The sequence below is a fragment of the Paraglaciecola sp. 20A4 genome (genome assembly GCF_011378905.1).
Lineage (GTDB): Bacteria > Pseudomonadota > Gammaproteobacteria > Enterobacterales > Alteromonadaceae > Paraglaciecola.
Genome location: NZ_WTPY01000025.1, coordinates 1 through 57,671, shown reverse-complemented (window position 1 = coordinate 57,671; position 57,671 = coordinate 1). Strand labels below are relative to the sequence as shown.

Sequence of the window (57,671 nt, the reverse complement as noted above, 5' to 3'; positions counted from 1 at the left end):
TTAATGTCCGGCGTTGGGACGATGGCATTTGCGCTGTAAAACTATTATCAACTTCATTCATACTGGCTAGATGCTCACAAGATTCATATATTCCTGCTTGTAAACCGGCAAGATAAGCAGCGCCTAATGCGGTAGTTTCCATAATTTTAGGCCGCTCAACGGTGACATCTAACGTGTCAGCTAAGAACTGACATAACCAATTATTACCCACCATACCACCGTCGACGCGAATTTTATCTAGCGATACACCGTCTTCGGCCATGGCGTGCAGTAAGTCAGAGGTTTGATAGCACACTGATTCAAGGGCGGCGCGCACAAAATGTGCATTAGTTGTGCCTCGGGTCAGACCAAATACAGCCCCCCGAGCGTCTGGTGACCAGTGCGGTGCACCTAATCCGGCAAATGCTGGGACCATATATACGCCGTGTTCATAATCCAATGACTTGGCTAAATCTTCGGTCTCTGATGCGCTTTTAATAACACCTAGGCCGTCACGCAACCATTGAATGGCTGCTCCAGCGATAAAAATTGAGCCTTCCAAGGCGTAATGCGTTTCGCCTTTAATGGTGTAGGCCACTGTTGTCAGTAATCTATTTTTTGAATTAAACGCTTTTTTTCCTGTGTTGAGCATAACAAAGCAACCGGTGCCATAAGTACTTTTAATAGCGCCTTCTTTGAAACAGCATTGACCGATGATCGCTGCTTGTTGGTCGCCGGCTACTCCAAGTATGGGTAATGAAAAGCCGAATAAATCTTCTGTGGTATGACCATAATCGTCGGCACATTCTTTGACTTCAGGAAGTACCGATTTAGGTACGTTGAATACATCAAGTAGCTTCTCATCCCACGCCATATCGTGAATATTGAAAAGATTAGTACGACTGGCGTTAGTCACGTCAGTGGCGTGCATCTGACCGTCGGTTAGGCGCCAAATAAGGAAAGAGTCTATGGTGCCAAACGCCAAATCACCCGCTTCTGCTTTTTCACGGGCGCCATCGACATTATCTAAAATCCATGCCACTTTTGTGGCGGAGAAATAGGGGTCGAGCAGCAAACCGGTGCGTGAATTAACCACCTCGAATAAACCTTTATCTTGCATTTCGCGACAGGTCTGTGCGGTACGCCTATCTTGCCAAACAATCGCGTTGTAAATAGCTTGGCCGGTGTTTCTATCCCATACGACGGTTGTTTCTCGCTGATTGGTTACGCCAATAGCAGCAATTCTGGCACCTTTGGCGATCGCCTCTGAGATCGCTTGACGACATACCACAATGGTTGATGTCCAAATGTCTTCAGGATTATGCTCCACCCAGCCATCATTCGGATAAAGCTGTGAAAACTCTTGTTGTGCAACGGCAATAATACTGGAATCTGGAGCAAATATAATCGCTCGAGTCGAGGTAGTGCCTTGGTCAATGGCTAAAATACAATCTTTGATCCGCATCGCAACTCCGGTCCTTTTACAGGTTAATTTTGTTGTGGTTTTTTATTTTTTTCTTCATCGAGCGCTTTGTTTAAAAGAGTCTTAGCCTCCAGTAATAGACTGCGCATTTGATTTTCGGCCGACTGATGGTCTCCGGCCAAAATATAATCAAGAATTTCCTGATGATCTGCCACGCTAGCACGATCGACACCTTTGAAGCGGTTGGTAATTCGAATACTAAAACGCAATGCTACTTCAATTGTATGGCGCATATTCCAGAAAAATCGATTCCCGCTCGCTTCTAAAATACCGACATGAAAAGCGATGTCAGCATCAAGGTGATCATCCTCTCCTCTAGCGGCCGCTTTCATTCGCTCTATAGCCGCTAGTAAGGTTTGACGATTATCTTCCGTTAAATTAGTTGCCGCCAGCCCCGCAGCCGCTGGCTCTATCGCTAAGCGCATATCAGCGAACTCAGAGATAATAGGTAACGAACCTTTGCGGTTTAATAACCAATTTAGAATATCAGGATCAGACAAGTTCCATTGAGATTCGGGCAGAACGATAGTGCCGCGCCTTGGTCTTGCATCTAACATGCCTTTGGCGGTGAGCATTTTTACTGCCTCGCGCAATACTGTGCGACTAGCATCAAAAGACTCGCAAAGTGCTGCTTCAGCCAATAATGGTTGCCCCTGGGGGTATTCACCTAAGGCGATTGCTTTGCCTAAAGACTGGACTATATGGCGGGTAAAGTTCCCGCTAAACATTCTACTTGCCATGTTAATTTCCGCTTTGCGTTGTTATTTTAATTTTTCGAGCCCACTTAATCGATTGCATAGTTATCGTTTTGGTGACGTGCATATGGGTTCAGCTAATCCTTGAAATGGTGTGTGATAAATAAATACTGCACCATCATTATTGTGTAACTCACTATTATTTGTTTGCAAGCCATCAGCTGCAGAGGTAACAAATAAGTGATTAAGATTGGGACCTCCAAAGCTGACGCATGAAGGTTGTTGGCATTGAATCGGTAAAGAGAAATCCAGCTTTCCAGAAGGGGAGTATCGCTTAATACAAGCACTTCCCCACTGAGCATTCCAAAGGTAGCCTTCGTTGTCAATGCAAGAACCGTCTGGAAACGCATTGTTATAGGTATCGAATAATATTTCTCTGGGGCTTGGTTCGCCGTCTAGTGCATTAAAGTCACTTCGCCAGACTCGTTGCTCGGCCGAGTCGGCAAAGTACATAGTTTTACTGTCTGGACTAAAACACAAACCGTTGGAGATAGATATCCCGTCAAAAATAGCGCGAGCTTCACCATTTTCTTGTAGCCGGTATAGGCTAGCTTGCTTACCTAATGGCAGGGTATTCGGGTCTATGTTGTTATCTTCGATCATTGAACCGGCCCAGAAACGTCCTTGGCGATCGACCTTGCCATCGTTCATACGAGTGTAGGGCAAGTCAGCTTCGATTTTGCTTAACCATTGAGTCTGTTGACTTGCGGGATTAAAAAAGGCGAATCCTGACTCGAAGGCTGCAATAAACCAATCGAGATCGGTCGTTAACCCAAATGCACATAACCGTTCTGGGCAAGCAAATTCTGCTAACTTGCCGCTAAAGTCCCAACGATAAAAGTGTTTGCCCAATATGTCAGTCCAGAACACACATTGCTGACGAACGTCCCATATAATCCCTTCCCCGAGACGATTGCCTACTGATAGCGTGTCAACCAAGATGAGCTTGTTAAGCATACTAGGATTGCCCATTTATGACGCCAGAGGCCATGTCAGCCCAGTTTGCGGAGGCTAATGTTTGCAATCCTAGTAAGGTGGCATCTTCGCTACTGAAATGCTCCGTGCTGATCCCGATATACTCAAGTGCTTCAATATATAAGCTACAAATGTGATCAGAACCGATAACGACCACATGGGAATAGATATCAAAATCTTGTACCGCGGCCTTCACATCGGAACCAATTAATAAGCCGGATAGATAGCCCGCAGCCTCGGTATTAGTGCGTTTTTCGATAACTTGACAGGCACGGGTTGCAAACAAGGTATGCAGTAAATTACTCGATTGATGCATACCGATACGAAGACCATTGGTGAAGCTACTTTTACACCAACTGTGCTCTGCAGCGGGACCAAGTAATACACTATGTAGACTGAGCACTTCGTATAGTTCACCTACCGGACTGGTAATAAAAGACGTAATGGTTTCTTCTTCGCACAGCGCCCACTTTGTGTGTGTACCTGGCAAACAAATCAGTCGCTTGTTAGCCTTATCTGGCAACTGAGATAAAAAGCCGAAGATTTGTGTTTCTTCGCCGCGCATTATATCGGGTAAGTGATGGCGGTTTTCGCATGAAATACCGGGTAGTATCGTGATATCTAAGCCACGAGCAGCAAACTTTTTACTCATAGCCAAAAGATTAGTCTTATCTGTTGGGCAGGCAACATAATCGGTTGGCTGCCAACCTATGTCAGAACCCACCGCGCCAATTAAAAATACCGGTATATTGCCGTATTGATCAATCCAAGGCTGGCATAATTCGAAAAAACGGGTTTCAGGATTGCTAATGTATTTGATTCCCATACCTTGGGTACGGGCCAGAACCGTTAATTGTTGCTGATAAAAGCGGCATAAATAGAGACGACATACACTGGTTCCCCAGTCACCTAGAATAATAATATCTGATTGTTTATTCATCAGGTACGCCCTGCATCAACTACAAATTGTTGGCCCGTAATCATGGCACTATCCTCTGCGGCTAAAAACAGTGCCATATTCGCTACGTGTATGGGTTCTAAGCGCCCACGAAGTGCCACTGATTTTTGCCATTCTTTATCTGCTTCAGTTGTCAGCCACAACGCAAGCTGGCGATCTGTGGCAACCCAACCGGGTAAAATAGTATTTACCCGAATACCGTATTCCCCGTATTGATTCGCCAATGATTTACTTAAGCCGTTTAGCGCAGCTTTTGCGGCAACATATCCGGGCATTTGTTTCGGCCCAATCAATACGTTAATAGAACTCATATTAATAATGTTGCCGCTACGGTTCTCACGCATAAGGCGGATCGCACTTTGACAGGCAAAAAAAGTAGAATCTAAATTAACCGCCATGCAGTCTCGCCAGCCTTGCTGGTCAATATCTAAGGGAGAATGGCGTGTGTCATTTGCGACATTATTTATTAGCACGTCAAGTCGTTGGTGAGATTGACTTATGGTTGCGATAAAACTTTGCAGTGCGTCTATATTCGTGGTGTCTAAATGTTTAAACACAGGTGTTCTACCCAACTCGTGAGCTAATTTTTCGCATAACGCATCGCCTTTTTCTTTTTGTATATCTACAAAAATAACCGCTGCATTTTGCTTTATAAAAGCTTCAACCATGACCGCGCCGATACCGGTAGCGCCACCGGTAATTAAAATAACTTTGCCTGCAAGGCTTGGGTAGGTTGCGTAATTGTGCATAACTAACTCATTGGTATTATTTGAATAGCTATTATAAGCAAACTGGTGAGCCAATCCCAAATATGCCATCAGTTCGTATGTTTATATATATTATAATATTATTAATTATCAAATTTAACCCATTTTATTTACATATTTAATCTTATTTTCCATTCTTGTGATTAAAAAATCGCCGGAATTGCTTACCTTAACGTTAGTACAGTGTGTCATTTTCATCTCTGGTGATGCTAAAAAGCGTCACTTTTTGGAATTCCTTTCAGTTATCAGTGACTTTAGTCTAAGCCTTGAATTCTGTGGCTTAGGGCAATCTCAATTTGCCTACTTTATCCCTTGACATGATAGACATGAGGTACCTAAACTGTGCATCGTGGGTAAAAGTGGCAAAAAGTGGATCTTAAAGCTTATATTCCATGAAAAATGGTTCAATTTACGTAACTGACTAATAAGAGGCTAGGGAAATGTTCCGCGGCGCTAATGCAATCAATCTTGATATTAAAGGACGGGTAACGATACCAACTAAGTATCGTCAGTCTTTGCTGGATGATTGTCAGGGGCAGCTGGTGTGCACTATCGATACCCAGCAACCTTGTCTGTTGCTTTACCCTCTTGCTGAATGGGAAGAAATTGAACTGAAGTTATCACGCTTGTCGAGTATGAACCCTCATGAGCGCAGATTACAACGTTTGCTGTTGGGCTATGCAACCGAAGGTGAAATGGATAAGAGTGGTCGCTTTCTATTAACTGCGCCTCTACGCGAACATGCCCATTTAGACAAACAGATTATGTTGGTTGGCCAGTTGAACAAATTCGAAATTTGGGATCACAGTGTATGGCAACAACAAATACAACAAGATGTTGCGACTGAGCAAGAAGCAGCCTTCGAATTAACAGAGCGCTTGCAGGACTTCTCACTCTAATGACAACTCAATCATCACATTTATCCGTACTATTACAAGAATCCATTGACGGTTTAGCCATAAAACCGGATGGCATTTATCTCGATGCTACCTTTGGACGCGGCGGTCACACTAAGCAAATATTGTCTCATCTTTCAGCTAAAGGTCGGGTTATTGCATTTGACCGTGATCCCGCAGCCATTGAGTCAGCTAAAGTACTCGCCGACGACACGCGCTTTAGCATTCATCATTGTAATTTTTCGGAGATGGAAGACGTACTAACATCACTGAATTTACATGGCAAAATTGATGGAATTTTGATGGATTTAGGCGTCTCATCTCCTCAATTAGATGAAGCTGAACGCGGTTTCAGTTTTATGCGCGAAGGGCCATTGGATATGCGTATGAACCCCACTAAAGGACTAAGTGCCGCCCAATGGTTAGCGCATGCTGAAGAGCAAGATATTACGCAAGTAATAAAAGAGTTTGGTGAAGAAAAGTTCGGTAAACGTATTGCTCACGGTATTGTGAATGCTCGCCAAGAAGCACCGATAACGACCACTGCCCAATTGGCACACATAATCGATTTAGCCGTTCCGGTAAAAGATAAATTTAAGCACCCTGCAACCCGCAGTTTTCAGGCTATTCGCATCTATATTAACAGTGAATTAGATGAAATTCGGACCGGACTGAAAGCGGCCTTAAACAGTTTAGCTTCAGGTGGACGTTTGTCAGTGATCAGTTTCCATTCATTGGAAGATCGTTTGGTGAAACGTTTTATACGTGAGCAAAGTCGTGGCTTGCAGGTGCCGCATAATATGCCGATCATGCAACAGGAAATAGATTCTCATAAAGCCATGAAGGCGATTGGCAAAGCGATTAAACCGTCGAGCGATGAGTTATCGCGCAATGTGCGCGCTCGTAGCTCAGTTCTCAGGGTTGCTGAAAAGTTATGAGTGCTCAAGACACAAACTTTCATCTCGTTGGTTTTTTGTTTACTGACCTAGCCCGCCATCCCGTGCGGGTTTTGTTGTTTTTATCACTGTTGGTCAGTGCCGGTGCCGTGATCCTTGCTGCACACCATAATCGTCAAGCGTCTATTGCGCTTGAACGCCTAATGCAGAAGAAAGATTTGCTCGACGTGGAGTGGCGAAACTTAATACTTGAGCAAAGCGCTCTGACCGAACATAACCGCATCGAAAATTTAGTATCCAAGCAGTTGGGTATGCGACGTCCTGATGCGAATGAAGAAGTGGTGGTGAGAATTAAATGAGCCGCGTGAACACTAACAAAAAACGTAACCAACAAGCGAAGCAAAATATCGCGCCTACTGGGCTACAGTGGCGGTATTTGGTCGTGGTTTGCGTCATTATGTTAGTGTTTGTTGGGCTTTCTGCTCGGGCGGTTTATATCCAGGTAATTGACCCTGATTTGCTTATTCAACAGGGTGATAATCGTACGATGCGCACGCAAAACATGCCTGTGCATAGAGGTCTTATCACCGACCGTAATGGGCAAAAATTGGCCGTTAGTGTTCCGGTTAGGGCGATTTGGGCTGATCCCAAAACGATTGTTGAAAACGGCTCGTTGAAAGATACGCGTCGCTGGCAGGCATTAGCAGATGTGTTAGGGCAAGATTATCAAAAGCTGATTTCTAGAGTAAAAAATCCTAAAAAACGTTTTGTCTATATTCAACGTCAAGTGTCACCTGCCATGGCTGATTATGTTGACCAGTTGTCGATAAGTGGTGTGTATCTGCGTGATGAATCTCGCCGTTATTACCCCACGGGTGAAGTGTCCGCTCAACTGATCGGTTTTACCAATGTGGATGATCAGGGCATCGAAGGTGTTGAAAAACTCTATAACGCTTGGCTAAAAGGTACACCCGGTAGCCGTAAAATCCGTCGTGATGGTAAAGGCCGACAAGTAGAAATTTTAGAGCAAGAAGCTGGCGAAGAGCCTAAAAATATTCAGCTGACTATCGATCAGCGCATTCAAGCTTTTGCTTACAAAGAATTAAAGAAAGCGGTGCAATATTACAAAGCGACGTCAGCTTCAGCTGTGGTTGTGGATGTACAGACCGGTGAGATTTTAGCGATGGTTAATAACCCGTCCTACAACCCAAATAATCGTAGTGGCGTCTCGGGGCATAGAATACGTAATCGTGCCATTACTGACGCATTTGAACCCGGTTCATCTATTAAACCGATTGCTGTGCTAAGCGCCCTTGAATTCGGTTCAGTCGAAATGAATACCGTTATTGATACCTCACCAGGCTGGATGCGCATTGGCGGAAGTATGGTTCGTGATTCACATAATTACGGAAAACTAGACTTAACCGGCATTATTCGTAAATCCAGCAATATGGGCACGTCGAAGCTGGCCCTATCTGTCCCTAAGCAATTCTTGATTGATCAGTACTACAACATGGGATTAATGAGTGACACAGGTTCAAATTTGATTGGTGAAAGTAGTGGAATATTTCACGAGCGTAGTCGCTGGTCAGAGTTTGAATTATCTACCCTATCGTTTGGTTATGGTTTATCGGTTACGACAGCTCAAATAGCCAGAATGTATAGCATATTGGGAAGTGGCGGGATTAAGCGTCCTTTAAGCATGATTAAAAGTGACCAAAAAGTTCCTGAAGAACGTGTACTTAGCGAAAATATTGCGAAAGAGGTTCTCACCATGATGGAAAGTGTGGTGAACGAAGGCGGTTCAGGCACTAAGGCCAGTGTGCCGGGTTATCGTGTGGCGGGTAAAACGGGTACAAGTCGCAAAGCGGTAGCGGGTGGTTATGGTGAAGAGTACGTGAGTATATTTGCTGGTGTTGCACCGGTCTCAGATCCTCAACTAGCGGTCGTGGTATTGATTAATGAACCTCGGGGTGACGTTTATTACGCCGGTGATACCGCTGCACCTGTGTTCTCAAAAATCATGTCTAACAGCTTACAGTTACTTAATGTTCCACCTGATGATAAAACAGTTTCTTCGTTAGCCTCTGTTACGAGGACGTCTGATGCTGGATAACACGCTGGGTATAATCAATCATGCTCAGAGCATTCAACCGCTTTTAGCACAATTTGGCATTATTACCGCCGATATTCCGATTGAGTCTTTAGTTTTAGACAGTCGTGAAGTGGCTATTCATAGTGCTTTTATTGCTTTAAAGGGCCATGCCCGTGATGGGCGTGACTTTATTCCTCAGGCGATTAGCCTTGGGGCGAAAGTGATTATTGCCGAATGTAATTTACCCCAAGAGCATGGGCAAACGAGTATGCGCGAGCAATCTTTGATTGTGCATTTTTACGCACTTACTCAGCACTTATCTGCTTTAGCGGCTGCGTTTTATGGTCAACCGGCTAAGCAATTACAAGTGATCGGCGTAACAGGCACTAACGGTAAAACCTCAACGGTGCAACTGACCAGTCAATTGGCTGCGTTATTGAATAAGCCTGCCGCCTCAATTGGTACACTTGGTTCGGGGGAGATTGACTCCCAAGGCAGATGTTCATCATTCGGGGAAACACTTAATACCACGCCTGATGCTATCACAATGCATAAGTTGATGGCGCAATATGCGCACGACGGTATCAAGCAAGTTGCCCTTGAAGTGTCCTCCCATGCATTGGTACAGCACCGTATTGCTGCATTGAAAATGGACGTTGCTGTGCTAACAAACCTAACCCGTGACCATTTAGATTATCACGGAACCATGCAAGCTTACGCTCAGGCAAAACGTGAGATTTTAAATCAACCAGAGCTAAAATTTGTCTTACTAAATGCCAATGAAAATGAAAGCAAACATTGGCTTAAGCATATGCCTTTGCAGGTTGTGCCAGTTATCTATGGTATCGATGACGATAGTTTAATTTTACCCACCACTGAACATATGTGTTTCGCTCAGAACATCAAATATTCTAGCCAGGGTTGCCGCTTTAATGTGGTGAGTTCATGGGGTACGTGCGAAATACAGCTTTCCTTGCTGGGACGTTTTAATATTTTTAATGCGCTGGCTGCTATTACCAGTCAATTGTGCCTAGGTGAATCACTGGAAGATATAGCAAGTGTCGCCCATAAATTGGTACCGGTAGCAGGGCGCATGGAGTGTTTCAGCACTGAAAATTCTCCGATTGTGGTGGTTGATTATGCCCACACACCTGACGCACTTAAACAAGCACTTTTAGCATTGCGTCACCACAGCGAAGGCCGTTTGATAGCAATATTTGGTTGTGGTGGAGATCGTGACAAAGGAAAGCGTTCGCTAATGGGTGAAGTCGCTGAAACCTTCGGGGATATAGCGATCATTACGAATGATAATAGTCGCTCGGAAGATCCCTCTGCTATCGCCAACGATATCTTAGCGGGCTGTATTCACCCAGAACAAATCCACGTGGTACTTGACCGTAAAGACGCTATTAAAAAGGCACTTTCCTTAGCGGCGCCAGAAGACATTGTTTTGGTAGCAGGTAAAGGTCACGAAAATTACCAAATTATTGGCAACGAAACGGTTGCTTACGATGAAAGAGAATACGTTCAACAATTGCTTGAGAGGAACATCACATGATCCCCGTTTCACTGGTATGGATTGCCCAGCAGGTGCAAGGCGAGCTCATTTGCAATGAGCAAAGTATCGCTGAAAACGCAATTATCCAGGGAGTGAGTACAGACACTCGCCATATCAACAGTAACGATTTATTTATTGCCTTACATGGGCCAAATTTCGACGGACATAAGTTTGTTGAACAAGCCAGATTAAGCGGTGCGACAGCGGTAATTGTAAGTCATAAAATTGATACGCCTTTGGCTCAGATAGTGGTTCAAGACACCAAAGTTGCCCTTGGTCTATTAGGTCAAGCTATAAAGGCTGAAGTTGCGCCGAAAACGGTGGCCATTACTGGCAGCAGCGGAAAAACAACAGTGAAAGAAATGGTTGCCGCAATTTTAGCGCGAAGGGGCAAAGTGTTGGCTACCAATGGCAATTTTAATAACGACATCGGTGTACCGTTAACCCTGTTGCGCCTTGAAGCCGATCATGAATTTGCTGTGGTAGAACTGGGGGCGAATCACTTAGGTGAAATTGCCTACACCACTGATTTGGTTAAGCCTGATGTGGCGACTATCGTCAATGCGTCTGCTGCACATTTAGAGGGATTTGGCAGCCTATTAGGTGTAGCCCGAGCCAAGAGCGAAATATTTAAAGGCTTGGGTAAAAGCGGGCTGGCCATTTTTAACGCTGACAGTCAGTTCTATTCGTTTTGGCATGGTAAGTATGAGCACCTGCGAAACCAGTGTTTTTCGATGCAAAATGAAGCAGATTTTTATGCGCAGGATGTGGTCATGGGACTCAATGGTTGTGCGGACTTTCTGATGGTAACGCCAATTGGCAAAGTATCCATCTCCTTGCCGTTACCAGGTCTACATAATGTGAGTAATGCACTGGTTTCAGCAGCCCTTGCCATTGAAGTAGGCGCTAACTTACAAGACGTTAAAGACGGATTACAGTATATGGCCCAGGTGAGCGGGCGTTTACAGGTTAAGCAACTAACTGGACAAGTAAAAGTATTAGACGACACCTATAACGCTAATGTGGCCTCGGTAAATGCAGCTATCGATTTGCTGGGCAGCTTCGCTGGTCGTAAAGTACTCATACTGGGGGATATGGCTGAGCTTGGAGAGCGAGCACGCTTTTATCACCAGCAAGTGGGTGAATATGCCAAGGAAAAAGGCATAGACGATTTATACAGCCTAGGTGTCTTAAGTCAAAGCGCTAGTGATGTATACAAAAATAATGGTCGCCATTTTAGTGATAAAAACGAATTAGTAGCGGCGCTGGCCGAAAGATTAGCAGCGGAGAAACGTGACATTAGTATTTTAGTGAAGGGCTCTCGTAGTGCCCGAATGGAATTAGTTGTTAAGGCTTTGGAGGCATCCCCCGTGGGAAAGTTTGAACGGTTTAGGGAGCTTATAGCATGTTGATGTTATTGGCCGATTGGCTTCAGCAATACGAACCTAGCTTTCGAGTATTCTCGTATCTAACGTTACGTGCCATTTTAAGCACGCTAACGGCCTTACTTATCGCGGTCTTAATTGGTCCAAGGATGATCCGTTGGTTGCAAACCATGCAAATAGGCCAAACTGTACGAGATGATGGTCCTCAGTCACATTTAGCTAAATCTGGTACACCGACCATGGGTGGGCTATTAATTTTAGCGGCAATCGTGATAAGCGTTTTATTGTGGGCCGATCTCTCAAATCGATATGTATGGGTGACCTTAAGTGTTGTTGTAGGCTACGGCATCATAGGTTTTGTAGATGACTATCGAAAGGTTGTACGTAAGGATCCCAAAGGTTTAATCGCTCGTTGGAAGTACTTTTGGCAGTCAGTGATCGCTATTGCTGTCGCTTTATATTTGTATGCTAGTCAACAAGATCCTGCTGAAACTGCCTTGTTAGTACCTTTCTTTAAAGACGTAATGCCGCAAATGGGTTTGTTCTTTATCGTTATGACTTACTTTGTGATTGTTGGCACCAGTAACGCGGTGAACCTTACCGATGGGCTTGATGGCCTAGCGATAGTGCCAACTGTTTTAGTCGCTGGTGCGTTTGCTATTTTTGCTTACACCACAGGTAATATTAACTTCTCCGCATATTTGAATATTCCGTATTTACCGTTGACCAGCGAACTGGTGATTGTATGTACTGCGATCGTTGGTGCCGGTCTCGGATTTTTATGGTTTAACACCTATCCAGCGATGGTCTTCATGGGCGATGTTGGCTCTCTCGCACTCGGTGGGACATTAGGCATTATTGCTGTGTTGGTCCGTCAAGAAATTGTATTAGTGATAATGGGCGGTGTCTTCGTGGCCGAAACCCTATCCGTGATTTTACAAGTGGGCTCATTTAAATTGCGTGGTCAGCGGATATTCCGTATGGCCCCCATTCACCATCATTACGAATTAAAAGGTTGGCCTGAGCCGCGGGTTATTGTGCGCTTTTGGATCATTTCACTCATTTTAGTCTTGGTGGGCTTAGCCACCTTGAAATTACGTTAAGGGATAGTGACGTAAATGGCATCAACTCCTTTGGTAAATAAAAACATCATAGTAGTCGGACTCGGTTTGACCGGTTTGTCCTGCGTGAAGTTTTTGTCTGTCAAAGGAGCAAATGTGAGCGCTATGGATACTCGCGTTGAGTTGCGCGTGACGTTAGATGTACCGGTATTTTTAGGTGAACTCAGTGTTAAACGTTTATGTGCAGCAGATATATTGGTGGTCAGCCCTGGTCTAAGTTTAAAAACGCCAGCGATCAGAGCTGCCATTGATGCGGGTGTTAAGGTTATTGGCGACATTGAATTATTTGCTATGTTTAATACTAAACCTGTATTGGCAGTTACTGGTTCAAATGGTAAATCTACCGTAGCGACCTTGGCCTATGAAATGTGCCTGGCCGCAGGCAAAAAAGCGTTGCTTGGGGGCAATATTGGTATCCCTGCTCTTGAGCTATTAGATAAAGACAGCGAAATTATCGTGCTGGAACTGTCAAGCTTTCAACTGGAAACGACTTATACCTTGCGCCCGCATGTAGCGTGTATGTTGAACTTGAGTGACGACCATTTAGATCGCCATGGCGATATGCTGAGTTACCAACGCGCTAAGCTGCGGATTTATCGAGACGCGCGCTTTAGTGTATGTAATCGTGATGATGCTTCGACTTGGCCAATGACTATCAATCCTGATGTGATGTTTGGTCTAAGTAGCAGCGAGCGGGGTTTGAGCTGGGATAAGCAAAACAGTGAAATTTTACTCGACGGCAAAGCATTTTTAAATAGCCAAGAATGTCTGCTGGTGGGTGAGCATAATATGCTTAACATTCAAGCCGCTACTGCTATGACTATGTTGGCGGGTATTCCTCTGGATGCAATTAAGCAAGCCTCTAAAACCTTTACTGGTTTAGAACATCGTTGCCAGACCGTGGCAAAAATTGACGGCGTTCGCTGGATCAACGATTCAAAAGCGACCAACGTGGGCGCCACAATTGCCGCCATCGATGGTTTAGCACCGTCATGCAAAGGTAAATTAATTCTGATTGCTGGTGGTGATGGTAAGGGGGCTGACTTCGAGCCGCTTCGTGAGCGCTTTGCACAACAAGTCAATGAGTTAATTACCATTGGTAAAGATGGTCCGGCACTGGCGAAGTTAAAAGATAATAGTCATCAAGTATCCACCTTAGATGAAGCGGTGAAATTGGCCAACAAACTAGCGGACAAAGATGCCACCGTTATGTTGTCTCCGGCTTGTGCCAGTTTAGATATGTTCAAAAATTATCAGCATCGCGGTGAGCTATTTGTAGTCGCGGTCAATGCTCTTAAACATAATAGAAAAGGGGCACAGTCATGAACGTGTCTGCTTTTTCAATGCCGCTTCGCGCCATGTTTGCCCAGCGCCATGACGCTGCGCCAGCTGTTGTTCGACCCTATGATGTTGGCCTCATCCTTTTAGCGCTATCGTTGCTTTCTATTGGCTTAATTATTGTCACATCCGCCTCAATGCCTGTTGCGGCGCGGCTATTTGATAACCCATTTTATTTTGCTATTCGACACGGTATTTACATTGTGTTGGCAATTGGAACGGCGCTTACTGTGATGCAAATCCCTATGCAATGGTGGCGCGTGAGTAACGCTTGGTTATTACTCATTGCTTTAGCCTTACTGATCGCCGTTTTGTTAATCGGGCGCAGCGTGAATGGCAGTACCCGTTGGTTAGTCATCGGGCCCATTACCATACAAGCTGCGGAGCCTGCTAAGTTATTTTTCTTCTGTTACTTGGCTGGATATCTGGTAAGGCGATACGAAGAAGTAACCGAGAATATTAAAGGGTTTATAAAGCCTTTAGTTGTATTCTTCGCCTTTGCAGTATTGCTATTAATGCAACCTGATTTAGGAACCGTGGTTGTGATGTTGTGCACCACTATCGGCTTGTTATTTTTAGCGGGTGCTAAGTTATGGCAGTTCTTTGGATTAGCGCTCACTGGCGGTTTAGCTGTAACATTTTTGATTATGTTTGAAGAATATCGCATGAAGCGTATTACTTCATTTTTAGATCCATGGGCAGATCCTTTCGGCAGTGGTTACCAGCTAACGCAATCGCTTATGGCTTATGGTCGCGGTAACGTGTTTGGACAGGGCCTGGGGAATAGCTTACAAAAATTGGAATACCTTCCTGAAGCCCATACTGATTTTATTATGGCTATTTTGGCTGAAGAGCTTGGCTTTGCAGGGGTGGTAACGGTATTAGCATTAATGCTGTGCATCGTATTAAAAGCGATGAAAATGGGCCACAAGGCATTGCAAAATGAACGTCCGTTTGACGCATACCTAGCGTATTCAATCGGTATTTGGTTTAGTTTTCAGACTGCTGTTAACGTGGGCGCTAGCGCCGGTATTTTACCTACTAAAGGTTTAACATTTCCGTTGTTGAGTTACGGAGGCTCAAGTTTAATTATTATGGCAGCTGCAGTTGGCCTATTAGTACGCATTGATTTTGAGATGCGTGTGGAGGGTATTCAAGCATTTGATCGTGGTGGTAAGGGAAAATCCAAACCAAATAAACCCGCTAAACCAACAGCCCAGAACAGACCGACTAATAGCGCTGGTAAGAAGGATGTGTCGAGTGTGTTAGATGACGTGGCATACGCGGTTGTCGATGCAGATGATCTTGATGACATGTTTGACGAAAATGATACACAAACCAATATCAAAACAAACCGTACTAAAAAAACTAAGCAGGAGGACAACAATGTCTGATTCTGCTCTGTCAAAAACACTACTTGTTATGGCTGGTGGCACAGGTGGTCATGTTTTCCCAGGGTTAGCAGTGGCTCAGGCGCTTAGAGAACAGCATTGGCATATTCATTGGTTAGGCACCGCCGAGCGTATGGAGGCTGAACTGGTACCCAAAGCTGGTTTTGATATTAGTTTTATCGATATTGCAGGTGTACGTGGCAACGGCTTACTGCGCTTATTGGCTGCCCCATTTAAAATTATCAAAGCGGTAATGCAAGCTAGGCGAGTAATTAAGCAGATTAATCCCGATGTCGTTATCGGTATGGGCGGCTTTGCTAGCGGTCCTGGCGGGGTTGCGGCTTGGCTAATGGGTAAGCCGCTAGTGTTGCACGAGCAAAATGCAGTGCCAGGTATGACCAATAAGCTACTTTCCCGCATAGCAACCAAAGTGCTAACGGGTTTCGACGCTACGTTTGAAGCTCAAAAGGGTGCCCGTCAGCTAACAAATAGTGCGGGGAATCAGCAAGAAAAATATCAATGGGTAGGCAATCCTGTGCGAGCCGGTTTCGCTGCTATAAAACGCAGTGTTTCAGTAGAGCAAGCCGTGACCCATAACTCACAGCAGGGTCTTAATATACTGATACTCGGTGGCAGCCTAGGCGCAAAAGCATTAAACGATAATGTCCCTCTAGCGCTAGCTAAACAAAAAAATATCAATGTGCGCCACCAGTCCGGTAAAGGGCATTTTGCATCTGTAACTGACTTGTATCAATCAACCTTGGGTCAAAGCGTTAACTGGACAGTTGACGAATTTGTAGACGATATGCCCAAGGCCTATCAATGGGCAGATTTAGTGATTTGTCGCGCAGGTGCATTAACCGTGGCGGAAGTAGCAGCGTCAGGTGTGGCCGCGATTTTCGTACCGCTACCTCAAGCTGTTGATGATCATCAGACTAAAAATGCTCAAACATTAGTTGAAAAAGGGGCGGCTTATTTGCTTACGCAAACCGAATTAGTCAATGGCGAGTTAACGCCTTTGCTGGAAGCCTGCCTAGCAAAACCAAACATGTTAATTGAAGTGGGCCACAAAGCCCGTACATTAGCCAAATTAGATGCAGTACAACGAGTTACTCATTGCTGCCAGTTGTTAGCGGAGAAAGCGCAATGATCGCACCCGATAAAGTTCATTACCATGTGCCAGAAATGCGCCGTATTAAAAATATTCATTTTGTTGGTATCGGCGGTGCTGGAATGGGAGGAATCGCAGAAGTATTACTCAATGAAGGGTACCAAGTATCAGGCTCTGATCGCCAAGCGAATGGGATGACAGACCGTTTAGCAGGTCTTGGGGCGACAATTTTCTTTGGCCATCAGGCGAGTAATGTTGAGAAAGCCAACGTTGTGGTGGTATCAAGTGCTATTGATCCAGCTAATCCTGAAGTTAATGCGGCAAATGAAAAACGTATTCCCGTTATTCGCCGTGCAGAAATGCTCGCTGAACTCATGCGCTTCAGACACGGTATTGCCATCGCGGGAACCCACGGTAAAACCACCACCACCAGTTTGATTGCGACAATTTTTGCGCAAGCTAAGCTCGATCCTACGTTTGTTATAGGTGGCTTGTTAAATAGTGCAGGTACCAATGCACGTTTGGGCTCAAGTCAGTATCTTATCGCTGAAGCTGATGAAAGTGACGCGTCTTTTGTTCACTTGCAGCCTATGGTGTCGGTCGTAACAAACATTGAACCTGATCACATGGAAACCTATCAAGGTGACTTTCAGAAGATGCAAGACACCTACATTGATTTTTTGCACAACTTACCTTTCTATGGATTAGCCGTGTTGTGTATCGATGATCCCGTCATTGAAAAATTATTACCGCGTATTAAGCGTAAATACCTAACCTACGGATATAGCGAAAAAGCAGATGTGCGTGCAATTAATGTTAAGCATACCTTTAACCAAAGTGAATTTACCTTAAAACGTAGTGGTCATGAAGATGTTCAAATCACTGTTAACGTGCCAGGTAAGCATAACGTACTTAATTCGCTCGCTGCCATTGCAGTGGCAAGCGATGAAGGAATTGACGATAGTGCGATCAAAGATGCGTTAGGGAGCTTTTCAGGTATTGGACGTCGTTTTGAAATTCTGGGTGATTTTGCCACTGGCGACGGAGATGTGTTGTTAGTAGATGATTACGGTCATCACCCTACTGAAGTAGAAGCGACTATCGCAGTTGCACGTAATAATTGGCCTGACCGACGTTTGGTTATGGCGTATCAGCCTCATCGTTACTCTCGGACACGAGATTTGTATGAAGATTTCGTTCGCGTGTTGTCCCAAGTGGACGTGTTGTTGTTGCTTGACGTGTATTCAGCGGGCGAAGAAAAAATCGATGGGGCAGATAGTAAGTCTCTTTGTCGCTCTATCCGCCAACGTGGCCAACTTGAGCCAATTTATGTGGCAGATAAAGACGAGTTACCGCGCTTGTTAGCGGACAATCTAGCCGACCAAGATGTGTTGATGACGCAAGGTGCGGGCAATATCGGTCAAATTGCCAAGCAGTTGCAAGGCGTAAAGTTAAACAAAGACGTATTACGCACTGGGTGGTCTAAATGAATGTAGATAACCTAGTAAGCGATAAGCCTGTCGCGGAGTTTGGTAAAGTAGCCGTGATGTTTGGTGGTCGTTCAGCTGAGCGTGAAGTGTCTTTACGCTCTGGTCAGGCAGTGCTCGATGCTTTAGTTGGCGCAGGCGTTAATGCCTATGGATTTGATCCAGCCGAGCGCAACTTGTACGAATTGGTAGAGCAAAAGTTCGACCGCGTTTTAATCATGTTACATGGTCGTGGCGGTGAAGATGGTTCGTTACAAGGCGCACTTCAACAGTTAAATATTCCCTACACGGGAACAGGTGTGCTGGGTTCAGCACTATGCATGGATAAAATTCGTAGTAAGCAAGTCTGGCAGAGTTTGGGATTACCCACGGCCAATTATGAAATAGCCGATAAAAGAGACTTTGATGCATCAAGCTGCGAGGCTATAATGGACCGCTTAGGGAATCTGGTTATGGTTAAGCCTGCGCAAGAAGGATCGAGCATTGGTATGGCCAAAGTATCAAATGCGCAACAACTCGCCGCTGCGGTCCAACATGCTTTTGAATATGACGACAAAGTGCTGTTGGAACAATTCATCCAAGGTTCAGAGTATACCGTTAGTCTACTTAATGGGTCAGCCTTACCTTCAATCAGCATGTCAACACCACGAGATTTTTACGATTACGAGGCAAAATATCAGTCTAATAGTACTGAATATTTCTGTCCCAGTGGTTTGTCACAAGAGCAAGAAACTACCTTAGCTAGACTTGCTTTAGATGCCTTTGATGCAGTTGCAGGAGCCGGATGGGGACGAATAGATTTTATGCAGGACATGCTGGGTAAGTTTTATTTACTTGAAGCGAATACGGTACCGGGTATGACAGAAAAAAGCTTAGTACCCTTGGCGGCTAAGCAAGCTGGATTAAGTTTTGCGCAGTTGTCGTTAGCTGTATTGGCAACAGCTGGCTGATACTGATGACTGATAAGGCGCTAACAGCAAGCGAGCAAACAAACTTCCGATTTATCGGCGGGATGGTGTTTTTACTGCTGTTACTGATAGGTATTGTCTACGGAGCTTGGTCTATTAAAGAATGGGCCGAAGATGAGCAAAAGGCGCCCGTACGAGACATAGCACTATCAGGTGAATTGCACTTTGTTAGCCATGACCAGATAGAAGGGTTGATTCGTCGTACTCAACCGGGCAGTTTTTTTGAGTTGGATGTAGAGCAAGCGCATCAAGATATTGAAAGTATGCCTTGGGTATATCGAGCATCAATTCGTAAAAGATGGCCGAACAGTCTGAAAATTTATGTGTTGGAGCAAACGCCAGCCGCCCGTTGGAACAGTGATTTAATTTTAAATCAATATGGAGATGCGTTTGCAGGCGCCATTAGTACAGATCAGGCTCCACCAGAGCTGCCTAATTTGTTTGGACCACAAGGCAATGAGCATACTGCACTTGAAGGTTACACGGCTATGCAAGCTTTGTTAGCCAGCGCAGGAATGAGCATTGATGAAGTGCGCTTGAGTGACCGTTTTGCGTGGCATGTAAAACTGGTAAATGGGATCAGCCTTAATTTAGGTAGAAGCGAATATATTGCTCGGTTACAACGCTTTATAGACTTGTATCCGCTGTTACAAAAGAACGAGAAAGCCGTAGATTATGTTGATTTACGCTATGACACAGGCTTGGCTGTGGGATGGAAATCCCCAGAACAACCTTCACAAGAGAGCTAATGAAAGTGAGAGCAGCACAATATGTCTAAAGTTGCAGATAGAAAGCTAATTGTAGGCTTAGACATTGGTACCAGTATGGTAAAAGCCGTGGTCGGCGAGTTACTCGACGATGGTGGGATCAGCGTTATTGGTGTCGGTAGTCATCCTTCTAAAGGTATGGACAAAGGTGGAGTGAACGATTTGAACATGGTTGTTCAATCGGTTCAGCGCGCCATGAGTGAAATGGAGTTGATGGCAGACTGTCGAGTATCGTCAGTATTTATGTCGATTTCAGGACGCCACGTTCAGTGCCAAAACGAAAGTGGCATGGTGCCCATCAATAATAAAGAAGTGACGCAAGAAGACGTTGATAATGTGATCCACGCTGCGCGCTCAGTGCCCATTGCCGCGGAGCGAAGATTGCTACATGTGTTACCTCAAGAATTTACCATTGATGTGCAAGAGGGAATTAAAAACCCAATTGGTATGTCAGGGGTTCGTATGGAAGCCCAAGCGCACATTATTACCTGTGCCGATGATATGGCGAAGAATTTAGTCAAGTGTGTCGAGCGCTGTGATTTAACCGCTGATCAACTTATTTTCTCATCCTTAGCATCTAGTTATGCGGTATTGACCGATGATGAAAAAGAACTAGGTGTCTGTGTTGTGGATATAGGTGGCGGTACAATTGATATCGTTATTTACACCGATGGTGCAATTCGCCACACTGCAGTGGTTCCAGCAGCGGGTAATCAAATTACCAGTGATATTGCCAAAATATTCCGTACGCCTATTAGCCATGCAGAAGATATAAAGATCAATTATGCCTGTGCAATGAAAGACATGGTCAGCATGGAAGAAAACATTGAAGTCCACAGTGTAGGCGGGCGACCGTCTCGAGCGATGTCTCGCCATACACTGGCAGAAGTCATTGAACCAAGATACCAAGAGTTGTTCGAATTAGTACAAAAAGAAATACGTAACAGCGGTTTTGAAGAACAAATTGCTGCGGGTATTGTGTTGACAGGCGGCACCGCCAAAATGGAAGGAGCGATTGAATTCGCTGAAGAAATTTTTCAAATGCCCGTACGTGTTGGTGAACCTCTTTCTATTAAAGGGTTATCTGAGTACGTAGAAGACCCGACCTTCGCAACGGCGATAGGGTTATTACAATATGGAAAAGAACACATTAAGGCCAAAACTGCGGCCAAGAGCAAAACGTCAGAAGGCGTTTGGGAACGAATTCAAAGTTGGTTTAAGGGCGAGTTTTAAACCTGCTTTTAAATAAACTTAAAAAAACTATAGGCCGCAAGTTATTTTGCTTGCACGTCTTAGCGCAAAAAACCGGAGAGTAAATATGTTTGAATTAATGGATAGTCATAGTGAAGAAGCCGTCATCAAAGTTATTGGTGTCGGTGGTGGTGGCGGAAACGCTATCGAACACATGGTTGCACACTGTATTGAGGGCGTTGAGTTCATCGCAATTAATACCGATGCACAAGTTTTACGTAGCTCAGCAGCTAACGTGACGTTACAAATTGGCTCAGGTGTGACCAAAGGCTTAGGAGCAGGTGCCAACCCGAATGTGGGTCGTCAAGCTGCAGAAGAAGATCGTGAAACTATTCGCCAAGCGCTAGAAGGCGCAGATATGGTGTTTATCACTGCTGGCATGGGTGGCGGTACTGGTACTGGTGCAGCCCCTGAAGTGGCAAAAATAGCCAAAGAGTTGGGCATTTTAACCGTTGCTGTGGTTACTAAGCCATTTCCATTTGAAGGCCGTAAACGCACAGATTTTGCTGAGCAAGGTATCGAAGAGTTATCAAAATACGTTGACTCACTCATCACTATCCCTAATGAGAAATTACTTAAAGTGATGGGTAAAGGTACGCCTTTATTACAAGCTTTCAGTGCAGCAAACGATATTCTACGCGGCGCTGTACAAGGGATCGCTGAATTGATCACGCGTCCAGGTTTAATTAACGTCGATTTCGCCGATGTGAAAACCGTTATGTCTGAGATGGGCACTGCAATGATGGGCAGTGGTTCAGCTTCAGGTGAAGACCGTGCTGAGGAAGCTTCAGAGGGAGCAATAGCTTGCCCACTGTTAGAGGATATCGATTTATCTGGCGCTCGCGGAATTTTGGTCAATATTACTGCCGGTCCTGACTTCTCAATTGATGAGTTTGAAACGGTGGGTAATGCAGTTAAAGCCTTTGCTTCTGAAAACGCTACCGTAGTAGTGGGTACCGTAATTGATATGGATATGTCTGATGAACTGCGAGTAACCGTTGTTGCTACCGGTATTGGTGCAGAACGTAAGCCTGATATTTCATTGGTATCAAATCGCAGTTCAGCTCGCGTTTCAAATGAGCAGCAAGAAGTGCGCATTCAAGCCAATGGTACTGACAATATGCAAGCGAGTGTGACAACCGAAAGTAGCCGTTCAGTAGTAAGTGAAGAACGAACTGACACAGGTAATGATCTTGAGTATTTAGATATTCCTGCGTTTTTACGTAAGCAAGCTGACTAAAAACCGGTCAATGAATTATTAGACTAATGTGTAGTCTTATCACTTTACGCCATACAACATAATATATTGTGAATATGGCTTGAAAAGAGTGAATGTGACACTATTTTGACAATAGACACTTTATTTTATATAATACGTGCCGCTTTTTATTAGGTTAACTAGAGCCAAGAAATAAAATGATTAAACAACGTACTATCAAACAATCTGTTCAAGAGACAGGGATTGGTCTGCACAAAGGTGACAAGGTCACTATGACTCTCCGGCCTGCGCCGGCGAATACAGGTATTGTATTTCGCCGCGTTGACCTTGAGCCTCATGCGGATATTCCAGCTCGCGCTGAATTAGTAGGCGACACGATGTTATGTACGTGTATAACCAACGCTGACGGTGTGAGTATCTCCACCGTAGAGCACTTGGCTTCAGCTTTAGCGGGTTTAGGTATCGACAACATCATTGTTGAAGTTGATAGCGATGAATTGCCGATAATGGACGGTAGCGCTAGCCCGTTTATCTTTTTACTGCAATCAGTGGGTATTGAAGAATTAAATGCGCCAAAGCAATTTATAAAGATCAAAAAAGCGATCAAAGTAAAAGATGGCGATAAGTGGGCAGAGTTAAAACCCCATGATGGCTTCCGTGTGGATTTTAGAATCGATTTCGATCACCCGGCAATTAGTCAAACCCGTCAGCATATGGTTTTAGATTTTGATTCAGCGTCATATGTGGATGAAGTCAGCCGTGCTCGCACATTTGGTTTTATGAAAGATTTAGAATACATGAATGCCAATAACTTAGCGTTAGGTGGCAGCATGGCAAATGCTGTGGCATTAGATGACTATCGCGTGCTTAATCCCGAAGGATTACGTTATAGTGATGAATTCCTTAAGCATAAGATTTTGGATGCAATTGGCGATTTATATTTATGTGGGCACAGTATTATTGGTGAGCTTGTCGCTTATAAAACAGGCCATGGACTAAATAATAAATTACTCAACGCTTTGCTACAAAATCAAGCATGTTGGGAATTCGTTAGTTACGATAACAGTGAAGAGTTACCCATTAGATTCGCATCACCTATCTTAACGAACTAAATTGAATTATTATTAAAATGCCGCTTATAGCGGCATTTTTTGTTAAGGCGAATTGATTTTGTTTATCCACAGCCCTTTGTTAAACTGCACCTCATAAGAGATGTTAAGCACCCAACCTTGGGGAATTGTTCAATAATGAGTTTGACGTTACTGTATCGCAGTAAAAAATCGCGTTATGTATATCGGCCGACTAAGCGCCAGATATTGACGTGCTTTATCGTTATATGCGGGCTCTTTCTCATATCTAGTCGTTCTACTGATTCACCAGATGAAAATCTCGCGCGATTGGCTTTGGCACAATCTGGATTACATCAGCAGCAAGCCCAAATAGATGACTTGAAAAATACCACAGAACAACGTCTTGCAATTGTGTTGCAAAAATTAGCTGAAGCACAAAGCAGACTGGTCAAAGTGAATGCGTTAGGGGCTAGGTTAGTTGAACAAGCACAATTAAATCCAAAAGAGTTTAGTTTCTCTGTAGCAGATGAAGAAGTCGCTGCGCTTCCCGAGACGTCTACTGATTTAGGTCAATATAATGTGGTATCGCGCATAGAAATCATGCTCGATGAGCTCGAAAATAAAGAGCAGCAGCTCGGTGCGCTTGAATCTATCCTAATGAGTCACCATATAACTGAAGAAAGTGCTTTAGCGGGCCGTCCCATTGAAGCAGGTTGGTTATCATCTTATTACGGTATTCGTACCGACCCGTTTACAGGGAAGCCAACCATGCACAAAGGCTTAGACTTCGCTGGTGCAGAGGGTGAGCCTGTTTTAGCTACGGGTGCCGGTATAGTGACTTGGGCTGCATCGCGATATGGCTACGGTAATTTAGTAGAAATTGACCATGGTAATGGATTGGTCACACGGTTCGGGCATAATAAAACGCTCAATGTAAAAATGGGTGATGTAGTAACCAAAGGCCAATCAATTGCATTAATGGGGAATACTGGTCGATCGACGGGTCCTCATGTACATTATGAAGTCATTAATAAAGGGCAACCACAAGATCCGTTGCCATTTGTATATCGCGATTAGCTATTCGATCACTAGCTAACGCAGGGACAGTTTGTTTGTTGTCGTCCAACGAAATTTTTCGTTAATTATTGGCAATCAGCTCATTGGAGCCGTTTGTTTTATTTTAGTTATGATTTTTACGCCATCGCCGGCAGTAATATCATTCATTTATTAGATTGGAAGCTGTAAATCCATGTTTTCGAGTATTCTGACCAAGGTTTTTGGTAGCCGTAATGACCGAACTTTAAAAAAATTAAATAAAATTACTGAGCAAGTTAACCAGGTAGAAACCGAGTTTGAGGCGCTTAGTGATGAGCAACTTAAAGCTAAAACAGGTGAATTCCAAAAACGTTTGCAAGACGGTGAAAGCACAGATACTTTGTTGCCTGAAGCCTTTGCCGTTGTTCGTGAAGCCAGTAAACGTGTTTTTTCCATGCGTCACTTTGATGTTCAGATGCTGGGCGGGCAAGTTTTACATACTGGTCAAATTGCTGAAATGCGCACCGGTGAGGGTAAAACACTGACCTCGACGTTACCTGCTTACTTAAATGCATTAAGCGGAAAAGGTGTACACATTATTACCGTCAATGACTATTTGGCGAGTCGTGATGCAGAAGGCAGCCGTCCTTTGTTTGAATTTTTGGGTTTAACGGTCGGTTGTAATATTCCAGGCATGAACCACGCCCAGAAGAAAGAAGCCTACGCAGCTGATATTACTTACGGTACAAACAACGAGTTCGGCTTTGATTACTTGCGTGACAATATGGCGTTTAGTCCAAATGATCGAGTACAGCGTGAACTTCATTATGCGATTATCGATGAAGTGGATTCAATCTTAATTGATGAAGCTAGAACCCCCCTGATTATATCTGGCCAAGCAGAAGATAGTTCTGAACTCTATCGCAAGATAAATACCATTATTCCTCAGCTCGAACTACAAGATAAAGAAGATGAAGAGGGTAATAATGGTGACGGCGATTACACTATTGATGAAAAAGGTAAGCAGGTTCATTTGACCGAAAAAGGTCAAATCCACGTCGAAGAAATTTTAAAGTCCAGTGGTATTTTAGACGAAAATGAGTCACTTTTTGCAGCGGCAAATATTTCATTGCTGCATCATGTTAATGCCGCTCTACGTGCGCACAAGTTATTCAGCCGAGATGTGGATTACATCGTCAAAGGCGACGATGTGGTTATCGTTGATGAGCATACCGGCCGTACAATGGAAGGTCGTCGTTGGTCTGAAGGTTTGCATCAAGCGGTTGAAGCAAAAGAAGAAGTGAATATCCAAAACGAGAACCAAACACTCGCTTCGATCACATTCCAAAATTACTTCCGTTTATACGACAAATTAGCCGGTATGACAGGTACCGCTGATACTGAGGCGTTTGAATTTCAAAGTATTTACGGCTTAGATACGGTTGTTATTCCTACTAACAAACCAATGGTGCGTAAAGATAAGGCGGATTTGATTTACCTCACCGCCCAAGAAAAATACGAAGCGATTGTCGAAGACATCAAGGACTGTGTTAAACGCGGTCAACCGACACTTGTGGGTACAGTTTCAATTGAAAATTCAGAGTTGATATCAGATATTCTGAAAAAGGCTAAAATTCCTCACAAGGTCCTTAATGCTAAATTCCACGAGCAAGAAGCTGATATTGTTGCCCAAGCCGGTAAACCTGGTGCAGTGACCATCGCCACCAATATGGCCGGTCGGGGTACTGATATTGTTCTTGGCGGAAACTGGCAAGTTGCCGTTGAAGGTATTCACGATCCTAAACCGGGCACCATCGAAAAGATCAAAGAGCAGTGGCAGAAAGACCATGATGCTGTTATCGAGTCAGGTGGTTTGCATATAATTGGTACGGAACGCCATGAGTCTCGTCGTATTGATAATCAATTACGAGGTCGTTCAGGCCGTCAGGGGGATGCGGGTTCTTCACGCTTCTATTTATCACTAGATGATGCCTTAATGCGCATATTTGCCTCTGAAAAAATGGGCAACATGATGAAGCGTTTGGGTATGGAGCGTGGGGAAGCGATTGAGCATCCTTGGGTTACCCGGGCTATCGAAAATGCCCAACGTAAAGTCGAAGGCCGCAACTTCGATATGCGTAAACAACTTCTTGAATTTGATGATGTCGCTAACGATCAGCGTAAAGTTATTTACGAACAACGTAACGAACTACTCGACGAAGGTGAGATTAGCGCCACTATCGATGCCATTCGTGTGGACGTGGTTAATAGTATTATCGATCAATATATTCCGCCTCAATCACTTAGTGAAATGTGGGACGTAAGTGGTCTTGAAGGGCATTTCAAAAGTGAGTTTTTATTAGATATACCGCTGCAAAAATGGATTGACGAAGATGACAAATTATTTGAAGAAAAAATTCGTGAACGTATCTTAGATGAAGTAAACGCCAGCTATAAAGCTAAAGAAGAGGTGGTTGGTGCTGACGTACTTCGTCAATTTGAAAAAGCGGTTATGCTACAAAACTTAGATAGTCATTGGAAAGAACACTTGGCGGCGATGGATCACCTTCGTCAAGGTATTCATCTACGTGGTTATGCACAAAAGAATCCTAAGCAAGAATACAAGCGTGAGTCATTTGAATTATTCACTGAAATGCTCGAAGCATTAAAAGTAGAAGTTGTGACCGTGTTAAGTAAAGTGCAAGTGAAGGCCGAGTCTGACGTTGAGGCAGTTGAAGAGCAACGAAGACAAGCTGATGAACAACCCAAACAGTATGAACATGAAGCCGCAAGTGCCACACAAGTTCCTGAGTCAGCACCAGAGCAAACAGCGCCTCCGGCGCGCTCTGGTAACGCATTGCGTGAAGGACCTAAGGTAGGTCGCAACGATCCTTGTCCTTGCGGTTCAGGTCAAAAGTATAAGCAATGTCACGGTAAACTAAACTAACAAAACGCTAAGGGCATTCGTGCCAAGTGTTACTAAAGGCGGGTTATTTCGAATAGAATTAGCCCGTTTTTTTTGGGTAAAATATAAGGTGCTTCAATGAAAGTGGTCGACGTAGCAGTAGGGGTCATTAAGCGAGAACAAACTATTTATATCAGCAAACGTTCCGAAGATTTACACCAAGGGGGCAAATGGGAATTTCCTGGGGGCAAGATCGAACTTGGCGAAACACCGGCTCAAGCATTAACGCGAGAGTTACAAGAGGAAGTTGGCATTGATGTCATCGCGTTACGGGATTATATGCTGATTGAGCACGATTATGGTGACAAGCGTGTTCGCCTACATATTCAGCTAGTTGAGGGGTTCAAGGGCGAGCCACAGCACCTAGAGGGCCAAATTAGCTGCTGGGTTAGTATTCCCCAGTTAAGTGATTACGCTTTCCCCGCCGCTAATGCGGATATTGTCAGTAAATTGCAAACTGACAGTTTAAGTTAATGCATATACGGTGAATCGCAGGCGAATTTTTATAAAATTTAAATGAATTTACACGATTACGTTCTACAAATAGAGAGTCGAGTAAGGCAGTGTGCAAGGGTTTGGTGTTTAGGGTGACATATTCTTGGGCGAAAAAACCGCCATTCAAGGCGGTTTACATAAATAATATTACTCGAATAAGGTAGTTTTTTTATTCGCTTACTTGCACGCCGGATTCAGTACCTGTTAGCACTACGTCAGCGCCGCGCATAGCGAAAAGGCCATTGGTCACCACGCCGACGATATTATTTAGGTCTCGTTCTAATTCTACTGGGTTTAATATCTTGAGATTGAATACATCAAGCAATACATTCCCGTTGTCGGTTACCACTCCCTGGCGATAAACGGGATCTCCGCCAAGTTTAACGATTTCCCGTGCGACGTATGAGCGGGCCATTGGTATCACTTCTACGGGGAGTGGAAACGCCCCTAAAATAGGAACATTTTTTGTATCATCAATGATACAAACAAATTTCTTGGCCACTGCAGAAACAATTTTTTCACGGGTTAATGCCGCGCCGCCACCTTTAATCATATGGCGATGTTCCGTTATTTCGTCTGCGCCATCTACGTATACCGATAATTGATCTACGGAGTTCAGATCAAACACTTCAATACCCAATGCTTCTAATCGTTTAGTTGAAGCCTCTGAGCTTGAAACAGCCCCTTGAATCGTGTTTTTAACTGATGCTAATGCCTCTATAAAATAATTAACCGTTGAGCCCGTGCCTACGCCAACGATTGAGTCTTGCTCGACATATCGGATAGCGGCTTGAGCTGCAGCTTTCTTTTTATCATCTTGGTTCATGGAATTCGTCATTCATTCTGTTGATAAACAAAGTATACCCAAGGTGAAAGTAAAATATACATTTGGCGTAAGAATTATCTTCGCTTCAAGGCGTTACATAGATTCTTGAAGGGGTCATAATTTGTTGCATGGGAATATCCCATTTGTCACTTTTTATACCATTTTTTACTTTCTGACAATCATGAGCCACACCGTATACCTTAGTGGTAAGCTTATCTCGAGCAACGGGTACTAAAGTGCGATCATAAAATCCTCCTCCCATACCCAAACGCTGCCCCTGGAGATCGAAGGCAACTAAAGGCGCAAAAAGTACATCTATTTTGGGCAGTGGGACGATATCAGTTACCCTCAGCTGCGGCTCATCAATGCCAAATTTGTTCGCTTTCATTGGGCTGTTTTTATGGTAGCGCAAGAATAGAAGTTGACCCTCAGAAAATGGATGCAGTACGGGTAAGCAGACTATTTTCCCTTGAGACCAGGCATCTTCGATCACAGATCGCATTGAAATCTCACCGTCTTGAGCCAAATAACAGGCGATATTCTTTGCCACCTGATATTGTTCGGTCACTCGACATTGGGACAATAGTTCATGGCTGGCGCGCTTCTGCTGCTCGTCAGACAAGTTGTTGCGCTTTTGACGAAAATGTTGACGTAGAGTTTGCCGTGTTTCAGGTGTATGCATAGTCATTTTCGATATGTTTTTAACTTGATTGAGATAATACCGATATCGAACAGGTAATCTGTCGCGCTATCGGCATATCTACATCTACCGTAATTTAATAGGTATCAATGTATAATTGGGTGAGCTTTTCTTTATCGACTTTAACTGCAACATCAATCTCTTGTGCTTCAAGCCAATCTGGGCTGGCGGTGGTATTTTTGGGCGCGATTGACGTTTGGCCAATATTTAGTGGATCCGTTGATACCCTAGCGTTGCCTCGGACAATTTCAAACAAACTTGGATCAACAAGATGGGCAATAGGCATCGCGTCATGGAAAAAACACACTCGCTCTTCACGATTTTGTGAGTAAAAGTCCATATAGAACTGAGCCGCATCGTGAACAAAGCCTCCTAATTTTGCATTGTTATCGCGTAAAGCTTCTAAAAATGCAGGTTCAAAGGGGACCGTCATTGTCACATCTAGTCCAAACATCGTTAGGTCCCAATCTGCTCCGAAAACAATTTCAGCTGCATAGGCATCGTTCCAGATATTTGCTTCAGCTACTGGGGTAACATTACCTGGTACAAATGCCGCGCCGCCCATAATTGAAACGCCTTTTAGCAACTTAGGCAACTCAGGTTCAAGGCGCAGTGCCAACGCTAGGTTACCCAACGGACCAATCGCAACCACGGTAATTTCACCAGGGTACTGACGAGCCATCTCAACAATAAATTGTGCTGACGAGCGAGGATCTAACTTGCGTTTTGAAGGCTCAGGGCAAATATTACCAAAGCCATCTTCACCATGTACAAAGTGCGCGTATTTAGATTGTGGTCCAACCCAAGGCATACCAACACCCTTACATACTGGAATGTCTACACCTGCCATTTCGCATAAGGTAAGAGCATTTTGTGCTGCCATCTCAACGGGCACGTTTCCGTAAACGGTAGTAAGGCCGAGTACGTCAATATCTGGAGATTGAAAGGCGAAAAAAATCGCCATTGCATCGTCGATTCCCGGATCGGTATCTAGAATAATTTTATGGCTCATAGAGTCCTCTTTGAATATGGGTTAACAATTATGTTTAGCAAGAAAACGATTTACTTGTTCTTCATCTGGAATAGATTGGGCTGCGCCCACTTGAGTAACGGCAAGTGCCGATGCAGCACAAGCCCGGGTAAGCGCAGTTTTTGCATCTGTGTGCTGACTGTAAGCCGATAAGAAAAAACCAATAAAGGTATCACCTGCCGCTGTGGTATCAACAGCATCCACTACAAATGCATCTACTTCAATTCTGCGATCGTTTTTGAGCATACACACTCCAGCTTTACCTAATGTGATAATGATCTCACTCTTTGGCCAGTTAGCGCTAAAATATTGCGCCATACTGTCTAAGTCGCTATGGCCGGAAATTTCTTGTGCTTCAACTTCGTTGACGATCAAAAGGTCAATACACTCAACTGGCAGTTGCTTAACTGACTCTGTCATTGGGGCCGGATTGAACGCAACTTTGAGACCTTTTTCTTTAGCTTGCTTGAGTACTTCATCAATGGCGCTCGTCTCATTCTGCGTTAATACCCAATCGCTGGATTTTACGTCATCCAGAGCCGCCATTACTTCTTTGGATGTAATTTCATGGTTGGCACCACCAAATAACACAATGGCATTTTCACCAGATGGCGTGACTTGAATAATGGCATGTCCGGAAGGGCTTTCGGTGCAAGCTACAAATTTACAATTAATATTGTGCTTGATCATGATTTGTTTGAAATTGGCGTCAGATTCATTGATGCGACCCACGTGGCGTACATCTGCACCGGCTTTAGCAAGGGCGATAGATTGGTTCGCACCTTTGCCACCCAATAAACATTGATAATGGGTTGAGGCTAAGGTTTCACCAGGTTGCACGAAGTGCTCAACCTGATAAACATGGTCCACATTGATAGAACCAAAATTAATAACGGCCATATAGAGTAATTCCGAAAGTTTATATCATTTTGGGATTATTCTAACCGAGAAACTATATATATGTCCCATATAAGTAACAAGATTTAGCTCTTTTTCAATTCAAAAAAGGGAAAATTCGTTTCAGTAGAGATTTTTTTGAAACAAATGGTTCTTGGTTGACTATAAATAATCTGATCGAGACGGTTGCCCCGTGCCCCCAAGGCCACCAAGCAAGCATAACGTCAGGGCGCTCATCTTGCTGAGGATAATATAGTTTCTGTTTTTTGCTTAAACGGGCGTATTTACCGGCTAAGTGTTTCATTAAATTCGGAGCTTGCTTGACGTTAGTCACGTCCCATTCGACAGGAAAATGTTGGAGCACAATCGCATTGACCTGCTGAGCTTTATCAGCTGAAAACTCAGCCAATAATGCGCGATTGAAGTCATCGTATTTCCATTTCACCACGTCATTAAGCGCATCTACGATAATGGCGCCGCGTTGGCGTATTATTGCTTCTTGATTCATTTAGGCCACTTGTAAATGTGCTTGAAGTGCATATTTTTCATCCTTGAAGTAAAAATGCAGTAGAACAATGAAAATAAAAATTTCATTGTTATCATATACCCAAATAACTTCTAACAGTCGTGTTTGGCCGCACAAGCAACCCTTAATCCGTTATTTCGAAGTCACTTGGGTATATGTAAGATTGGTGTCTCCCGAAATGCCGCTGTTCGGTGTACGCCCGTGAACCGAAAGTTCAGGGCGGAAGTATCATCATTGCCGTAGGCGTCTCGATACGAGCCGAGCTTGCGCAATAGCGATGGAATCAACTTCCTAGGTAAAAAGCATCGGCCAGGGACATTACTGAACTGGCAAACATTCCAGGAGACATAGTACATGCACAATGTTGCACATGTTTTGTACGAAAACCGGTTGTTCTTATGCTTGCATAGTCCCAACCGCGAATTCGGCGCCATTATAGTATGTTCTGGGGGCAATGTTCCAATTTCATTTTACATACTGGCAAATTACTCATGTGCTGGGCATGACCTAATTTAACCATAGTGATAGAATTAAGCATTAACAATACGGGATACTGCTTTGAATACTCAACAACAAAATTACGAACAGATAACGGCCGCACTGCAGCGCGATAATATTTTAGCTAGTGCAGCTGAAATTCAAGGACTGTTTTGCGGCATGTTGGGGGGAGGAATGCCTCTAGAATCGCAAGATTGGGTTGACGCGGTGGCAGATTTTGTTAATCAAAGTGAGCCCCTAACAAAAGAAATTGTGGAGTTGTTGACTGAGTTATATAACGAAACTTGTCAGCAGCTGCTTGAAAGCGATTTCTCGTTCGCTCTGTGTTTGCCAGATGATGCCGCACCTATTAATGAACGTGGGCAAGCCCTACTCGAATGGGTCCAAGGATTTATGCTTGGTTTTGGTTTACATCAAGACGATCTGACGAATTGCTCTGATGATGTAAAAGAAGCCCTCGAAGATTTTGCTGACATTGCGCGTATGGATGAACAAATGGCCGAAGGAGAGGAGTTTGAGCAGGCATTATTCGAAGTGGTTGAATATGTGCGTGTGAGTGCGATGCTGTGTTTCAACGAATTAGGCAAATCGCCTGAAGAGCAACAAAGCCAGCCCAAAACGGTTCATTAAGTAACTTATTGGCATGCTAAATTTTAATAAAAACGAATTCATTGAGCGGCGCCGACAGTTGCTGAGCAAAATGCAAAGCAACAGTATTTGTATTGTGCCAAGTGCAACGTTATTGACGCGCAGTAGAGACACAGAATTCTCCTTTCGCCAAGACAGTTATTTTCATTATCTCTGTGGCTTTCCCGAACCCGACGCATGGTTAATTTTATCTAATTCTGCTGAATATCGCTCAGGCTTGTGCGTATTGTTTTGTCAGGGCAAAGACCCGAGTGTTGAGATGTGGCAAGGACGTCGTATTGGTCCTCGTGTGGCGAAACGTCAGTTTGGCTTTGATATTGTCTTTGATATTGAAGACTTAGACGAAAGATTGTTTGAATTAATCGATGGTCATGATCAACTCTATTTTGCCCTGCATGAATATCCCGAGAGCGAAGAACGGATATTAGATTGTTTAGCGCAGCTTCGCAGCGCACCTAAGCAGAGCCAAAGAGCCCCTGCAAGCCTGGTCGACAGCCGTGTGATACTAGATGAAATGCGTTTGTTTAAGTCTACTTATGAAGTCAATATTATGCGCAGGGCAGCTGAAATAAGCGCTCAAGCTCATATAAAAGCTATGCAGTTTTCTCAGGCTGGGCGATTTGAATATCAATTAGAGGCCGTGTTACATCATGAGTTTGCCATGCAAGGCGCAAAGCATCCTGCTTATAGTACTATTGTTGGCTGTGGTGATAACGCCTGTATTTTGCACTACACCGAAAACTCCGATGAACTAAAAGCGGGCGATCTTGTATTAATTGATGCCGGATGCGAATTACAAGGCTATGCGGCTGATATCAGCCGTACTTTTCCTGTATCAGGCGCATTTTCAGCTGAGCAACGTGAATTGTATCAGTTAGTACTTGATGCACAAAAAGCTGCCTTTGATTGCATCGAGCCTAATAGTTCTCTGTCTAAAGCAAACCGAGTGGTGATTGAGGTAATAACTACTGGGTTACTCGAATTAGGGTTGCTTCAAGGCAGTGTTGCAGAGAATATCGAACATCAGCACTATAAAGCCTTTTTTATGCATGGCGTAAGCCACTGGTTAGGGCTTGATGTGCACGACGTGGGTAATTACAAAATTGACGGGCGAGATCGGCCATTAGCGCCAGGTATGGTATTAACTATAGAGCCCGGTATTTATATCGCCCATGATGCGCCAGTCGCAAAACGGTGGCGAGGTATCGGTATTCGAATAGAAGATAACCTGCTAGTGACTGCAGAAGGGCACGAAGTGCTGACCCTCGGTGTACCAAAAGAAATTGAGCAAATAGAAGCGCTCATGAAGCAAAGCAATCTCGAGTCGTAAGTGTACGCAATGAAACGAAACCCTAAATAGGACAGCAATTGATGCAAAGTTATGATGTGGTTGTCATCGGTGGTGGTGTTGTCGGTTTAACCGTAGCCCTAACGTTAGCTACCAGTGAACTTACTGTTGCGGTTATTGACGCTCAAGTCGGTGATAAGCCATTGGGTGTTACGCCCCAGTTGCGCGTAAGTACCTTCACCCTTGCTACGCAAACGGTTATGCAAAAATTAGGTGTGTGGCAACTTATTGATCAAGCTCGTTTATGTGCTTATCAACATATGTCAGTATGGGACCAAGACAGTTTTGCCGCTATAGGCTTTTCTCATGACGATGTTCGCCAGCCCTATTTAGGTCATGTAGTCGAAAATCAGAATTTATGTCGTGCATTATGGTTACGCGCCCAGCAAAGTGCCAACATTACCCTTATTGCGCCTAACAAAGTCAGCAAGATGGTGTTTGGCCAGCAAGAGAGCTTCCTTACGTTAGATGATGACACTATGCTCAGTGCGCGCCTTGTAGTAGGAGCAGACGGCGCCAATTCGATGGTACGTCAAAACGCTAATCTACCCCTCACATTTTGGGACTACGAGCATCACTCGATTGTTGCAACTATCAAAACTCAGTTCCCTCATGAAAATACCGCACGTCAAGTGTTTACGGCTCATGGACCTCTTGCGTTTTTACCCTTGTGGGATGAGCATCATTGTTCCATCGTTTGGTCTCAGCAAGAACCAATGGCTAAGCAGTTGATGAGCTTAGATAACGAAGCCTTTGCTAAAGCACTAATGGCAACATTTGATATGCGATTGGGCATATGTGAAGTTGTTAGCGAGCGTCAGAGCTTCCCGCTTAAAATGCGCTACGCTAGGCAGTGGGTGACGGATCGAGTCGCTCTGGTTGGTGATGCTGCACATACTATTCATCCACTAGCAGGCCAAGGCGCAAACCTTGGTATTATGGATGCAGTGGCTTTGGCTGAGCAAATTATTAAAATTTCACAGCAGGGTAAAGACATAGGTCTAGCTAAAAACTTACGTCCTTATGAGCGCTGGCGTAAAACGGAAGCTGTAAAAATGATTGCCACAATGGAATCGTTTAAGCGCTTATTTGACGGCGCTAACCCCTTGCAAAAGCTCGTTCGAGATATCGGCTTATCGGCAATGAATAACTTACCCAAGGCGAAACAAAATATTGTGCGTCACGCGATTGGTTTACGTGGCGAGCTTCCTGCTTTAGCGATGAATAAGCAATAAACTGGGATTACTCGGCAAATACAAGGAAAGGTAATATGACACCTGCTATTAACTTACTGCTTAAGCATAAAATTGCTCACGAGGTACTGCAGTATACACATGATGCGAATGTCGAATCATTTGGTCTAGAAGCAGCTCAGAAATTAAATCTTGCTGCCAATGTTGTGTTTAAAACACTTGTCGTAAAGCTCGATTCGCAAGCCTTGTGCGTGGCGGTATTGCCCGTAGAGCATAAGCTGAGTATGAAGCTATTGGCTAAAGCTGCGGGAGCAAAAAAAGCTCAAATGGCTGACAAAGTAGAAGTCGAGCGAGTGACCGGTTATGTGTTAGGGGGCGTAAGCCCTTTAGGACAAAAGAAACCCTTAATGACAATTATTGATAGTTCCGCATGTCAACTGCAGACCTTTTACGTCAGTGCGGGTAAGCGAGGATTAGAAATCGCACTCATACCAGATGATTTAGCCTCTGTGTTAAATGCCAAATTCGTTGATATTTGTCAGTGATATACACCCTGCACTTAAGCGACGATGCCGTATTTTAATCGCTTATCCTACCTATTTCACGACTACTAGATACATTAGATAACATTTTTATTATCGACTAAATAGCCCCACATATGCTATATTCTGCGCCTAAACGGTGTTAAATCATTTTACCTTGTCGTTATTTTATTTACTAAGGAGTATCAATTCTCAACACATTATTTAAGTAACACCCCCACTCTTGTTAGGGTAGTATTTATTACCTTACTCCGTGACTTTTCTTCCGTAGGAGCCATATGAGCGAATTAATACCGATTTTTATTTTTTTCTTTGCCGTCATTGACCCTATCGGTAGCGTACCTGTTTTTATTGCGACTACCACAGACTTTGATGCCAAAGCCAAGCGCCATATCGCCTACAAAGCTATTTGTGCCGCTGCCGGTATACTGCTGTTTTTCATTGTGGCCGGTGAGTATGTGCTGTCAGCCATGGGAATACCACTTTCTGCCTTTGAAATAGCAGGTGGTATTGTGTTGTTTCTTTTCGCGTTAACGATGATCTTTGGTGAGGGTAAAGCTAAAAGCGAGTTACGCATGGCTAAGTCGGTCACTGAAACAGCTATTTTCCCGTTAGCAGTGCCGTCTATCGCTAGTCCAGGTGCGATGCTCGCTGCCGTTATGCTAACTGAAAATGCCCGGTATACTGTAGCTGAACAGGCCACAACAACGGGTATTATGTTGTCAGTGCTGTTGATTACGCTTATTTTGCTATTAACGGCAGGGCCAATTCATAAAGTTATCGGTAATGGTGGGGCTAATATTGTTAGTCGGGTAATGGGGTTAATATTAGCTTCTGTTGCAACCGCCAGTATTCTTGAAGGAATTAAAACCTATTTTGCATTATAAAATAACCGTTTTATAACGATCGCTTTACTACCACCTATATATCGTGCGCTTGCTCTGAATTTTAGAGCAAGCGGCGGGCTATCCATAACAGGGTCAGTAGCAGTAATAACAAGCCATAAAACCAACCTTTATGTAACGGACTATAATCAGTATTCACGGTGATATCAGATGCTGATGCGGCCACTTCTGTACTAGCTAAATGTTTAATTGATTGCTGCCAGCTAGGCCAGGCATCACTTGGATAGACATAGCGGTATTGCTCTGTAACTGATGACGTTAGTTGTTTTTTAGCTTGTTCGGCAGCATGGGTTTTAGCAGTATAGATACGATGCCAGCCAGAGGATTCAGGCCAATAGTGAGCGCACCACCAAGCCGGCTGTTCTGGACGTTGATTTAAAAATAACGACCGCTGAATAAGGGTTTGGTTGTTAACGCGCTCGATAAGCGCATGGGGCTCGACAAGGTCAAATATATCGTTGTGCGAAATCAAACACGCATTTACGAGGGTATGCACTAACGTTAGTTGATTTTGCTGCTCGTTTTGCCACTTATTCTGCTGGGTATTACGCGCAATTTTTTTGAATAAGTAGTGCCATAAGTACGTGTAATCCTCCTGAGTTTCATTAAGTTTCCATACATACGTGCGCGGTAACAAGGTAAGCGCCACTTGCCCTAATCCGTTTTTGATACGCTTAACTAAAGTACGTTGATTGATCGCTTTAAGTAAAATATCGCCTTTTTCATCGTTAAACCTTAGGGCAGATACGCTTAATAATTGACTGCTATTTGCGTTATTGTTTGGCACTATGTATTCATCGGCGTAATCAATAGCTAGCTCATCTGCGGCTTGCTCGTCTGTTTGTATAGTAGGGATCCTAAGGCTGTTTTCCTTGGGGGGATCTGTGTTTAGATTGCTACTGGCTAAGTCATTATCGGCAAAAATAAGCAAACCTAATCCGTCTTGTACCGCTTTTTGTAGTCGTGTCAATTCATCTGCTGAAAGGCGAATGAACCCGCGCCCATCGATTAATAAAATATCTGTTTTATCAAGCGCTTGCTTATTATAAAAACCTTCGCCAGAGTGATCATCAGCGGCCGTTTCGGGTTGATTGTACGTTTGTCGTAGATAGGCATCTTGACTAACTTGTGTAACAACTGTCACCTGACTACCCGCAGCGCCGACCCAGTCTTTAAGATGTTTGGTTTCAAAAGAGGGTGACGATTGCCAAATGGCCAAACGCAGCCCAGATGGCTTTTCAACAAATACCGCTATGTCGCTCAGCTCGAGTATGTTTTGCTCGTTACCTCGTTCTATTAACTGTAATTTATAGAGCCATTGGCCAGCCGTTCTAGGTTGGGTATTTAGATTAAATACTTGTCCGGCTTCTAGCATCAGTTCTTGTTGCACGTCACCGCTTGGTGAGAGTAATTGTAATGAATATTTCATAACATCGTTATTGTCGGCAACAACTCGCGTGTTAGGGGTTTGTATAGCGCCACTGATAGTAAGGGTTTCACCAAGGGTGAGTTGTTTTTTCCAACTCATATCGACTAAACCCACCGTTTTATTTCCAGGCGTGAATGCTACGGCGATACTGCTAGTGTGAATGTTGCCCCATCTAGGTTGACTAGCGAATAGTGATTGCCATTGATATGGGCTTAATCCATCACCCAAAACCATTATTTTATTAGCATTAGGCATGGTTTTAACAAGTAGAGATGGGGATGATAAATAGGTCGCATTGGCCACATCCAAATTGCGCTCTAACGTAAACAGCTTGTTGTTAGATGATTTATCATCGACCACTGTGTTTAGCTTATCTTGGCTTACGCCAGGCGTGATGAATATGGCTTGATTAGTTTGTGCACTGACATAGTGGATATCTAACACGGTACCCAAAAATGCTATAAATGCTAAGGTATTTAGGCTTAATAGTAAGCATGAAACATAAAACGTAGATTTAGACAAACGACGATAAATAAATAGATTACCCAATAACCATGCAGCCAGTAACATCGAGCCTAATATAGTGCATTGAACTAACGACATATTAGCGGGCGAAGATACCGTATATGCGCCTAACTGTGCTATTTGCCAGCTCATTGTTGCTCCTTGCTACGTAAAAATTCTGCATAGTGCGTAATGGTAGATTGAGAATTGCTGTAAGGCCGATTAGGTGACAAAGGGCTGCTTTTGGCGGCTGGTAAAAGCTGCCATAGCTGTTCTTGCAATTGTTGCGCGCACAATTCACATGTTGGAGGATAGCGTTTATTCGCGCTTTGAATTTGTGCTAGCAGCGCCAATGCATGAATAGCATTAGGATCGTTAATTAGCCTTTTTTGAAGCAATGCGTCGGTATTTTGCAGTACTTTTATTTCGTTCTCATTGAATGGTAATGCTGGGCGCAAAGGGTCGTTGAGTAGCGTGAGCATTAGCGAGAGTGTTTGCGCTTCATTTTCATTTTCAACTGTAGGTATGTTGTGTTTCTTATTCTTAATATCCCCCAACTCACCTTGATAACGGCGCTTCTCGCTGACAGGCGGAGGCTCAAACCCTAGTCGTTTCACATAAATTCGCTCGGCTTTTTTGGCCCGGTTTAGCCACAGTAAAGCTTGTTCTTCATGGGGTAGGGCATCATGTGGACGATTTAACAATAATTGACTCTCAGCTTGCCACATGTATCCAATGGCCCGTTTCATCATTACACGAGGATTTTGCTCTATCGAGCCTTTGGTCTTAAATATGGCGATATCAGTTTCGCCGTGGGCATGGCCGAACTGTTCCAGCATTGCTTGATAACCTGATTTATCGTTTATATTCTGTTGTTCGTGAGCATTTTGCCCTTCGTGATCACTGTGCCCTTCGTGAGCATCTTCTTCACCGCTGTCATTATGATCGTTATGTTCCTCGTTGCTCTTACTGCCGCCATCTTCCATAGAACGCGTGATACCACTGATTTCATCCCCGACAAACTGACCATATTTATGTTTTAAGTCTGCTTGGGCGATTCCTAAGTCTTGAGATAAATGCTTAAAAGCCGCGTCGCTTAACGCCCCACTTTCTTCAATCAGCGATTTGGTATCGATGATTATTTGCCGCTGACTCTTGAAATAGGCTGGCATATTGTTGACTGAGATACCTTCACTAAAAACAGTTTCAACATCTTTATCTAACCAGCGCACAATCTTGCTCGACGAGCGCGTCAACTGACCTTCAGGTTGGCGGTTATCCCACGCTCTGATACTAAAATACAGCTCATCTCCAGGTGTCATTCCAAGTTCAACTAAATCCCACGACTTGCTATAGCGTCGTTGACCCTCTTTATGACTAATGGCATCGGTCACACTATCGAAGGAAAATACACTGTCTCGAAATTTAACGGATTCACCCGAGCCTTTAGCGACCGAAGCAACAATCTCAATTTTACTTAAGCCAAAATCATCACTTATTAGCGCTTGAGTGTTTATCAAAGGTTTAGATGCGTCATCAGCAGTTTGAATTTCAGTAATGGTAGCTTGGGGTGTTATATATGTGATTTTGGGAGGGGCATCAGGTGTTACACCAATCGTATGCACCGCAATAACTCGCTGTTTTGCATCGAGTACTTGGTAAACGCAAGCGCGTTGAATAACCTTTGATGCGGTAAACAATCCATCGGCGGTTTGGACTAATTTTACGCTGTCATCAGCATTAAATTTGAGCGTGTACTGTGCATCGCTGATAGAAAAGTCGAAACGCCACGATACCTTACTGCCAGCAAGTACTTGCGCATCTAAAGGTTGCAGTTGATGGGCTAAATAGCCTGCTTTACCAAGGGTATATTCAGGCGCAATGACAGCTAGTTGCGCCGAGAGAATATTGGCTAATGTATCGGTATGACTATTTTCATCACTGCCGCTTTCATGGAGAGACGCTTTTTCAACTAATGTTGGATTACTGTGCTTATTCTCAGCTATAAAATACCCACCTAAAAGACACATCATCGCTGTAATAAGGTTGAGTAAAAGCGGTACTTTAAGTGGGTAATTTACTGCTAAATCAACGTTTCTATCCTGACTTAAATTATCGAAGGCAGCGGCGCTGCGTTTGTATTGTAAATGTTTAATGCTGCTGAGTAATGTTTCTGAAGAAGGTGTTACTGTTCCTTCTTTATCGTCCTCTGTTAGCAACAGTTCGCAGCTCTCTTCAAGGGATGTAAAGCGTCGGTTGAGATGTTTTGCTAAATTTCTCAGAGTGATTTTTTTATAAGAAGGGCGCATAAAACCGAGCCCGAAAATAAAGGATGCTATACCCAGTAATATCAAGCATTGACTGTCACTGAGCCATAAAGAATTACCCGAGTTAAATGCAAAATAAGTAATCGAAGTAAGCACAAACATAAAAGGAGAGCACTGCAGCATATGTTGCAGTAATTTACGTTTTTTACTCTTTTGCAATGCACGCTTTAAAGTATGCAATCGTTGAGCTCGGGACATCAGCTTCTGGGCCATTACTTTTCCCTGCCGAGCGCACTTGCTTTAGGTTTATACTCTGACCAAACTCGTTCTGTACAAAACGCCGCAATCAACAAAGTGAGCAACCAAAATTGAGTGTTATCTTCGCTACGTCTATTAAACTGTGCTTGATTGAAACGCTGCTCAAGGGGCTTATTTTTTGTCCCCCCAGTATGTTTTATCTGAGATCTATCAGCAGAATTCATATCGCTTAACTTTGCATGATTAGGCGCGATATCGCTAATGATTTGCGCTTCAGTGATGTGAGCGTTATTGAGATAACTTTCACGATAAAGCCGTTCATTTAACACATTATCTAAGGCAAATGGAAAGTCTAAGTGCGTTACCCAGTCTGTCCAATTCGCCTCAAACCGACTATAAAAGGTCATTATCTGACCATTTTTGTTTGGCGTATTAAATGTGGTCCTGGTTAATACGTTTTGTTGGTCGGGAGTTTGCCATAACGTCTCTTGTTCAGAATCAGGATTGACGTTTAATAGAAATGCCAATACCGTCGGAGATTCACCTATTTGGCTTAGCCTGATGGGGCTAGTGGTATCTGGTGTGCTTGCATCACTACCCGCGTCAATAATAGAATCACTGACAGAGGTATGTGGCGTATTAACGAGCCAATTTCCTCGTTTATGCACATTTAAGGCACTTAAAAATAGCTGCCCGCCATTTAGAACATAGTGATTTAGCTTATCGAGCGAATCGGGTGTGGGAGTTAAATCTCCAAGGTAGAATATCCAGTCGTATTGGGCTAATTCAGTCCAACCGGAAAAAGCAGTCGGTAGGGCCACATCAAATTGTATTTCGCGTTCGCTTCGGGTAATAATGGCATTAAATGCAGCGCGTAAATAATCTATTTGAGGTTGTTTTTTATCACTCGAGAGCAGCAGAATTTTTGATATTAATTTATTATTGGGCACATCTGTTGTTTTTAATATATGCCAGTTTATATTTGCAGGCACAGCAACACGTTCGTTATTGAACTGGGCTAAGTGATTAGTGGCAAACACCTGAATATTGGCCGGGAGTACATGCGGATGGGTGGCACTAAAATTGGCAACTTGCTGCCAAATCGTCAATTGAAGATCGCCAGATAAAATACGCTCCCGCGATATATCATCTATGTCTAAAGTAGCGAGGGTTATTGGTCCTTGATGATTAGATTTGTAGCCGGTGCCTGGCTGATAATCGTTACTAGCGGTCATATCCGGATCAAATGAGCTTTCGCTGCCATTCAACAATATTAAGCGTTTTTTAGACGCCTTAGATAGTTGGTTAAATTCTTCGATAAACGTCTCTTTTTGTTGCTGATTGGCTGCGGCAAGCCAATCATTACTTACGATGAAATATTCGACCTTACTGTCGTCGTCGGTTGGCTTGATACATTGAGCTAGTAGTAAGCTGAGTAATAGCAGAATCAATATCCGCAGGGCCAATAATAGCCACTCACTGAGGCGCATGGCATTAGGTATCGTGCTCTGTTTAATGGGGATCAGTGTAAATTGGGCAAAGGAAATAAGCGGCGCTTTGCTTTTACTGAAAAAGTGGATAGTCAGCGGGATAACAAACGCAAAAATGGCAAGTAACCACCAAGGTGATAGCCACGAGTTAGTCAGTGCATTAAAGATGCTCGTCACGCTTATCTGACTTTTCTGCGAGAAGCCAAGTAGGCATATACGCTTTCATCTAAAGGCTGATCAATATTGGCGGTAAATAAATTGATGTTCTGGACTGTTAAGCGGTTTTGTAAATCCATTTGAAAGTGCTGGTAGGCCGCAAGGTAAGAGGCTTTTACATCTTGACTTGAAACCAGTCGTTGCTGCTGTGTTTCAGGGTCTTCCATACGTATCGCCCCTTTAAATGGGAAATTGACTTCATCGTCACAAATCAATTGCATAGCGACCAGTTCGTTTTTACTGTGATTTAATGGCTGCATGAAATCGAGTATTTCCTGATCATGCTGGATAAAATCGCTGAGCACGAAGATTAATCCTTGAGGGCATATATTACCGAGTTGTGTGTGTAAGTTTTCTTTGTTTGGAAATTGCTTACCTACTTTTAGTTGGCTTAACTGCAACATTAATTTATGCCAGTGGCGCTGTCCTGAACCGCAGGGCAGATAGTCAATCTGTTGATCGGACAAGCCAATAAGACCGACTGAGTCACCTTGCTGCTGCGCGATATAAGCAATGGTCGCTAGCAAATAACGGGCATAATCAAGTTTATTCCAGCCGTTTTGTGCCTTACTGGCAACTGATTGTTGCAACATTGATTGACTCGCATCGAGCACTAGCCAAACATGTGTATCGCTTTCACGTTCAGCTTCGCGCACAAAATAACGGTCTGAGCGAGCAAATAATTTCCAGTCCACCTTACCTAGCTCATCACCAGGTTCATAACTACGGTACTGACTAAACTCGATACCTGAACCTTTTTGTACACTGGTGTGTTGCCCTTGTAATATGCCTTCTGCCACTGTTTTGGCTACTAAAGGCATATCTTTAATTCGCGAAAGGGTAAGAGGGTCAATCCACTGTTGCATGGTTAGCTAGCGTTGCTATTAGGCGTTGCTAACGCTAACGGGCTTTTTGGTAACGGCGTATTCTTCAGCAGGTGATCGATTACGGCATCGGTAGTAATATTTTGCGCCTCAGCTTGAAAATTCAGCAGTATTCGGTGGCGCAGTACGCCATGGGCAACTCTGCGGATGTCAGCTAGCGTTACGGCAAAACGTTCATTTAGTAAAGCATTTGCCTTGGCGCATAAAACCAATGCTTGACCGGCGCGAGGGCCTGCGCCCCAGCGCACGAAGTCGATGACCTGTTGACTACTGCTGCCCGCAGGGCGTGTATCACGGGTCAGTGCACTAATATATTCAACTAGGTCAGAGGATATCTCAACTTGGCGCACTAAGCTTTGTAGCGTAAGAATATCTTGCGTGTGCAGTACTTCTTTCAACGTGGCACTGTGGGTGCCTGTTGTGCGTTTCAGAATTTCAACTTCTTCATCTGCACTTGGATATTCGACGCGTACAAACATTAAAAAACGGTCCAACTGAGCTTCGGGTAATGCATAGGTGCCTGATTGTTCAACCGGGTTTTGTGTGGCCAATACAAAGAAGGGCTTAGGCAAGGAATAAATACTGCCTGCATAGCTGATAGTGCGTTCTTGCATGGCCTCAAGCAGAGCCGCTTGAGTTTTAGGTGGTGTGCGGTTGATTTCATCTGCCAGCAAAATATTAGTGAATACTGGGCCTTGCTTGAACTTAAAAAAACGCTCGCCGCTATCATGGTCGGTTTCCAATATTTCTGTACCTATGATATCGCTTGGCATTAAATCAGGGGTGAACTGAATACGCTTATAATCTAGCTCTAAGGTCTTAGCCAGTGAGCTGACCATTAGGGTTTTTGCCAAACCTGGTGCGCCTTCAAGCAAACAATGTCCTCCAGCTAGCATGGCGACCAATAACTGTTGAACGACGTCTCGTTGGCCAACAATTACGCGTGCGATTTCGTCTGTGACAGAGGTAAGCTTGGCGAGTAACTGTAAAATATTCTGCTCAGATAAGGTGTCGTCTTGAGCTGGTAATTTAACGTCTTCATTTGTGCTCATGGTCATACTACCTATGGTTTTATAGTCTGCGCATTCGTTGCGCTATTAGTTAATTGGAGTTAATCATTTAAATTGAAGGTTTAAGCCGTCATAGCGTAAAGCACAATGTTAACGGCAAATTTGGTGTTGTCTTCTTTTAGCCAACGCTTATTGCGAAAATCATAATCCCATTCGCAGCCCAAATCCTTATTACTGTATAAAACGGCTATTTTATCGTTTACGAGGATAGCTTTTAAGTAGTTATGTACTAGATCATCACCCCAACCATTAAGCTCAATGGATGTACGGGGGGGGCCATCGAAGGTAAAAAATGCGCTATAAAGTGGATGATCATTGGGGATTTTTTGCAATGCATCTTGACCAAATAACGTGCCCATTTGTGCCTCAAACGTTTTGGCGAACATACCGTCGATATCATGATTACAATCGTCAACAAATACAAAGCCACCGTTGTCTACATATTGCTTAAAGTTTTGCGCCTCAGCATCACTAAATTGAATCAGCCTGTGGCCTGCCATATAACAAAATGGAGCGTTAAGCATGGCTGGGTCTGACAAGGGGACGATATGCTCTTTAATATCCACTCGCAGGCTAGTATATTCAATCAATGAGTTGAGCATATTAGCCGGCATACGCTCGTCTACTTCCCAATCACCAGACTCGTAGCTTAATCGGGTAAAGTAAAAGTCGAAATCATCGCTTTGAGCCCATGAAAAACGGCCACCACAAAAAGCCTGTGCAGTAAAAGCCATACAAGCATTTTTAATAAATTGTCGTCGTTGAATACTCATGGCTACCACACACAGTCAATACCGTTATTGAAGATCTCAGGCTCATATGAGCCTGAGACTTATCGACCTATACTGCGTCAGACAAGCTGCTGAAGGTAAAGTCACGGATTTTCATAGGCGGTATCATGTTGCCATCAATACGCTGTGGCTCGCCAAGCGCTTCGATGTTGTTCAACATAATGATTGGACTTTCGTTAAAGCGAAAGTTTTTTATTGGGTACTTAATTTTACCATTCTCGATGTAAAACGTGCCGTCCCGGGTTAAACCAGTATAAAGCAAGGTTTGTGGGTCGAGTGCGCGTATATACCATAGACGTGTTACAAGCACACCTCGGCGAGTATTCTTGATCATGTCTGCTAATGATTGATCGCCACCGCTCATAATAATGTTACGGCTCGCTGGAATATAATCACGCTTGGTATGTTTCGCCCAGTAAGGCGAGTTGGGCATATTTTGAATGGTACCGTCTTTTATCCAATCAATTTTATGCAGCGGAAATCCATTGCCGGCAAAGGGGGTGCTTGGGGCTATAGGGTGCTGAGGGTCTGAATAAATGTGCACACGTTCGTCGAACATTTTTTGGCCTAATTTATTTTTAGGTCCTTCTTCACCTTTAGCCACTTTATTGCTTAAAAAGCTGCGCCCTTCATCTGCTGAGCGTTGATCGAAAGATCGCATCATATTCTGCAATAAATCTACGCTGGCTGCAGGCTCAAGAATTACTGTGTATTTCCCCGGCTCCATTTCTTTGGCATCTGCTGAACCTTTCGATTTTTGAATGGCGATAGACGACAATTTAGCCGTATCTAATAACTTAACGTCGCTGTAATTGCCCGACGACCAGCCTGAACCTTTGCCATCTTCGGTACGAATAGTGACTGAGAAATCCACGTTGGTTGATGTGTTATAAGCAAACAACCCCTTGCTATTCATGATGGCACTCATCAACACTTCGTCCTCTAAAAAGCCAGCTGCAATTAACTTGTTTTTCTTCGATGGGTCAATGCTGTCAAATGCTGCTTGAGCACGGTCTTCTGGCGTAACATTGGCAGTAGAGTCAAAATAAGTATTGGCTTCGGCATATTTCTGCTGACCAAACAGTGGCATGAATTCTTCATTTTCTGGGGCAAGTTTGGCGAGTTCTTCTGAGCGTCGAACGACTTTTTCAAGTGACGCATTATCAAATTCATTGATTGTTGCGGTACCTGTGCGCTTGCCAAAGGTAGATTGGACGATAAGAATAAGGTCGCTTTCCTGACCAGAGGTAGAAACGGTATTGCGTGCGTAACGAATATTGCCACCGACTTTACTTTCTAAATTGCATTCACATTCATCGGCTTTTGAGAATTTGAGTACTTTGCTCAGCAGCTCTTTTGCATGTTGTTGGGTGATAATTGTCATGATTATATTCCTTCTAAGTGAGCTGCTTACACGTTGCGCGCGGTGTTAATAACATTAATGTTGTCAAATCTCGTGGTTGGACAACCATGAGAAACTGCGCTTACTTGTGAAGGCTGGCCTTTACCATCAAAGAACGAACCGCCCACTCTATAATCTGATTTACCGGCTAATTGACTACAGCTATTCCAGAATTCTTGGGTGTTTGATTGATACGCCACATCTTCGATCTGATCAACAATTTTGCCGTCTTTAATTTCGTAAAACAACTGCCCGCCAAACTGGAAGTTATAGCGTTGCTGATCGATTGAGTAAGAGCCGCGACCGGCAATATAAATGCCTTTTTCTACATCTTTGATCACATCATCAGCAGACAAGTCTTTATCATTGGGGCGCAATGAAACATTAGACATACGCTGGAACTGCACGTCACGCCAACTTTGTGAGTAACTACAGCCGTGAGATTCTTTTTGGCCAAGCATATGTACTTGGTCACGTGTGGCTTGATAATTAACCAATATACCGTCTTTAATCAAATCCCACTCTTTGGTTTTTACACCTTCATCATCATAAGCGACGTTACCTAATGTATGAGGTTGATTTTTATCAGCATACAAATTTACTATGTCGGAACCGTATTGGAACTTACCGCTTTTCCACTTATCTAGCGTTGCAAAGCTAGTACCCGCGTAGTTCGCTTCGTATCCCAGTACGCGGTCAAGTTCTAACGGGTGGCCTACTGACTCGTGGATAGTTAACATTAGGTGGGCGGGATCAAGCACTAAGTCATATTTACCAGGCTCAACTGATTTAGCTTTAAGCTTGGCTTGTAGTTGCTTGCCCGCTGCGGCAGCATCTTCAACCATATCGTAAGAATTGTTGTATCCAATGTTTGCGCCTTGAATACGCACTTTGTCTTTTTCTAAACCGTCTAAATACTCATAACCCATACCAACTGGATTACCTAAGTCTGAACGTTGCTTGAAACCGTCTTCACCGACGGCAGTGGCGGTAAACGGTGCCCATAGACGGTGAATGTCTTGATCGATATAAGAGCCATCAGTCGACGCGAAATACTTTTGCTCATTTACTAAGAATAAGCGTGAACTGATAAAACTAGCGCCATTTTGCATCGCTGCGTCATTAACAGATAAGAGTAAATCTACTTTGTCCTGAATCGGCACTTCCATCGCGTTTTTCACAATGGGCGTTTGCCAGCTAACGTCACCCACGCCTTTAACAGGAGCGAGTTGTACCGGCGTCGTTTGAAACTTAGAATTGGCCATGGCGACGGCGACAGCTTGTTCAGCAGTTTTGGCCACGCTATCTGGGGTCATATTTGACGTAGAAGCAAATCCCCATGTCCCATTGGCAATTACGCGCACACCAATACCAGCAGATTCAGTATTCACGATATTATCTACGCGGTTTTCACGGGTCGTGACGAATTGATTTAAATAACGGCCGATGCGAGCATCAGCGTAAGTTGCACCTTTCGCTTTTGCTGCGTTTAATGCGATATCAGCAAGCTTCTTTTTATAGGCTACGTCCATAGGTTTATCGAGTAGTTGGTCGGCTGAAATCGCCGTTCCCGATATGGGTAGCATAAGAGCGCCCATGCCGGCACTCCCTAATTTAATAAAGTCGCGTCTTTCCATTTGCTCTGTCCCCTGGGTTAGGTATTGTTATGATTTTTACAACTTTCTAAGAAGTCTATATTTTGACCACTTAGTGTATGGCAAAGAGTTAAAGTCACTCAAGGCGGCTTTGTACTCTTTGACTGGTAATGTATGTTTAATACGTAACAAGCCGTAACAGACGGTTACTCATCGTGTTTTTGCTGTGTTTCAATCCATTGGTTCACACTGTCTTCTAATACGGCCATGGGCAAAGAGCCTTGCCCTATGATCACATCGTGAAATTGGCGTATATCGAAGTTTTCTTTTAGGCTGCGTTCTGCTTGGCTTCGGAGTTCACGAATCTTAAGCTCGCCAATTTTGTATGACAGGGCTTGACCGGGCCAAGATATATATCTATCAATTTGATCTGCTGTGGACTTTGCTGTGAGCGCAGTGCGTGAGGCCAAATAATCGATGGCTTGTTGGCGGCTCCAGCCAAAAGCGTGAATACCGGTATCAACCACTAGGCGCACAGCCCGCCACATCTCGTAACCTAATCGACCAAAGTCACTGTAGGGATCTTGATAAAACCCAGCTTCTTTTCCTAGGCGTTCGGAATACAAGCCCCAGCCTTCTGTGAAGGCCGAATGGCTCAAGGTGCGACGGAATTCCGGAACATCAAGTTCCATAGCAATGGCGTTTTGCAGGTGATGACCAGGAACAGCTTCATGTAAGCTCAATGCTTCAAGATTGTATAGGGGTTGCTGGGCAGGATCAGACGTTAAAAAATAGGTGCCGGGGGTATGTGTATCTGGTGGCGGCATATAAAATGCGCCTCTTGAGGCCGAACCTTTTATGGTAAAAGTGTTCCGCGGCAAAGTAGCAAAAAAGCTCGGTAATTTGCCGTACATTTTCTGGGTAATAAAGGCTGTTTTTTCTAATACATCTTGGCGATCCTGAGCATAAAATTGCGGATCGGTGGCTAAAAACTGCAAAAATTCATTGTTACTGCCCTTGAAGCCCACTTGTTTGATAATGGCGTTCATCTCTTTACTTATGCGCTTTACTTCGTCCAAGCCAAGTTGATGGATCTGCTTAGGTGTCAGGTCAGTCGTGGTGTAGTAGTTGGCAGTATAAGCATAATATTCAGCACCGCCTTTGACACTCGCTATTCCCGGCTCTTTACGACAGTGAGACATGTAATCATTAACAAAATAATCATAAAAATGGGCATAAGCTGGCACCACAGCTTGGCTAATAAGTTCAGCCCCTTTTTGTGCATATTGGGCTTTTTGTACCTCACTAAACTGATTGGGGAAGCGCGTAAAAGGCTCGTATAACGCGCTGTCTTTTGGTGTATCAACTATGTGCGCGGTGATGCTTTGTTGATAATTTTTGAACGTTTCACAATATTGTACAAACCCTTTCGTTACGCCTTGCGCGAGTAAGTCGATGTTTTCTTGATTGAATCGAGGATAATCAGCCAGACTGACCAAGTATTGATCGTAATCTTGCACTGATTGGAACGCCATATTGGCCGGAGCTTCAGCAAAATAGGTATGCCAACCGCTTAGAAAATTAATGGGGAAATACCGGTCTTGAAATTGATAACTGCTCGCTTCAGTTTCTCGTTCATACTTAAATAAGCGATAACTAACCTGTTGCTCCGGGCTCAACTGATTCATATCTATGGTATCCAGCGCATCTAACATACGCTGATTAAATGCGTCACGGCGGGCAAATCCTTGCTCACTAAAGTCGGCAAGTTTGCCGTGGGGTTTCCAACCGTCAGGGTCGGTACGAAAGAATATTTTTTCCTTTTTTGCTTCTTGCCAATGAGTGTCCAGCAGGGCCGAGAAATCTTCGTTTGCCCCCGCCCAGGCTGTTGAACTGATAAATAACAAGGTAAGGCTGTTCAGTATTTTAATCAATGCACTAGATGCATTATTCAATAATGTCGGCTGCTTCATTAAATGGTTTCTTCTTTAGTCGATAAGGGCAAAGGGAGTAGGGCAGATAGGGTTGCGTTTAAAGGGCTTATCTTGCCGATGGGTGATTCAAGGGTATCTGGTGGTGTGGTGAACCAGCTAGGGCCATTTTCTGTCATATACAGGCAATCCTCTAACCGTATACCAAATTCGTTTGGAATATAAATACCGGGCTCATCGGAAAAACACATTCCTACTTGAAGCGGGGTTTGTTCATGATGCACAAAATTAACAGGTTCATGGCCTTCCATACCAATTCCGTGGCCTGTGCGATGGGATAAACCTGGTAATTGATAATTAGGCCCTAAGCCCTGTGTTTGGTAGTAAGCTCGCACCGCATCGTCAACCGCACCAGCCAGGGTGCCAAGTTGCGCTTTTTCGAAAGCTATTTGTTGGCCTCGGCGCACAGTTTGCCAAATTTTTTGCTGTTTTTTACTGGCTTCGCCGAAAACAAATGTACGGCTTATATCTGATTGGTAACCATGCACCGCACAGCCGCAATCCATTAAGATGGTTGATCCCGCTTGAATAGTTTGCGCTTGTTTACTGCCATGGGGATACGCACTGGCTTCATTAAATAATGCCATTGTCCAGATACCGCTGCCACCGAGTTGTTTCTGTGCATTGCTCATCAACCGATTGACGTCTTGCTGGTTCATACCAATAGCGAGGTTAGCGTGCACATGGGCATATGCTCTCAGGGTTATTTCATTCGCTTTGTGCATCAGAGCTATTTCATGGGCGCTCTTAAACATGCGGCAGCCCTGAGTAATAGGGTCGGCTGATGTATGCTGCATATTATCCATTAATGCAATAGTCCCTTGCAGTACGAAGTAGCGTACGGATTGTTCAAATGCTAATTGGCCTTTTTGAATGCCGTGGTCCTTCAATATTTGCTGTATTAAGGTAAATGGGCTTTCGTGTTCTTGCCACACGCGGACATCGTCACCTACTTGAAGCGATTCACGGATACTAGGCTCCTCAAAGAAAGGGCAGAGTACAGCAATCTCTCCTTCTCTTGGAATAACCACCGCCGTTAGACGTTCACTACGCCACCACTGAATACCCGTAAAATAATCCATGGCCGCGCCAGGCTCCAATATCATTGCGGCTATATTGAATTGCGCCATCAATATTTGGGCTTTTTGGATCCGCGCAACGCGCTCAGCTTTGCTAATGGGCGTACTGTTTGAGCTAATGTTAGTTAGCTCTAACGTTTTTGCGTTGGTCGGTGGGTTGGTCGAGGCAGTATTGGCCGCCAAAACAGTTTGCGAAAGGGGAAGGGTGGCAATGGCTGTTGCCCCAGCTTTTATAAAAGCTCTTTTAGTTAACTTCATCAGGTTCATTCCTTAAAACACTTACCCACAACGTTATTACAAAAGGTCGGCGAGATATAGCCAGTTTATAAAATGGCTAAAACCGAACTGTAAGGAAATTAACCCATTCGCGAAACGTTAATTAAGGCCGATAATTTGATAGCGCAGGCATTATGACAGCCCACAAAGAAGCATTTGAGTATATGTTAGATATATTTTGCTGATTAATTCATCTAAAAAAAGTGAAATAATTTTGCAATTGGCTAATTATGTTATATTATAACGTCTTGCTTATTAAGGATTCACTCGCAATGCAAGTAATACAAGAAAAATCGCTATTAGATAGACTAGGCATATGGGCCTCAAGTTTATGCGCGGTGCATTGTTTGGCGTTGCCCATTCTTATTCCCTTATTACCCTTAATCGGAGCAAGCTTCTTCGCCGAAGATTGGTTTGAACGCATAATTTTATCGTTATCCATGATCGTTGGATTTTGGGCATTGTTATCTGGCTTCTATCGTTATCACCGTCGAATTTATCCCTTATATAGCTTAATGCTTGGGGGGATTATTTATTGGAATAAAGACATGTTTGGCGAGAGTTACGAGCCTTTCACCATCGCGGTAGGCGCCATGCTTATTGTGGGTGCCCATGTCGTGAATTTGAAATTGTGTAAGAGTTGTCATAGTTGTGATACTGAAACAACGAGCTGCTCTGCGGAATAGTATTAGATGAGGCGTGGTTGTCACGCCCGTTTGAACCTGTCTCTAAAAAATAATCCGCCAAAGCATTCATAAATCAGTCTTAACACGTATTCCTGCACTTACCTTCTACAGAAGCATTCAAGTATGGTGACTAGTCAGCACTCGTTTGGCGTGCCAAAAAAGCTTTTGCTCGTCCTGGGCCATTGCTAAATACACCATCTACCTGCCAATTAGCTAACTTGACTAAATCTGCTTGCTGATCAACTGTATAGACAAATATTTTCAAGCCTCTACGTTTAGCATCGAGCACAAACGCTTCATCGACAAAGGTGACATCTGCATTGACTGAATACGCATTTAGCGACTGGGCAAAGCCTGCATAATCAATAGGCTTACTTGCCGTTAGGGCGCCAATTTTTAAATCGGGTTTATGTTCTTTAATACTGCGCAGTAAATGATGATCAAACGAAGACACGATAAAATGATCTAGACTGAAATTAAGTTCATGTAAGGCTTTTTCAATATTATCGAGTACCAGTTGTACATCGTGCACGCCTTTAATTTCTATATTCAACAAACAGCGCCCGGCAACACACTCCATTACCTGCCACAGAGTAGGGATACTCTCACCAAGGCCTACATCGAGTTTTTGTAGCTGTTCAAATGTGTATTCACTCAGTTGCCCCTGACCATTAGTCGTGCGATGTAACCAATGATCGTGTATCACCAACAAATGGTCGCCATGTTGGTGTACATCTATTTCTATACCATCGCAATCTTGGCTTAAGGCCTTCTTGACGGCAAGTAAGGTGTTTTCAGGGGCATCGGCACTAGCACCACGATGGGCAAAAACAAGCATAGGTAGGCCTATTTCTTATGTAATTTTTGAGTGTTAATAGTTTCGTACAAAGCGGCTGAAATAACCAATAATCCACCCACAAAGGTCTGCCAATTAGGCTGTTCGTCAAGTACCAAAATAGCCAAAATAACTCCGTATAAGGGCTGCATGCAAGCGACCAGTGAAAACGTTTTTGCTCGCAGGTGCTGCAAACTCGTTGCGATAAGTGCATGTGGAACGGCGGTAAAAAAAGTGCCTAGTAGAATTAAATATAGGTAAGTTTGGCCACTGGCATTGAATAATTCTGGGGTAATAAAGAAACTCAAGCAGAAGAAAATAACCAAGGTTTGATAAGCCATCGCCAGCGATCCGCTGTAATGGGAAAAGTATTTCCTATGGCATAGATTACGCAAGGCATATAGCATCGCAGAACCTACGCCAACGATAATTCCCAAAGTAACATCGTTATCGAAAGATACCTCAGGCACGATCAGACATATGCCAAAAAGTACCACAACCGCGCTAAGAACGTCCTGCCAAACCAGTTTGATCCCTTCAAATAAGGGCTCAATTAATACGGTGATCACAGGGAAAGTGAAAAGGGCAATCATGCCAACTGAAACGCTGGAATATTGCATGGCCGCAAAATAACTGACCCAATGCGCCGCCATTAACACGCCTAAACCAATACCAATGAAATAATCTTTTCTATTGGCTAGGCTCAACTTGCCGCCACTCATTTTTACCAATGAAAACAACATCAAGCAGGCAATAATTGAGCGACCGAATGTGATATCAGTCGCCGAGAGGGGGATTACTTTAGAGAAAAGTGCCGTCGCACCCAATAAAATAACTGTGAGGTGCAAAGACCACAGACTTTTTTTAACGGGATCCATGACTATTGAGTTAAAGTAGCGAAAACATCACCGAGGCGAGTTTCATCTCCAGCGCTATAGTCCGCGAACTCCACCATATTGGGCTCGAAGCAGGCCACTATGGTTGAGCCCAATTTGAATCGACCTAATTCGTCGCCCTTTTTAAGGAAAACGGATTCTTCTCCTTCGCTTGGGTATTGCCAATGCACAACATTTTTCCCCACAGGTGGCGAAACGGTGCCAGCCCAAACGGTTTCAATGCTGGCAACGATTGTTGCTCCCACTAAGACCATAGCCATTTTGCCTTTCGGTGTGTCAAAAATGGCGACCACACGCTCGTTTCGAGCGAATAAACTAGGAACACGTTCTGCCGTGAGCGGACTAACAGAAAACAAATCACCCGGCACATACACCATATCAGTTAGCTGGCCATCAATTGGCATATGAATTCGATGATAGTCTTTTGGTGATAGATAGACCGTGGCGAACTTACCATTTTTGAAGGCTGTAGCTAATTCAGGTTTTCCACCGAGTAACGTTGTTAAGCTGTAATCGTGGCCCTTAGCTTGAAAAATATTGTCGTGCTTGATATCGCCTAATTGGCTTACAGCACCATCAACTGGCATCGCCACGTCTTGTTCGTTAGGGCAAATAATCCGTGCATCATTTTTTAGGGCACGAGTAAAAAATTCATTGAATGACACATAATCCGCTGGGTTTTCACGCTCAGCTTCTGACATATTGACGTTGTACTGTTTAACAAATAGCTTTATTAAAGCCGTGGTTAAACCTCCAGCTTCGGCAGCGGCAAGTTTACCTACTAGCCTTGAAATCAAATGCTTAGGGGTGATGTATTGCAAAGCAATTTTTAGCGAGTCGAACAAAATTAGGATCCTAAAACGAAAAGTTTTTACCGGAAATGATTGTACAGCAATATTTTACTATGTGTGAAAGATGATAAGCACGTTGGGCTATATGCTAGTTAATTATGGCGATCAATAATTCTGTGACCGCCATGCATACATTAATCCTCTAAACCTTACTATGGGCAGGCCGCTGTTCATCTAGGTTTGATAGTATTTTGTGATAGCTCTCATAGCGTTGCATGCTGATGTCACCTTTCTCTGCGGCAGCGCGAATAATACAGCCTGGGTCATCTCCATGAGTACAATCACGAAATTTACAGCCGCCGATATAATCTCTGAACTCTTTAAAGCCCCATGTTAAACGCTCCATGGGCATATGCCATAGGGCAAACTCACGCACGCCTGGGGAGTCAATTAAATCGCCGCCTTGAGGGAAATGTAACAACTTGGCTGTGGTCGTCGTGTGCTGGCCTAAGCCTGAATTGTCAGAGACTTCTTTAGTAATCTCAGCTGCATCTGGCAATAATTCATTGATTAAACTAGATTTACCCACACCTGATTGACCCACGAATACGCTAATTTTATCTTTCAGACACAAAGCAAGATCGCTTATTCCAGTATGAGTTTTACAACTGGTATAAACCACCCGGTAACCGATGTTGTGATAAATCTGTAATTGTTTTTCGACGTTCTCGCGTTCAGCATCCGTTAAAAGCTCTACTTTATTGAGCAGTATCACCGGCTCGATTTCCACATCTTCTGAGGCCACTAAATAGCGATCAATAATGTTCAATGACAAAGCGGGTATAACAGAGCTCACGATAATAATTTGATCGATGTTGGCAGCCACAGGCTTAACACCGTCATAAAAATCAGGACGGGTCAGTACTGATTTACGGTCTTGCACTATTTCAATGACACCACTGATGTTTTCAGTGCCGTCTTTACCGGGACGGAATAATACCTCATCGCCACAGACTACGCTGATAACAGTTCGACGAATATGACATCGATGAATATTGCCTTCACTGTCTTCAACGTCAGCATGCTTACCGAAACGACCAATAACACGGCCTGCTCGTTGATCTTCTAGTTGATCATCAGTTGGGGTTGTTGCGGGCACGGCCAATCGCTTAGTGCGATTATTTGAGACTTGACGGCGCTGTTTATGCGTAAGTTTTGGTTTTTTCGACACAGGCGAATATCTGCATTTGCTTCTAATATCTAGTATTATGGTAACGTTAGCTCGGACGGAATTATAGCAATTCCTTTCACCAACTTAATTTAGCGCGATTTTAGGAGTAACTATGACGGTTGATGCACAAAACCTTGTTTGGATTGATATGGAGATGACCGGACTGCATCCCGAAGTAGATGTGGTGCTAGAAATAGCCACCATAGTGACTGATGCAAATCTAAATATCTTGGCAGAGGGGCCTGTTTTAGCCATTCATCAAAGTGAAGATGTGCTTAACAATATGAATCAATGGTGCATCGATACTCACGGGAAATCGGGATTAACCCAGCGTTGCCAAAAAAGCAGCATTAATGAACAAACCGCTGTAGCAGAAACGATTCGGTTTCTGGAAAAGTATGTACCCAAAGGCGCGTCACCTCTGTGCGGGAATACTATTGGGCAAGACAGGCGGTTTATGGTGAAATATATGCCGGAACTAGAAGAGTATTTTCATTATCGCAATATTGATGTGAGTACGCTAAAAGAGTTGGTCAAACGCTGGAAGCCTGAAGTACTAGACGGATTTACTAAAAAGGGCGTGCATTTAGCCTTAGATGATATTCGTGAATCAATTGCCGAGTTGGTCTACTACCGTCAGCATATATTCAATATTTGAGCGAAATTATACAGCGTTGGGCTTTTCTTCAGCATAATGTGGATAAACTGAGCATTTAATCTTATCAATTTCATATAAATGCAATTTAGGACTTGCGTCCTCAGCTAGTTTTTGTAAAATGCGCACCCGCTGTTGAGACAGTAGGTGATTTTTTTAAATCATAAGTGATGCGGGAATAGCTCAGTGGTAGAGCACAACCTTGCCAAGGTTGGGGTCGCGAGTTCGAATCTCGTTTCCCGCTCCA

50 protein-coding genes, 1 tRNA gene and 1 other RNA gene (1 of these 52 running past the window's edge) are annotated in these 57,671 nt (G+C 43.8%); 27 read left to right on the top strand and 25 right to left on the bottom strand.

Going from position 1 to position 57,671, the window contains the following annotated elements; translation table 11 throughout:
* The 5 genes in view from glpK to GQS54_RS18205 are tightly spaced (at most 60 nt apart) and all read right to left on the bottom strand, a layout consistent with a single transcriptional unit that may run on beyond the window.
* Positions 1-1,444 carry the 5' portion of a glycerol kinase GlpK gene (gene glpK / locus GQS54_RS18225; protein ID WP_166425358.1) on the bottom strand. 50 nt of this gene lie to the left of the window's left edge, so only the first 1,444 of its 1,494 coding nucleotides appear in the window; its start codon is at positions 1,442-1,444; the stop codon falls past the left edge of the window.
* Between the two features lie 23 nt (positions 1,445-1,467).
* Positions 1,468-2,202: a FadR/GntR family transcriptional regulator gene (locus GQS54_RS18220; RefSeq protein WP_240920003.1), complete on the bottom strand. Its 735-nt coding sequence runs from the start codon at positions 2,200-2,202 to the stop codon at positions 1,468-1,470.
* Positions 2,203-2,262: 60 nt separating this feature from the next.
* Positions 2,263-3,189: an SMP-30/gluconolactonase/LRE family protein gene (locus tag GQS54_RS18215; protein WP_166425357.1), complete on the bottom strand. Its 927-nt coding sequence runs from the start codon at positions 3,187-3,189 to the stop codon at positions 2,263-2,265.
* Positions 3,176-4,132 (bottom strand): 2-dehydro-3-deoxygalactonokinase, encoded by a 957-nt coding sequence (locus GQS54_RS18210; protein ID WP_166425356.1) that lies wholly within the window; start codon positions 4,130-4,132, stop codon positions 3,176-3,178. The genes GQS54_RS18215 and GQS54_RS18210 overlap by 14 nt, the downstream gene beginning before the upstream one ends.
* The gene (locus tag GQS54_RS18205; RefSeq protein WP_166425355.1) at positions 4,132-4,899 is read right to left on the bottom strand and encodes an SDR family oxidoreductase; all 768 of its coding nucleotides are present in this window, start codon (positions 4,897-4,899) and stop codon (positions 4,132-4,134) included. The genes GQS54_RS18210 and GQS54_RS18205 overlap by 1 nt, the downstream gene beginning before the upstream one ends.
* 458 nt (positions 4,900-5,357) lie before the next feature.
* Here GQS54_RS18205 and mraZ point away from each other — a divergent pair, with 458 nt between their 5' ends.
* The 19 genes from mraZ (at position 5,358) to mutT (ending at position 27,944) form a co-directional block, all read left to right on the top strand.
* The gene (gene mraZ / locus GQS54_RS18200) at positions 5,358-5,816 is read left to right on the top strand and encodes a division/cell wall cluster transcriptional repressor MraZ (protein WP_158771181.1); all 459 of its coding nucleotides are present in this window, start codon (positions 5,358-5,360) and stop codon (positions 5,814-5,816) included.
* Positions 5,816-6,751 (top strand): 16S rRNA (cytosine(1402)-N(4))-methyltransferase RsmH, encoded by a 936-nt coding sequence (gene rsmH / locus GQS54_RS18195; protein ID WP_166425354.1) that lies wholly within the window; start codon positions 5,816-5,818, stop codon positions 6,749-6,751. Before mraZ ends, rsmH begins: the two co-directional genes overlap by 1 nt.
* Positions 6,748-7,068 (top strand): cell division protein FtsL, encoded by a 321-nt coding sequence (ftsL, locus tag GQS54_RS18190; RefSeq protein ID WP_166425353.1) that lies wholly within the window; start codon positions 6,748-6,750, stop codon positions 7,066-7,068. Before rsmH ends, ftsL begins: the two co-directional genes overlap by 4 nt.
* A complete protein-coding gene (locus tag GQS54_RS18185) occupies positions 7,065-8,825 on the top strand; it encodes a penicillin-binding transpeptidase domain-containing protein (RefSeq protein WP_166425352.1) in 1,761 nt (586 codons plus the stop codon). The genes ftsL and GQS54_RS18185 overlap by 4 nt, the downstream gene beginning before the upstream one ends.
* Positions 8,815-10,362, top strand: a complete 1,548-nt coding sequence (locus GQS54_RS18180; RefSeq protein WP_166425351.1) for a UDP-N-acetylmuramoyl-L-alanyl-D-glutamate--2,6-diaminopimelate ligase — start codon at positions 8,815-8,817, stop codon at positions 10,360-10,362. Before GQS54_RS18185 ends, GQS54_RS18180 begins: the two co-directional genes overlap by 11 nt.
* On the top strand, positions 10,359-11,774 hold the full coding sequence (murF, locus tag GQS54_RS18175; protein ID WP_166425350.1) for a UDP-N-acetylmuramoyl-tripeptide--D-alanyl-D-alanine ligase: 1,416 nt from the start codon (positions 10,359-10,361) through the stop codon (positions 11,772-11,774). Before GQS54_RS18180 ends, murF begins: the two co-directional genes overlap by 4 nt.
* Positions 11,768-12,850 carry a phospho-N-acetylmuramoyl-pentapeptide-transferase gene (gene mraY, locus GQS54_RS18170; RefSeq protein ID WP_158771175.1) on the top strand — a complete coding sequence of 361 codons (1,083 nt, stop codon included), beginning with the start codon at positions 11,768-11,770 and terminating at the stop codon, positions 12,848-12,850. The genes murF and mraY overlap by 7 nt, the downstream gene beginning before the upstream one ends.
* A gap of 15 nt (positions 12,851-12,865) precedes the next feature.
* Positions 12,866-14,194 (top strand): UDP-N-acetylmuramoyl-L-alanine--D-glutamate ligase, encoded by a 1,329-nt coding sequence (gene murD / locus GQS54_RS18165; protein ID WP_166425349.1) that lies wholly within the window; start codon positions 12,866-12,868, stop codon positions 14,192-14,194.
* Positions 14,191-15,600, top strand: coding sequence for a cell division protein FtsW (ftsW, locus tag GQS54_RS18160; protein WP_166425348.1), 1,410 nt, complete (start codon positions 14,191-14,193; stop codon positions 15,598-15,600). Before murD ends, ftsW begins: the two co-directional genes overlap by 4 nt.
* Positions 15,593-16,747: an undecaprenyldiphospho-muramoylpentapeptide beta-N-acetylglucosaminyltransferase gene (murG, locus tag GQS54_RS18155; protein ID WP_166425347.1), complete on the top strand. Its 1,155-nt coding sequence runs from the start codon at positions 15,593-15,595 to the stop codon at positions 16,745-16,747. The genes ftsW and murG overlap by 8 nt, the downstream gene beginning before the upstream one ends.
* Entirely contained in the window at positions 16,744-18,198 is a 1,455-nt protein-coding gene (gene murC / locus GQS54_RS18150; protein WP_166425346.1) for a UDP-N-acetylmuramate--L-alanine ligase, read from the top strand. Before murG ends, murC begins: the two co-directional genes overlap by 4 nt.
* The gene (locus GQS54_RS18145) at positions 18,195-19,145 is read left to right on the top strand and encodes a D-alanine--D-alanine ligase (RefSeq protein ID WP_166425345.1); all 951 of its coding nucleotides are present in this window, start codon (positions 18,195-18,197) and stop codon (positions 19,143-19,145) included. Before murC ends, GQS54_RS18145 begins: the two co-directional genes overlap by 4 nt.
* Positions 19,146-19,150: 5 nt before the next feature.
* Complete coding sequence (locus tag GQS54_RS18140; RefSeq protein ID WP_166425344.1) at positions 19,151-19,912, top strand: cell division protein FtsQ/DivIB; 762 nt, start codon at positions 19,151-19,153, stop codon at positions 19,910-19,912.
* Positions 19,913-19,933: 21 nt separating this feature from the next.
* Positions 19,934-21,163: a cell division protein FtsA gene (gene ftsA / locus GQS54_RS18135; protein WP_158771168.1), complete on the top strand. Its 1,230-nt coding sequence runs from the start codon at positions 19,934-19,936 to the stop codon at positions 21,161-21,163.
* 85 nt (positions 21,164-21,248) lie between these two features.
* Positions 21,249-22,421 carry a cell division protein FtsZ gene (gene ftsZ, locus GQS54_RS18130; protein ID WP_166425343.1) on the top strand — a complete coding sequence of 391 codons (1,173 nt, stop codon included), beginning with the start codon at positions 21,249-21,251 and terminating at the stop codon, positions 22,419-22,421.
* A gap of 176 nt (positions 22,422-22,597) precedes the next feature.
* The gene (lpxC, locus tag GQS54_RS18125) at positions 22,598-23,512 is read left to right on the top strand and encodes a UDP-3-O-acyl-N-acetylglucosamine deacetylase (protein WP_166425342.1); all 915 of its coding nucleotides are present in this window, start codon (positions 22,598-22,600) and stop codon (positions 23,510-23,512) included.
* A gap of 135 nt (positions 23,513-23,647) precedes the next feature.
* A complete protein-coding gene (locus tag GQS54_RS18120) occupies positions 23,648-24,547 on the top strand; it encodes a M23 family metallopeptidase (protein ID WP_166425341.1) in 900 nt (299 codons plus the stop codon).
* Positions 24,548-24,719: 172 nt separating this feature from the next.
* Positions 24,720-27,452, top strand: coding sequence for a preprotein translocase subunit SecA (secA, locus tag GQS54_RS18115; protein ID WP_166425340.1), 2,733 nt, complete (start codon positions 24,720-24,722; stop codon positions 27,450-27,452).
* A 96-nt stretch (positions 27,453-27,548) separates the two neighbouring features.
* A complete protein-coding gene (mutT, locus tag GQS54_RS18110; RefSeq protein WP_166425339.1) occupies positions 27,549-27,944 on the top strand; it encodes an 8-oxo-dGTP diphosphatase MutT in 396 nt (131 codons plus the stop codon).
* Between the two features lie 190 nt (positions 27,945-28,134).
* Here the strand turns inward: mutT and rpiA are convergent, their stop codons facing one another.
* The 6 genes from rpiA to ssrS all read right to left on the bottom strand — a co-directional run bounded on the left by rpiA (position 28,135) and on the right by ssrS (position 32,292).
* Positions 28,135-28,791 carry a ribose-5-phosphate isomerase RpiA gene (rpiA, locus tag GQS54_RS18105; RefSeq protein WP_166425338.1) on the bottom strand — a complete coding sequence of 219 codons (657 nt, stop codon included), beginning with the start codon at positions 28,789-28,791 and terminating at the stop codon, positions 28,135-28,137.
* A gap of 85 nt (positions 28,792-28,876) precedes the next feature.
* Positions 28,877-29,473, bottom strand: coding sequence for a 5-formyltetrahydrofolate cyclo-ligase (locus GQS54_RS18100; protein ID WP_166425337.1), 597 nt, complete (start codon positions 29,471-29,473; stop codon positions 28,877-28,879).
* 94 nt (positions 29,474-29,567) lie between these two features.
* The gene (locus tag GQS54_RS18095; protein ID WP_166425336.1) at positions 29,568-30,503 is read right to left on the bottom strand and encodes a nucleoside hydrolase; all 936 of its coding nucleotides are present in this window, start codon (positions 30,501-30,503) and stop codon (positions 29,568-29,570) included.
* Positions 30,504-30,524: 21 nt separating this feature from the next.
* Complete coding sequence (locus tag GQS54_RS18090) at positions 30,525-31,421, bottom strand: ribokinase (RefSeq protein ID WP_166425335.1); 897 nt, start codon at positions 31,419-31,421, stop codon at positions 30,525-30,527.
* Positions 31,422-31,515: 94 nt separating this feature from the next.
* The gene (locus tag GQS54_RS18085) at positions 31,516-31,926 is read right to left on the bottom strand and encodes a hypothetical protein (protein WP_166425334.1); all 411 of its coding nucleotides are present in this window, start codon (positions 31,924-31,926) and stop codon (positions 31,516-31,518) included.
* Positions 31,927-32,110: 184 nt separating this feature from the next.
* Positions 32,111-32,292: non-coding RNA, 6S RNA (ssrS, locus tag GQS54_RS18080), on the bottom strand.
* Between the two features lie 210 nt (positions 32,293-32,502).
* Here ssrS and GQS54_RS18075 point away from each other — a divergent pair.
* The 5 genes from GQS54_RS18075 (at position 32,503) to GQS54_RS18055 (ending at position 37,060) form a co-directional block, all read left to right on the top strand.
* Positions 32,503-33,072 (top strand): UPF0149 family protein, encoded by a 570-nt coding sequence (locus GQS54_RS18075; RefSeq protein WP_166425333.1) that lies wholly within the window; start codon positions 32,503-32,505, stop codon positions 33,070-33,072.
* Positions 33,073-33,085: 13 nt separating this feature from the next.
* Positions 33,086-34,420, top strand: a complete 1,335-nt coding sequence (gene pepP, locus GQS54_RS18070; protein WP_166425332.1) for a Xaa-Pro aminopeptidase — start codon at positions 33,086-33,088, stop codon at positions 34,418-34,420.
* Between the two features lie 41 nt (positions 34,421-34,461).
* Positions 34,462-35,673: an FAD-dependent monooxygenase gene (locus tag GQS54_RS18065; RefSeq protein ID WP_166425331.1), complete on the top strand. Its 1,212-nt coding sequence runs from the start codon at positions 34,462-34,464 to the stop codon at positions 35,671-35,673.
* Between the two features lie 35 nt (positions 35,674-35,708).
* Complete coding sequence (gene ybaK, locus GQS54_RS18060; RefSeq protein WP_166425330.1) at positions 35,709-36,176, top strand: Cys-tRNA(Pro) deacylase; 468 nt, start codon at positions 35,709-35,711, stop codon at positions 36,174-36,176.
* 275 nt (positions 36,177-36,451) lie between these two features.
* Positions 36,452-37,060: a MarC family protein gene (locus GQS54_RS18055; RefSeq protein WP_158771152.1), complete on the top strand. Its 609-nt coding sequence runs from the start codon at positions 36,452-36,454 to the stop codon at positions 37,058-37,060.
* A gap of 61 nt (positions 37,061-37,121) precedes the next feature.
* Here GQS54_RS18055 and GQS54_RS18050 read toward each other — a convergent pair whose 3' ends face one another.
* From GQS54_RS18050 to GQS54_RS18005, 10 genes are all read right to left on the bottom strand, one after another.
* Positions 37,122-39,164 carry a hypothetical protein gene (locus tag GQS54_RS18050; protein ID WP_166425329.1) on the bottom strand — a complete coding sequence of 681 codons (2,043 nt, stop codon included), beginning with the start codon at positions 39,162-39,164 and terminating at the stop codon, positions 37,122-37,124.
* Positions 39,161-41,551: a DUF4175 domain-containing protein gene (locus GQS54_RS18045; protein ID WP_166425328.1), complete on the bottom strand. Its 2,391-nt coding sequence runs from the start codon at positions 41,549-41,551 to the stop codon at positions 39,161-39,163. Before GQS54_RS18045 ends, GQS54_RS18050 begins: the two co-directional genes overlap by 4 nt.
* On the bottom strand, positions 41,551-43,203 hold the full coding sequence (locus GQS54_RS18040) for a BatA domain-containing protein (RefSeq protein ID WP_166425327.1): 1,653 nt from the start codon (positions 43,201-43,203) through the stop codon (positions 41,551-41,553). Before GQS54_RS18040 ends, GQS54_RS18045 begins: the two co-directional genes overlap by 1 nt.
* A gap of 2 nt (positions 43,204-43,205) precedes the next feature.
* The gene (locus GQS54_RS18035; protein WP_166425326.1) at positions 43,206-44,108 is read right to left on the bottom strand and encodes a DUF58 domain-containing protein; all 903 of its coding nucleotides are present in this window, start codon (positions 44,106-44,108) and stop codon (positions 43,206-43,208) included.
* A 2-nt stretch (positions 44,109-44,110) separates the two neighbouring features.
* The gene (locus tag GQS54_RS18030; RefSeq protein WP_166425325.1) at positions 44,111-45,178 is read right to left on the bottom strand and encodes a MoxR family ATPase; all 1,068 of its coding nucleotides are present in this window, start codon (positions 45,176-45,178) and stop codon (positions 44,111-44,113) included.
* Positions 45,179-45,258: 80 nt separating this feature from the next.
* Complete coding sequence (locus GQS54_RS18025; RefSeq protein ID WP_166425324.1) at positions 45,259-45,969, bottom strand: DUF4159 domain-containing protein; 711 nt, start codon at positions 45,967-45,969, stop codon at positions 45,259-45,261.
* A 67-nt stretch (positions 45,970-46,036) separates the two neighbouring features.
* The gene (locus GQS54_RS18020) at positions 46,037-47,371 is read right to left on the bottom strand and encodes a TldD/PmbA family protein (RefSeq protein WP_166425323.1); all 1,335 of its coding nucleotides are present in this window, start codon (positions 47,369-47,371) and stop codon (positions 46,037-46,039) included.
* A 26-nt stretch (positions 47,372-47,397) separates the two neighbouring features.
* Complete coding sequence (locus tag GQS54_RS18015; RefSeq protein ID WP_166425322.1) at positions 47,398-49,026, bottom strand: TldD/PmbA family protein; 1,629 nt, start codon at positions 49,024-49,026, stop codon at positions 47,398-47,400.
* 164 nt (positions 49,027-49,190) lie between these two features.
* Positions 49,191-50,957 (bottom strand): DUF885 domain-containing protein, encoded by a 1,767-nt coding sequence (locus tag GQS54_RS18010; protein ID WP_166425321.1) that lies wholly within the window; start codon positions 50,955-50,957, stop codon positions 49,191-49,193.
* The gene (locus GQS54_RS18005; protein ID WP_166425320.1) at positions 50,957-52,312 is read right to left on the bottom strand and encodes a Xaa-Pro peptidase family protein; all 1,356 of its coding nucleotides are present in this window, start codon (positions 52,310-52,312) and stop codon (positions 50,957-50,959) included. The genes GQS54_RS18010 and GQS54_RS18005 overlap by 1 nt, the downstream gene beginning before the upstream one ends.
* A 290-nt stretch (positions 52,313-52,602) precedes the next feature.
* Here GQS54_RS18005 and GQS54_RS18000 point away from each other — a divergent pair, with 290 nt between their 5' ends.
* Complete coding sequence (locus GQS54_RS18000) at positions 52,603-53,016, top strand: MerC domain-containing protein (protein ID WP_166425319.1); 414 nt, start codon at positions 52,603-52,605, stop codon at positions 53,014-53,016.
* A gap of 130 nt (positions 53,017-53,146) precedes the next feature.
* Here the strand turns inward: GQS54_RS18000 and GQS54_RS17995 are convergent, their stop codons facing one another.
* The 4 genes from GQS54_RS17995 to rsgA form a co-directional block, all read right to left on the bottom strand.
* Complete coding sequence (locus GQS54_RS17995; RefSeq protein ID WP_166425318.1) at positions 53,147-53,854, bottom strand: glycerophosphodiester phosphodiesterase family protein; 708 nt, start codon at positions 53,852-53,854, stop codon at positions 53,147-53,149.
* 8 nt (positions 53,855-53,862) lie between these two features.
* Complete coding sequence (locus GQS54_RS17990) at positions 53,863-54,729, bottom strand: DMT family transporter (RefSeq protein WP_166425317.1); 867 nt, start codon at positions 54,727-54,729, stop codon at positions 53,863-53,865.
* A gap of 2 nt (positions 54,730-54,731) precedes the next feature.
* Positions 54,732-55,592 carry an archaetidylserine decarboxylase gene (gene asd / locus GQS54_RS17985; protein WP_166425316.1) on the bottom strand — a complete coding sequence of 287 codons (861 nt, stop codon included), beginning with the start codon at positions 55,590-55,592 and terminating at the stop codon, positions 54,732-54,734.
* 148 nt (positions 55,593-55,740) lie between these two features.
* Entirely contained in the window at positions 55,741-56,769 is a 1,029-nt protein-coding gene (gene rsgA / locus GQS54_RS17980; protein WP_166425315.1) for a small ribosomal subunit biogenesis GTPase RsgA, read from the bottom strand.
* Positions 56,770-56,881: 112 nt separating this feature from the next.
* Here rsgA and orn point away from each other — a divergent pair, with 112 nt between their 5' ends.
* On the top strand, positions 56,882-57,427 hold the full coding sequence (gene orn, locus GQS54_RS17975; protein WP_166425314.1) for an oligoribonuclease: 546 nt from the start codon (positions 56,882-56,884) through the stop codon (positions 57,425-57,427).
* Positions 57,428-57,596: 169 nt separating this feature from the next.
* Positions 57,597-57,671: transfer RNA gene (locus GQS54_RS17970), tRNA-Gly, on the top strand.

What these genes read in the sequence shown, in the direction of transcription:
- ftsA (WP_158771168.1), top strand. Translation starts at nt 19,934, where the DNA reads ATGTCTAAAGTTGCAGATAGAAAGCTAATTGTAGGCTTAGACATTGGT.
- GQS54_RS18185 (WP_166425352.1), top strand. Translation starts at nt 7,065, where the DNA reads ATGAGCCGCGTGAACACTAACAAAAAACGTAACCAACAAGCGAAGCAA.
- GQS54_RS18090 (WP_166425335.1), bottom strand. Translation starts at nt 31,421, where the DNA reads ATGGCCGTTATTAATTTTGGTTCTATCAATGTGGACCATGTTTATCAG.
- GQS54_RS18085 (WP_166425334.1), bottom strand. Translation starts at nt 31,926, where the DNA reads ATGAATCAAGAAGCAATAATACGCCAACGCGGCGCCATTATCGTAGAT.
- GQS54_RS18035 (WP_166425326.1), bottom strand. Translation starts at nt 44,108, where the DNA reads ATGCAACAGTGGATTGACCCTCTTACCCTTTCGCGAATTAAAGATATG.
- GQS54_RS18020 (WP_166425323.1), bottom strand. Translation starts at nt 47,371, where the DNA reads ATGACAATTATCACCCAACAACATGCAAAAGAGCTGCTGAGCAAAGTA.
- murC (WP_166425346.1), top strand. Translation starts at nt 16,744, where the DNA reads ATGATCGCACCCGATAAAGTTCATTACCATGTGCCAGAAATGCGCCGT.
- GQS54_RS18145 (WP_166425345.1), top strand. Translation starts at nt 18,195, where the DNA reads ATGAATGTAGATAACCTAGTAAGCGATAAGCCTGTCGCGGAGTTTGGT.
- GQS54_RS18045 (WP_166425328.1), bottom strand. Translation starts at nt 41,551, where the DNA reads ATGGCCCAGAAGCTGATGTCCCGAGCTCAACGATTGCATACTTTAAAG.
- mraY (WP_158771175.1), top strand. Translation starts at nt 11,768, where the DNA reads ATGTTGATGTTATTGGCCGATTGGCTTCAGCAATACGAACCTAGCTTT.
- ftsL (WP_166425353.1), top strand. Translation starts at nt 6,748, where the DNA reads ATGAGTGCTCAAGACACAAACTTTCATCTCGTTGGTTTTTTGTTTACT.
- ftsW (WP_166425348.1), top strand. Translation starts at nt 14,191, where the DNA reads ATGAACGTGTCTGCTTTTTCAATGCCGCTTCGCGCCATGTTTGCCCAG.
- GQS54_RS18180 (WP_166425351.1), top strand. Translation starts at nt 8,815, where the DNA reads ATGCTGGATAACACGCTGGGTATAATCAATCATGCTCAGAGCATTCAA.
- GQS54_RS18025 (WP_166425324.1), bottom strand. Translation starts at nt 45,969, where the DNA reads ATGAGTATTCAACGACGACAATTTATTAAAAATGCTTGTATGGCTTTT.
- GQS54_RS18065 (WP_166425331.1), top strand. Translation starts at nt 34,462, where the DNA reads ATGCAAAGTTATGATGTGGTTGTCATCGGTGGTGGTGTTGTCGGTTTA.
- GQS54_RS18215 (WP_166425357.1), bottom strand. Translation starts at nt 3,189, where the DNA reads ATGGGCAATCCTAGTATGCTTAACAAGCTCATCTTGGTTGACACGCTA.
- GQS54_RS18220 (WP_240920003.1), bottom strand. Translation starts at nt 2,202, where the DNA reads ATGGCAAGTAGAATGTTTAGCGGGAACTTTACCCGCCATATAGTCCAG.
- ybaK (WP_166425330.1), top strand. Translation starts at nt 35,709, where the DNA reads ATGACACCTGCTATTAACTTACTGCTTAAGCATAAAATTGCTCACGAG.
- secA (WP_166425340.1), top strand. Translation starts at nt 24,720, where the DNA reads ATGTTTTCGAGTATTCTGACCAAGGTTTTTGGTAGCCGTAATGACCGA.
- GQS54_RS18055 (WP_158771152.1), top strand. Translation starts at nt 36,452, where the DNA reads ATGAGCGAATTAATACCGATTTTTATTTTTTTCTTTGCCGTCATTGAC.
- pepP (WP_166425332.1), top strand. Translation starts at nt 33,086, where the DNA reads ATGCTAAATTTTAATAAAAACGAATTCATTGAGCGGCGCCGACAGTTG.
- GQS54_RS18005 (WP_166425320.1), bottom strand. Translation starts at nt 52,312, where the DNA reads ATGAAGTTAACTAAAAGAGCTTTTATAAAAGCTGGGGCAACAGCCATT.
- GQS54_RS18140 (WP_166425344.1), top strand. Translation starts at nt 19,151, where the DNA reads ATGACTGATAAGGCGCTAACAGCAAGCGAGCAAACAAACTTCCGATTT.
- GQS54_RS18210 (WP_166425356.1), bottom strand. Translation starts at nt 4,132, where the DNA reads ATGAATAAACAATCAGATATTATTATTCTAGGTGACTGGGGAACCAGT.
- GQS54_RS18030 (WP_166425325.1), bottom strand. Translation starts at nt 45,178, where the DNA reads ATGAGCACAAATGAAGACGTTAAATTACCAGCTCAAGACGACACCTTA.
- murG (WP_166425347.1), top strand. Translation starts at nt 15,593, where the DNA reads ATGTCTGATTCTGCTCTGTCAAAAACACTACTTGTTATGGCTGGTGGC.
- GQS54_RS17995 (WP_166425318.1), bottom strand. Translation starts at nt 53,854, where the DNA reads ATGCTTGTTTTTGCCCATCGTGGTGCTAGTGCCGATGCCCCTGAAAAC.
- GQS54_RS18100 (WP_166425337.1), bottom strand. Translation starts at nt 29,473, where the DNA reads ATGCATACACCTGAAACACGGCAAACTCTACGTCAACATTTTCGTCAA.
- rpiA (WP_166425338.1), bottom strand. Translation starts at nt 28,791, where the DNA reads ATGAACCAAGATGATAAAAAGAAAGCTGCAGCTCAAGCCGCTATCCGA.
- GQS54_RS18010 (WP_166425321.1), bottom strand. Translation starts at nt 50,957, where the DNA reads ATGAAGCAGCCGACATTATTGAATAATGCATCTAGTGCATTGATTAAA.
- orn (WP_166425314.1), top strand. Translation starts at nt 56,882, where the DNA reads ATGACGGTTGATGCACAAAACCTTGTTTGGATTGATATGGAGATGACC.
- GQS54_RS18050 (WP_166425329.1), bottom strand. Translation starts at nt 39,164, where the DNA reads ATGAGCTGGCAAATAGCACAGTTAGGCGCATATACGGTATCTTCGCCC.
- ftsZ (WP_166425343.1), top strand. Translation starts at nt 21,249, where the DNA reads ATGTTTGAATTAATGGATAGTCATAGTGAAGAAGCCGTCATCAAAGTT.
- GQS54_RS18205 (WP_166425355.1), bottom strand. Translation starts at nt 4,899, where the DNA reads ATGCACAATTACGCAACCTACCCAAGCCTTGCAGGCAAAGTTATTTTA.
- lpxC (WP_166425342.1), top strand. Translation starts at nt 22,598, where the DNA reads ATGATTAAACAACGTACTATCAAACAATCTGTTCAAGAGACAGGGATT.
- murF (WP_166425350.1), top strand. Translation starts at nt 10,359, where the DNA reads ATGATCCCCGTTTCACTGGTATGGATTGCCCAGCAGGTGCAAGGCGAG.
- rsmH (WP_166425354.1), top strand. Translation starts at nt 5,816, where the DNA reads ATGACAACTCAATCATCACATTTATCCGTACTATTACAAGAATCCATT.
- GQS54_RS18000 (WP_166425319.1), top strand. Translation starts at nt 52,603, where the DNA reads ATGCAAGTAATACAAGAAAAATCGCTATTAGATAGACTAGGCATATGG.
- murD (WP_166425349.1), top strand. Translation starts at nt 12,866, where the DNA reads ATGGCATCAACTCCTTTGGTAAATAAAAACATCATAGTAGTCGGACTC.
- GQS54_RS18095 (WP_166425336.1), bottom strand. Translation starts at nt 30,503, where the DNA reads ATGAGCCATAAAATTATTCTAGATACCGATCCGGGAATCGACGATGCA.
- GQS54_RS17990 (WP_166425317.1), bottom strand. Translation starts at nt 54,729, where the DNA reads ATGGATCCCGTTAAAAAAAGTCTGTGGTCTTTGCACCTCACAGTTATT.
- GQS54_RS18015 (WP_166425322.1), bottom strand. Translation starts at nt 49,026, where the DNA reads ATGGAAAGACGCGACTTTATTAAATTAGGGAGTGCCGGCATGGGCGCT.
- GQS54_RS18120 (WP_166425341.1), top strand. Translation starts at nt 23,648, where the DNA reads ATGAGTTTGACGTTACTGTATCGCAGTAAAAAATCGCGTTATGTATAT.
- mraZ (WP_158771181.1), top strand. Translation starts at nt 5,358, where the DNA reads ATGTTCCGCGGCGCTAATGCAATCAATCTTGATATTAAAGGACGGGTA.
- mutT (WP_166425339.1), top strand. Translation starts at nt 27,549, where the DNA reads ATGAAAGTGGTCGACGTAGCAGTAGGGGTCATTAAGCGAGAACAAACT.